Annotated in this window: 46 protein-coding genes and 2 tRNA genes; 31 read left to right on the forward strand and 17 right to left on the reverse strand. The window is 62.9% G+C overall.

Annotation, left to right across the window (positions count from 1 at the left end):
- The first annotated feature begins 312 nt into the window (after positions 1 to 312).
- The 8 genes from NKH19_RS26760 (at position 313) to NKH19_RS26795 (ending at position 9,368) form a co-directional block, all read left to right on the forward strand.
- The gene (locus tag NKH19_RS26760) at positions 313 to 2,421 is read left to right on the forward strand and encodes a molybdopterin-containing oxidoreductase family protein (protein ID WP_352983106.1); all 2,109 of its coding nucleotides are present in this window, start codon (positions 313 to 315) and stop codon (positions 2,419 to 2,421) included.
- 72 nt (positions 2,422 to 2,493) lie between these two features.
- Positions 2,494 to 2,643 carry an arginase family protein gene (locus NKH19_RS26765; protein WP_352868054.1) on the forward strand — a complete coding sequence of 50 codons (150 nt, stop codon included), beginning with the start codon at positions 2,494 to 2,496 and terminating at the stop codon, positions 2,641 to 2,643.
- 395 nt (positions 2,644 to 3,038) lie between these two features.
- Positions 3,039 to 3,212, forward strand: a complete 174-nt coding sequence (locus NKH19_RS26770; protein WP_352868052.1) for a hypothetical protein — start codon at positions 3,039 to 3,041, stop codon at positions 3,210 to 3,212.
- Positions 3,213 to 3,296: 84 nt separating this feature from the next.
- Positions 3,297 to 5,390 carry an ATP-dependent helicase gene (locus tag NKH19_RS26775; RefSeq protein WP_352868050.1) on the forward strand — a complete coding sequence of 698 codons (2,094 nt, stop codon included), beginning with the start codon at positions 3,297 to 3,299 and terminating at the stop codon, positions 5,388 to 5,390.
- A 16-nt stretch (positions 5,391 to 5,406) separates the two neighbouring features.
- Complete coding sequence (dapB, locus tag NKH19_RS26780; RefSeq protein ID WP_352868048.1) at positions 5,407 to 6,186, forward strand: 4-hydroxy-tetrahydrodipicolinate reductase; 780 nt, start codon at positions 5,407 to 5,409, stop codon at positions 6,184 to 6,186.
- A 175-nt stretch (positions 6,187 to 6,361) separates the two neighbouring features.
- Positions 6,362 to 7,375, forward strand: a complete 1,014-nt coding sequence (locus NKH19_RS26785) for an ABC transporter substrate-binding protein (RefSeq protein ID WP_352868047.1) — start codon at positions 6,362 to 6,364, stop codon at positions 7,373 to 7,375.
- A gap of 160 nt (positions 7,376 to 7,535) precedes the next feature.
- Complete coding sequence (locus tag NKH19_RS26790) at positions 7,536 to 8,390, forward strand: ABC transporter ATP-binding protein (RefSeq protein ID WP_352868044.1); 855 nt, start codon at positions 7,536 to 7,538, stop codon at positions 8,388 to 8,390.
- 99 nt (positions 8,391 to 8,489) lie between these two features.
- Positions 8,490 to 9,368, forward strand: a complete 879-nt coding sequence (locus NKH19_RS26795) for an ABC transporter permease (RefSeq protein ID WP_352868042.1) — start codon at positions 8,490 to 8,492, stop codon at positions 9,366 to 9,368.
- Positions 9,369 to 9,388: 20 nt separating this feature from the next.
- Here the strand turns inward: NKH19_RS26795 and NKH19_RS26800 are convergent, their stop codons facing one another.
- Both NKH19_RS26800 and NKH19_RS26805 read right to left on the reverse strand, forming a co-directional pair.
- Positions 9,389 to 10,741 (reverse strand): sensor histidine kinase, encoded by a 1,353-nt coding sequence (locus NKH19_RS26800; protein WP_352868041.1) that lies wholly within the window; start codon positions 10,739 to 10,741, stop codon positions 9,389 to 9,391.
- Positions 10,738 to 11,415, reverse strand: a complete 678-nt coding sequence (locus NKH19_RS26805) for a response regulator (protein ID WP_352868038.1) — start codon at positions 11,413 to 11,415, stop codon at positions 10,738 to 10,740. Before NKH19_RS26805 ends, NKH19_RS26800 begins: the two co-directional genes overlap by 4 nt.
- Before the next feature lie 469 nt (positions 11,416 to 11,884).
- On the opposite strand from NKH19_RS26805, the gene NKH19_RS26810 reads away from it, so the two are divergent.
- Positions 11,885 to 12,127, forward strand: a complete 243-nt coding sequence (locus NKH19_RS26810) for a DUF680 domain-containing protein (protein ID WP_352868036.1) — start codon at positions 11,885 to 11,887, stop codon at positions 12,125 to 12,127.
- Positions 12,128 to 12,334: 207 nt separating this feature from the next.
- On the opposite strand, the gene NKH19_RS26815 is transcribed toward NKH19_RS26810, so the two are convergent.
- The 3 genes from NKH19_RS26815 to purM are packed head-to-tail and all read right to left on the reverse strand — an operon-like array spanning position 12,335 to position 14,679.
- Positions 12,335 to 12,844 (reverse strand): SixA phosphatase family protein, encoded by a 510-nt coding sequence (locus tag NKH19_RS26815; protein ID WP_352868035.1) that lies wholly within the window; start codon positions 12,842 to 12,844, stop codon positions 12,335 to 12,337.
- A 15-nt stretch (positions 12,845 to 12,859) separates the two neighbouring features.
- Positions 12,860 to 13,573 carry a phosphoribosylglycinamide formyltransferase gene (gene purN, locus NKH19_RS26820; protein ID WP_352868032.1) on the reverse strand — a complete coding sequence of 238 codons (714 nt, stop codon included), beginning with the start codon at positions 13,571 to 13,573 and terminating at the stop codon, positions 12,860 to 12,862.
- Positions 13,570 to 14,679, reverse strand: a complete 1,110-nt coding sequence (gene purM / locus NKH19_RS26825) for a phosphoribosylformylglycinamidine cyclo-ligase (protein WP_352868030.1) — start codon at positions 14,677 to 14,679, stop codon at positions 13,570 to 13,572. Before purM ends, purN begins: the two co-directional genes overlap by 4 nt.
- A 249-nt stretch (positions 14,680 to 14,928) precedes the next feature.
- Between purM and NKH19_RS26830 the strand changes: the two genes are divergently transcribed.
- From NKH19_RS26830 to NKH19_RS26855, 6 genes are all read left to right on the forward strand, one after another.
- The gene (locus NKH19_RS26830; protein ID WP_352868027.1) at positions 14,929 to 15,918 is read left to right on the forward strand and encodes a methyltransferase; all 990 of its coding nucleotides are present in this window, start codon (positions 14,929 to 14,931) and stop codon (positions 15,916 to 15,918) included.
- A 207-nt stretch (positions 15,919 to 16,125) separates the two neighbouring features.
- The gene (locus tag NKH19_RS26835; RefSeq protein ID WP_352868025.1) at positions 16,126 to 16,683 is read left to right on the forward strand and encodes a CDP-alcohol phosphatidyltransferase family protein; all 558 of its coding nucleotides are present in this window, start codon (positions 16,126 to 16,128) and stop codon (positions 16,681 to 16,683) included.
- Entirely contained in the window at positions 16,655 to 17,863 is a 1,209-nt protein-coding gene (locus tag NKH19_RS26840) for an AI-2E family transporter (protein ID WP_352868023.1), read from the forward strand. The genes NKH19_RS26835 and NKH19_RS26840 overlap by 29 nt, the downstream gene beginning before the upstream one ends.
- Position 17,864: 1 nt before the next feature.
- Positions 17,865 to 18,569, forward strand: a complete 705-nt coding sequence (hdaA, locus tag NKH19_RS26845; RefSeq protein WP_352868021.1) for a DnaA regulatory inactivator HdaA — start codon at positions 17,865 to 17,867, stop codon at positions 18,567 to 18,569.
- Between the two features lie 325 nt (positions 18,570 to 18,894).
- Positions 18,895 to 19,152 (forward strand): type II toxin-antitoxin system Phd/YefM family antitoxin, encoded by a 258-nt coding sequence (locus NKH19_RS26850; RefSeq protein ID WP_352868019.1) that lies wholly within the window; start codon positions 18,895 to 18,897, stop codon positions 19,150 to 19,152.
- A complete protein-coding gene (locus tag NKH19_RS26855) occupies positions 19,149 to 19,532 on the forward strand; it encodes a type II toxin-antitoxin system VapC family toxin (RefSeq protein ID WP_352868017.1) in 384 nt (127 codons plus the stop codon). The genes NKH19_RS26850 and NKH19_RS26855 overlap by 4 nt, the downstream gene beginning before the upstream one ends.
- A 54-nt stretch (positions 19,533 to 19,586) precedes the next feature.
- Here NKH19_RS26855 and NKH19_RS26860 read toward each other — a convergent pair.
- A tRNA-Pro gene (locus NKH19_RS26860) sits at positions 19,587 to 19,663 on the reverse strand.
- Positions 19,664 to 19,787: 124 nt separating this feature from the next.
- Here NKH19_RS26860 and NKH19_RS26865 point away from each other — a divergent pair.
- The 3 genes from NKH19_RS26865 (at position 19,788) to NKH19_RS26875 (ending at position 20,722) form a co-directional block, all read left to right on the forward strand.
- Entirely contained in the window at positions 19,788 to 20,093 is a 306-nt protein-coding gene (locus NKH19_RS26865; protein WP_056587179.1) for an ETC complex I subunit, read from the forward strand.
- A 46-nt stretch (positions 20,094 to 20,139) separates the two neighbouring features.
- A tRNA-Arg gene (locus tag NKH19_RS26870) sits at positions 20,140 to 20,216 on the forward strand.
- 281 nt (positions 20,217 to 20,497) lie between these two features.
- Positions 20,498 to 20,722 carry a hypothetical protein gene (locus NKH19_RS26875; RefSeq protein ID WP_352868015.1) on the forward strand — a complete coding sequence of 75 codons (225 nt, stop codon included), beginning with the start codon at positions 20,498 to 20,500 and terminating at the stop codon, positions 20,720 to 20,722.
- A 103-nt stretch (positions 20,723 to 20,825) separates the two neighbouring features.
- Here NKH19_RS26875 and NKH19_RS26880 read toward each other — a convergent pair whose 3' ends face one another.
- On the reverse strand, positions 20,826 to 20,984 hold the full coding sequence (locus NKH19_RS26880; RefSeq protein ID WP_352868013.1) for a hypothetical protein: 159 nt from the start codon (positions 20,982 to 20,984) through the stop codon (positions 20,826 to 20,828).
- Between the two features lie 40 nt (positions 20,985 to 21,024).
- Here NKH19_RS26880 and NKH19_RS26885 point away from each other — a divergent pair, with 40 nt between their 5' ends.
- On the forward strand, positions 21,025 to 21,669 hold the full coding sequence (locus NKH19_RS26885; RefSeq protein ID WP_352868011.1) for a GGDEF domain-containing protein: 645 nt from the start codon (positions 21,025 to 21,027) through the stop codon (positions 21,667 to 21,669).
- 140 nt (positions 21,670 to 21,809) lie between these two features.
- Here the strand turns inward: NKH19_RS26885 and NKH19_RS26890 are convergent, their stop codons facing one another.
- Positions 21,810 to 22,568: a glycosyltransferase family 25 protein gene (locus NKH19_RS26890; protein ID WP_352868009.1), complete on the reverse strand. Its 759-nt coding sequence runs from the start codon at positions 22,566 to 22,568 to the stop codon at positions 21,810 to 21,812.
- Between the two features lie 557 nt (positions 22,569 to 23,125).
- On the opposite strand from NKH19_RS26890, the gene NKH19_RS26895 reads away from it, so the two are divergent.
- Positions 23,126 to 24,091 (forward strand): glycosyltransferase family 4 protein, encoded by a 966-nt coding sequence (locus NKH19_RS26895; RefSeq protein WP_352868006.1) that lies wholly within the window; start codon positions 23,126 to 23,128, stop codon positions 24,089 to 24,091.
- 154 nt (positions 24,092 to 24,245) lie between these two features.
- A complete protein-coding gene (locus NKH19_RS26900) occupies positions 24,246 to 25,472 on the forward strand; it encodes an anion transporter (RefSeq protein ID WP_352868004.1) in 1,227 nt (408 codons plus the stop codon).
- Between the two features lie 2 nt (positions 25,473 to 25,474).
- On the opposite strand, the gene NKH19_RS26905 is transcribed toward NKH19_RS26900, so the two are convergent.
- Positions 25,475 to 26,056 (reverse strand): TetR/AcrR family transcriptional regulator, encoded by a 582-nt coding sequence (locus NKH19_RS26905; RefSeq protein ID WP_352868001.1) that lies wholly within the window; start codon positions 26,054 to 26,056, stop codon positions 25,475 to 25,477.
- An 88-nt stretch (positions 26,057 to 26,144) separates the two neighbouring features.
- Here NKH19_RS26905 and NKH19_RS26910 point away from each other — a divergent pair, with 88 nt between their 5' ends.
- Positions 26,145 to 27,026 carry a crotonase/enoyl-CoA hydratase family protein gene (locus NKH19_RS26910; RefSeq protein ID WP_352867998.1) on the forward strand — a complete coding sequence of 294 codons (882 nt, stop codon included), beginning with the start codon at positions 26,145 to 26,147 and terminating at the stop codon, positions 27,024 to 27,026.
- Here the strand turns inward: NKH19_RS26910 and NKH19_RS26915 are convergent.
- From NKH19_RS26915 to NKH19_RS26925, 3 genes are all read right to left on the reverse strand, one after another.
- Complete coding sequence (locus NKH19_RS26915; RefSeq protein WP_352867995.1) at positions 26,987 to 27,295, reverse strand: cupredoxin domain-containing protein; 309 nt, start codon at positions 27,293 to 27,295, stop codon at positions 26,987 to 26,989. The two genes, NKH19_RS26910 and NKH19_RS26915, sit on opposite strands and share 40 nt — an antisense overlap.
- Before the next feature lie 115 nt (positions 27,296 to 27,410).
- Positions 27,411 to 28,499, reverse strand: a complete 1,089-nt coding sequence (locus NKH19_RS26920) for an HPP family protein (RefSeq protein ID WP_352867992.1) — start codon at positions 28,497 to 28,499, stop codon at positions 27,411 to 27,413.
- 130 nt (positions 28,500 to 28,629) lie between these two features.
- On the reverse strand, positions 28,630 to 29,814 hold the full coding sequence (locus tag NKH19_RS26925) for a cystathionine beta-lyase (protein WP_352867989.1): 1,185 nt from the start codon (positions 29,812 to 29,814) through the stop codon (positions 28,630 to 28,632).
- Between the two features lie 609 nt (positions 29,815 to 30,423).
- Here NKH19_RS26925 and NKH19_RS26930 point away from each other — a divergent pair.
- The 7 genes from NKH19_RS26930 (at position 30,424) to NKH19_RS26960 (ending at position 37,394) form a co-directional block, all read left to right on the forward strand.
- Complete coding sequence (locus tag NKH19_RS26930; protein ID WP_352867986.1) at positions 30,424 to 31,059, forward strand: DUF1326 domain-containing protein; 636 nt, start codon at positions 30,424 to 30,426, stop codon at positions 31,057 to 31,059.
- A gap of 9 nt (positions 31,060 to 31,068) precedes the next feature.
- The gene (locus NKH19_RS26935) at positions 31,069 to 31,923 is read left to right on the forward strand and encodes a DUF2182 domain-containing protein (protein WP_352867983.1); all 855 of its coding nucleotides are present in this window, start codon (positions 31,069 to 31,071) and stop codon (positions 31,921 to 31,923) included.
- A gap of 407 nt (positions 31,924 to 32,330) precedes the next feature.
- The gene (locus tag NKH19_RS26940; RefSeq protein WP_352867980.1) at positions 32,331 to 33,359 is read left to right on the forward strand and encodes an amino acid ABC transporter substrate-binding protein; all 1,029 of its coding nucleotides are present in this window, start codon (positions 32,331 to 32,333) and stop codon (positions 33,357 to 33,359) included.
- Between the two features lie 63 nt (positions 33,360 to 33,422).
- Positions 33,423 to 34,610 carry an amino acid ABC transporter permease gene (locus NKH19_RS26945; protein WP_352867977.1) on the forward strand — a complete coding sequence of 396 codons (1,188 nt, stop codon included), beginning with the start codon at positions 33,423 to 33,425 and terminating at the stop codon, positions 34,608 to 34,610.
- A gap of 9 nt (positions 34,611 to 34,619) precedes the next feature.
- A complete protein-coding gene (locus NKH19_RS26950; protein WP_352867976.1) occupies positions 34,620 to 35,777 on the forward strand; it encodes an amino acid ABC transporter permease in 1,158 nt (385 codons plus the stop codon).
- 78 nt (positions 35,778 to 35,855) lie between these two features.
- A complete protein-coding gene (locus tag NKH19_RS26955) occupies positions 35,856 to 36,605 on the forward strand; it encodes an amino acid ABC transporter ATP-binding protein (protein WP_031260969.1) in 750 nt (249 codons plus the stop codon).
- Positions 36,606 to 36,722: 117 nt separating this feature from the next.
- On the forward strand, positions 36,723 to 37,394 hold the full coding sequence (locus tag NKH19_RS26960) for a TIGR02117 family protein (protein ID WP_352867973.1): 672 nt from the start codon (positions 36,723 to 36,725) through the stop codon (positions 37,392 to 37,394).
- A 96-nt stretch (positions 37,395 to 37,490) separates the two neighbouring features.
- Here NKH19_RS26960 and NKH19_RS26965 read toward each other — a convergent pair whose 3' ends face one another.
- Both NKH19_RS26965 and NKH19_RS26970 read right to left on the reverse strand, forming a co-directional pair.
- On the reverse strand, positions 37,491 to 38,732 hold the full coding sequence (locus NKH19_RS26965; RefSeq protein WP_352873930.1) for an FAD-dependent monooxygenase: 1,242 nt from the start codon (positions 38,730 to 38,732) through the stop codon (positions 37,491 to 37,493).
- Between the two features lie 19 nt (positions 38,733 to 38,751).
- Positions 38,752 to 38,997: a zinc-finger domain-containing protein gene (locus NKH19_RS26970; protein ID WP_352873928.1), complete on the reverse strand. Its 246-nt coding sequence runs from the start codon at positions 38,995 to 38,997 to the stop codon at positions 38,752 to 38,754.
- A 244-nt stretch (positions 38,998 to 39,241) separates the two neighbouring features.
- Here NKH19_RS26970 and NKH19_RS26975 point away from each other — a divergent pair, with 244 nt between their 5' ends.
- Positions 39,242 to 41,443, forward strand: a complete 2,202-nt coding sequence (locus NKH19_RS26975) for an RNA degradosome polyphosphate kinase (protein WP_352873926.1) — start codon at positions 39,242 to 39,244, stop codon at positions 41,441 to 41,443.
- Complete coding sequence (gene ppx / locus NKH19_RS26980) at positions 41,443 to 42,978, forward strand: exopolyphosphatase (protein ID WP_352873924.1); 1,536 nt, start codon at positions 41,443 to 41,445, stop codon at positions 42,976 to 42,978. Before NKH19_RS26975 ends, ppx begins: the two co-directional genes overlap by 1 nt.
- Positions 42,979 to 43,271: 293 nt before the next feature.
- Here ppx and NKH19_RS26985 read toward each other — a convergent pair whose 3' ends face one another.
- From NKH19_RS26985 to fumC, 3 genes are all read right to left on the reverse strand, one after another.
- Positions 43,272 to 43,676, reverse strand: a complete 405-nt coding sequence (locus NKH19_RS26985; RefSeq protein WP_352873922.1) for a DoxX family protein — start codon at positions 43,674 to 43,676, stop codon at positions 43,272 to 43,274.
- Between the two features lie 142 nt (positions 43,677 to 43,818).
- Positions 43,819 to 44,238: a DoxX family protein gene (locus NKH19_RS26990; RefSeq protein WP_352873920.1), complete on the reverse strand. Its 420-nt coding sequence runs from the start codon at positions 44,236 to 44,238 to the stop codon at positions 43,819 to 43,821.
- A 179-nt stretch (positions 44,239 to 44,417) separates the two neighbouring features.
- Positions 44,418 to 45,815: a class II fumarate hydratase gene (gene fumC, locus NKH19_RS26995; RefSeq protein ID WP_352873918.1), complete on the reverse strand. Its 1,398-nt coding sequence runs from the start codon at positions 45,813 to 45,815 to the stop codon at positions 44,418 to 44,420.
- Between the last annotated feature and the right edge of the window lie 207 nt (positions 45,816 to 46,022).

Raw genomic sequence — 46,022 nt, forward strand, 5'->3', positions numbered from 1 at the left:
CACGATGAACAGCCCAGCGCCATCTTGCTGCTCCTTACCCCCACGGGTTGGGGGGCCCCGCTATCCTACGATCGGCGCCAACGGCCGGGGGGCCACCGGGCGGTTGGCGTCCCTTACGAGACGACCACTTCATACAACGTCGCTTATGCAAGGTGGCCTCGCGAAGCGAGGTCGGATGAGGGGTGTTCCAGGGAACGCAAGCGTCTCACTCCGCTGGAACACCCCTCAACCGTCCCGGCGCTCCCACAGGGGGAGAAGGGAAGGCGCTATCTGGCCCTACACGCGCCGGTCACAATCAATTACTTTGCACCCATGAACCAGCACGCCAAGCTCAGAATCGGCCATTCGGCCTGTCCGCATGATTGCCCGTCGACCTGCGCGCTCGAGGTCGAACTGCTCGATGGCAACCGCATCGGTCGCGTCCATGGCGCCAAGGCCAACACGTATACCGCCGGTGTCGTCTGCGCCAAGGTCGCGCGTTATGCCGACCGCGTCCACCATCCCGACCGGCTTCTGAAGCCGCTGATCCGAGCTGGCGCCAAGGGCGACGGTGGCTGGAAGGAAGCGAGCTGGGGGGCAGCACTCGACCTCGTCGCCGAAAAGTTCATCGTGGCCGAGGAGAAATACGGTTCGGAGACGGTCTGGCCCTATTACTATGCCGGCACGATGGGGCTGGTGCAGCGCGATGGCATCGACCGGCTGCGCCATGCCAAGAAATATTCCGGCTTCTTCGGTTCGATCTGCACCAACCTGGCATGGACCGGCTGGATGATGGGGGCAGGCGCGCTGCGTGGTCCCGATCCGCGCGAGATGGCGAAATCCGATTGCGTGGTGATCTGGGGCACCAATGCGGTGGTCACGCAGGTCAACGTCATGACCCACGCCATCAAGGCGCGCAAGGAGCGTGGTGCCAAGATCGTCGTCATCGACGTCTACGAGAATGCGACGATGAAGCAGGCCGATCTCGGCCTGGTGCTGAAGCCCGGCACCGATGGCGCGCTGGCCTGCGCCGTCATGCATGTGCTGTTTCGCGACAGTCTCGCCGACCGCGCCTATCTCGAAAAGTACACCGACGACCCAAAAGGGTTGGAAGAGCATCTGAGGACGCGCACGCCGGAATGGGCGGCTGATATCACAGGCTTGACGGCCCCCGAGATCGAGGCCTTCGCCCGGCTTGTCGGCACGACCAAGAAAACCTATTTCCGGCTCGGCTATGGTTTTGCACGCCAGCGCAATGGCGCCGTCAACATGCATGCCGCGTCGTGCATCGCGGCTGTCACCGGCAGCTGGCAATATGAGGGCGGTGGCGCCTTCCACTCCAATTCCGGCATCTTCAAGCTCAACCAGGATGTGCTTGAAGGCACGAAGATGCGCGATCCCTCGATCCGTCATGTCGACCATTCACGTATCGGCCCGGTGCTGACCGGTGCCAGCGATGCGCTTTATGGCGGCCCGCCGGTAACGGCCATGCTGATCCAGAACACCAACCCGGTGAATGTCGCGCCCGAGCAGCGGCTGGTGAAGCAGGGTTTTATGCGCGACGACCTGTTCACCTGCGTGCATGAGCAGTTCATGACCGACACGGCCAAGCTCGCCGATGTCGTGCTGCCGGCGACGATGTTCCTGGAGCATGACGACGTCTACAAGGGCGGCGGCAACCAGCACATCACGCTTGGCCCCAAATTGATTGAGCCACCGGAAGGCCCGCGCACCAACCATTTCGTCATCGAGGAACTGGCTGAGCGCCTCGGGGTCGCCGACCGCCCGGGTTTTGGTCTCACCGAGCGCCAGCATATCGACATCATCCTGGGCAAGCGCGGGCTGGGCAGCTTCGACAGCTTGAAGGAGGACAAATGGGTCGACCTGCAGCCGGATTTCGAGACCGCGCATTTCATCAAGGGATTTGGCCATGCGGATGGTAAATTCCGCTTCCGCGCCGACTGGACCGGGCAGGCGGCGCCCAACAGGCCGCCGAGAAGCATGGGGCTGTTCGGGCCGGTGGAGCGGCTGCCGGAATTCCCTGATCATGTCGACCTGATCGAGGTCGCCGACGAGGCGCATCCGTTCCGGTTGGCGACGTCGCCGGCGCGCAATTTCCTCAACTCTACATTCTCGGAGACACCGGTATCGAAGGCCAGGGAAGGCCGGCCGGAGCTCTTGCTGCACCCCGACGATGCCGCGGCACATGGACTGGCCGACGGCGACCGCGTCGAGGTCGGCAATCAGCGTGGCGAGGTCGTGCTGCACGCAAAACTGTTCGACGGCATCAAGCGCGGCGTGGTCATCGCCGAAGGCATCTGGCCAAACAGCGCGCATGAGCGTGGCGAAGGCATCAACGTGCTGACCGGCGCCGATGCGCCGGCACCCTATGGCGGTGCCGCCTTCCACGACAACAAGGTCTGGCTGCGCGCGGCAGGCTAAGAACTCAGTTCCTTTCGCGCCAATCATACCGGCAGGATTTCGGCCGCCTTCCTTCGGTTTCGTCGGTAGCTGATGTCGTCGGCGATCCATTCCAACCAGCCGATCGTGGGCGCCGATATCGTTGAACTAAACCCGTCTCGCGACATCGCCAATCTGACCGCCGGCGTGGCGGCAAAACTCCTCAAGGAGATTGCCGGGATGATGGTCAAGACACATGGGTGACAGGCCCGCGAGGGTACGTTTTTAACGAAGACGATCTCCCGATGACGCCGGGGAAAGACTCAGCTACCTTCTGCTGTGCGGCGGACCTAATTATCCGCTTGGCCGGCGCTTCATTCTTCCTCCCAAGCGGCGCCGGCCTTCTTCCCCAAGAGCCTGCCGAACCGGAGCGTGAGCTGACGGCGACCTCAGCTCCGGACTCCACAGGCGGCATGAGGCAGGACACAAACTCGCAACGCCTAGTTCCGCCCGCGGCGCCTTGAGAATGCATCGGGGAAGCGCAAGCGAAGTCATCGCCGCCCTCGAACTTTGATCGCGCGCCTGGATGATCGGCAAGGGAACCAAATGCCGTTTCCTCGGTTGGTCCTGCTTCAATGCTTCAATGGAGTGTTGCAACCATGTTCCGTCTGCTTGTCGCCGGCGCTTTGGCTTATGTCGCCTATCGAATCGCCAGGAAGATGGTCGAGGACGTGCCCGATACAGTCGATCCGCTGCTTCTGCCACCGCCGCAACATGATCGCGAGGCCTTACGCCGGCAGTCAGCCGCCATGGGTGTCGATCCCGGGCGCTAGGGGCGATCCGTTTCCTCGGTCCGTGGGGCTCGGTCTGCCTCGCATTGACGTTGCGAACAAAGCAGAAACGATGCTTGATGGGCGATGAACCTCGCCGCCGCTGATTCGACCTTTCGGGAACCAACCGTCCAGCCTGCCTATCTCGCGCGGCTGAACGATGCCCAGCGCCAGGCCGTCGAGCATGGCGACGGCCAGATCGCTGGCCCGCTGCTGGTCATCGCCGGCGCTGGCTCCGGCAAGACCAACACGCTGGCTCACCGCGTCGCCCACCTGATCGTCAAGGGGGCGGACCCGCGCCGCATCCTGCTGATGACCTTTTCGCGCCGCGCCGCGTCCGAAATGGCCAGGCGTGTCGAGCGCATCGCCGGCGAAGTGCTCGGCCGCGACGCCGCGGTGATCGCCGACGCGCTGACCTGGGCCGGCACCTTTCACGGCATCGGCGCACGGCTGCTGCGCGACTATGCGCTGGAGATTGGCCTCGACCCGGCCTTCACCATCCATGACCGCGAGGATTCCGCCGACTTGATGAACCTGGTGCGGCACGAGCTCGGCTTCTCGAAAACGGAAGCGCGCTTTCCCACCAAGGGCACCTGCCTTGCCATCTATTCGCGTGCCGTCAATGCGCAGGCGCCGCTTAACGAGGTATTGGGGTCTGCCTTTCCCTGGTGCGCCGGCTGGGCCGAGCAGCTGAAACTGCTGTTCGCCGGTTATGTCGAGGCCAAGCAGTCGCAAAACGTGCTCGATTACGACGATTTGCTGCTCTACTGGGCGCAGATGACGGCCGAACCTGAAATAGCGGCCCATCTGGGCGGACGTTTCGACCATGTGCTGGTCGATGAGTATCAGGACACCAACCGCTTGCAGTCCTCGATCCTGCTGGCGCTAAAACCCGACGGCGCTGGGCTGACGGTGGTGGGCGACGATGCCCAGTCGATCTATTCGTTCCGTGCCGCCGAGGTTCGCAACATCCTCGACTTCCCAAAACAGTTCGCGCGGGCCGCCGACGTGGTGATGCTGGAGCGCAACTATCGCTCGACCGAAACCATTCTGGCCGCCGCCAATGCGGTGATCGGCGAGGCCTCGGAGCGCTTCACCAAAAACCTGTGGTCCGAGCGCAAATCGACCGACAGACCAAAACTGGTGACCGTGCGCGACGAGGTCGAGCAGGCCAATTTCGTCTGCGACACCATCCTGGCCGAGCGCGAGGCCGGCACGGCACTGAAATCCCAGGCGGTGCTGTTTCGCGCCTCGCATCACAGCGGACCGCTGGAGATCGAACTGACCCGCCGCAACATTCCTTTCGTCAAGTTCGGCGGCCTGAAGTTCCTCGATGCCGCCCATGTCAAGGATGTGCTGGCGGTGCTGCGCTTTGCCGAAAACCCGCGCGACCGCGTCGCCGGCTTCCGCGTGCTGCAACTGATGCCGGGCATCGGCCCTTCGGCCGCCGCGCAGATCGTCGAGACGATGACGACGGCGCTCGACGAAGCGATGGGCCTGGCCGGCTGGCGCCCGCCGCAACGCGCGGCCGATGACTGGCCGGGCTTCGTCTCGCTCTATTCCGGCCTGCGGGCCGGCGCCAAATGGCCTGCCGATCTCGAACAGATCAGGCTGTGGTACGAGCCGCATCTGGAACGCATCCACGAGGATGCTACAACGCGGCGTGCCGATCTGTTGCAGCTTGAGCAGATCGGGTCGGGTTACGCCTCGCGCGAACGGTTTCTCACCGAACTGACGCTCGATCCGCCGGACGCGACCAGCGACCAGGCCGGGCCGCCGCATCGCGACGAGGACTATCTGATCCTGTCGACCATCCATTCGGCCAAGGGCCAGGAATGGAAGAATGTCTTCGTGCTCAACACGGTCGACGGCTGCATTCCGGCTGATCTCGGCGTCGGCACCAAGGAAGATATCGACGAGGAGCGCCGGCTGCTCTACGTGGCGATGACGCGGGCCAAGGACAATCTCAATCTGGTCATGCCGCAACGCTTCTTTCCGCACGGCCAGGCGGCGCGCGGCGACCGCCATCTCTATGCTTCGCGCACCCGCTTCATCCCGGCTTCGATCCTTGCGGCATTCCAACAGGTATCGTGGCCGACCGCGCAAGCGGCGCAGGGCAGGGCGGCCCGGCCGGAGGTGCGCGTCGACATCGGCGCTCGCATGCGCGGCATGTGGAAATAGTCTCAAGGGTCGGCGCATGCCCCAACCACCGACCAGGATAGCCCTCGCGGGCGCGCTGGGCCGCATGGGTCGCCAGATGGCCGACGCCGTGCAGGCCGATGCGCGGCTGGCGCTAGCCTCACGTTTCCACCGGTCGGGGACTGTCGGCGAAGGTCTGGTGAGCCGCGACGAGGCGCTTGCCATGGCCGATGTCGTGATCGATTTCACCACGCCGGCTGCCTCGGCCGACCTGGCCAGGGTCTGCGCCGAGCGCGGCGGGCCGGCCCTGGTCATTGGCTCGACAGGATTCAGTGCCGCTGAGTTGGCGACCATCGCCGATGCCGCGAAAACCATCGCCATCGTGCGCTCCGGCAGCTTTTCGCTTGGGCTCAACATGCTGGTCGGGCTGGTCGAGCGGGCGGCGAAAGCGCTCGAGCCCGACGACTGGGATGTCGAGATTGTCGAGGCGCATCATCGCCACAAGATCGATGCGCCGTCGGGGACGTCGCTGATGCTCGGGCAAGCCGCCGCCGGCGGGCGCGGCATCGACCTGGGGACGGTCGCAAGGCGGGTCCGCGACGGCGTTACCGGCCCGCGTCCAGCCGGCGAGATCGGCTTCGCGGTGATGCGCGGCGGCAGCATCATTGGCGAACACAGCGTCGGCTTCTGCGCCGAGGGCGAGACCGTGACCCTGTCGCATTCGGCGCAGGACCGTGTCATGTTCGCGCGCGGCGCCATCGCCGCCGCACTCTGGGTGAGGGGCCGACCGCCCGGCGAATATGACATGCGCGACGTGCTTGGGTTCAACGCCTCGTGATGAGCAATCCCGCCCGATTTCATCTATTCCGCTCATCGAACGGCTGAAAGCCAGCTGAAAGCTTGGGCATGCCATGACGGGGCCGCGGTGTTCACCGCGTGACCGGCCCTTGGTGGCCGGTGAGGAGGAAATGCGGCGCAGCCTGTCGGCGCGCCGCCCAGGTGGAGGAAGTTTCGTGACAGGTATCATCTCGAAGTGCGCCTTGCGTTCAGCGACGCTGGCGTTGGCCATCGCCGCAACGAGTGCCACGGCGGCATCGGCGGCCGACAAGATCACCATCATCGTCGGCGGCATGGAGAAGCAAATCTATCTGCCGGCCGTGCTCACCCAGCAGCTCGGCTACTTCAAGGACCAGGGGCTCGATGTCGAACTGGTCAACTCGCGCGCCGGCGTCGAGGCCGAGAATGAACTGCTGGCCGGCGCCGTGCAGGGCGTCGTTGGTTTTTACGACCACACCGTCGACCTGCAGTCGAAGGGCAAATACATCCAGTCGATCGTCCAGTTCAGCCAAGCGCCGGGCGAGGTCGAGCTGGTCTCCGCCAAGCATCCCGAAATCAAATCGCCGGCCGACTTCAAGGGCGCCACGCTCGGCGTCACCGGCCTCGGCTCGTCGACCGATTTCCTCAGTCAGTATCTGGCCGTGCGCAACGGCCTGAAGCCTGGCGACTATACGCTGCTGCCGGTCGGCGCCGGCAACACCTTCATTGCCGCCGTCAAGCAGGATCAGATCCAGGCCGGCATGACCACCGAGCCGACGATTTCCCAATTGCTGAAGACCGGTGAGGCCAGTGTCCTGGTCGACATGCGCACGCCTGAAAAGACCAAGGAAGCGCTGGGCGGCCCCTATCCGGCGGCGTCCTTCTACGTCCAGTCCGCCTGGCTCGAAGACCACAAGGATGAGGCACAGAAGCTCGCCAATGCCTTCGTCATGACGATGAAGTTCATCGCCACGCATTCGGCCGGGGAGATCGCCGACAAGATGCCGAAGGACTACTACGCCGGCAACAGGGATCTCTACGTGCAGGGGCTGGCCGGCGGCAAGGCGATGTTCACGCCGGACGGCCGCATGCCGGCCGACGGCCCGCCAACCGTGCTCAAGGTCCTCTCGACATTCTCCAAGAGCCTGCAAGGCAAGCAGATCGACCTGTCGAAGACCTACACGACGGCGTTCGTCGACGCCGCCAAGTAGCGTCGCCCGACGGGCAGGGGCTTCCATCTCTGCTCGTTGAAGAACAACGGCTTGCGCCGCTTGCTTGAATGTAACCGCAGCGGCACGGCCCTTGCCGGACCACCAGGAGACCCGCGGCCGCGCCGTGGGCTCCCTTGCCCCATTGCGACAGGAGTGTGCCATGCAACTGCAACCCATGGCGGCCAAGAGGCTGTCTCAGGCCGCGCCGCCAGCTGACGCCGCGATCGCCATCGACGACGTGACATTGCGCTTCGTCACGCCGGACGGCCATATGATGACGGCGATCCGCGATTTCACCATGACAGTGGCGCGCGGCGAATTCGCTTGCGTCGTCGGGCCGACCGGCTGTGGCAAGTCGACGACGCTCAATCTCGTCACCGGGCTGCTGCGCCCGACGACCGGCAATGTCCGTGTCATGGGCAGCCCCGTCACCGATATCAGCCGCGACATTGGCTTCGTCTTCCAGGCTGACGCGCTGTTTCCCTGGCGCAGCGTCATCGACAATGTCGCCGCCGGCCCGCTCTATCGCGGCATGCCAAAGGCGCAGGCCTATGAGCGGGCGCGTGACTGGATCGCCCGTGTCGGCCTCGGCCGCTTCGAAAAGCACTATCCGCACCAGCTGTCCGGCGGCATGCGCAAGCGCGTCGCGCTCGCCCAGACCTTCATCAACCAGCCCAAGATCCTGCTGATGGACGAGCCGTTCAGCGCGCTCGACATGCAGACGCGCACCGCCATGCAGGACGAGCTGCTGGGTCTGTGGTCGCAGCAGAAGTCTTCCGTCGTGTTCGTCACTCACGACCTGGAGGAGGCAGTGGCACTGGCCGACAAGGTCTATGTTCTGACGGCCGGGCCGGGCACGGTCAAGAGCGTCTACCACATCGACCTGCCGCGTCCGCGCGTCATGGCCGACATTCGCTACGACCCGAAATTCGTCGAGATCGCCAAGGTGATCTGGAACGACCTGCGCGAGGAAGTGCAGCTCGGCCAGAGCCGCACCTTGCAAACCGGCCATTGAAGCGGGTCGCCGACCCGCTCCAATGGTTTTGTTTTCGCAATTCCGGACGGAAAACCGCTTGGCACTTTTCCTGGAATTGCTCTGAGAGGAGACGCTGCCATGACCGCCATATCTCCCACCACTTCCCAGGCCGCCGTCCGCGATGCCTCCATCGCCGTTGCCGAAGGCCGGGCGAAGGCACGGGTGCGCCGCCGGCATGCGCTGGTCATCGGCCTGCGCCTGGCTATCCTGGTCGTCTTCCTCGGCCTATGGGAACTCGGTGCCGACCACGACATCATCGATCCGTTCTTCTTCGCCAGCCCGTCCGGTATCTGGGACCAGATCTGGGTGTGGGTCACCGAGGGCACGTCGCAAGGGCCGCTCTGGGTGCAGATCTATGTGACACTCGAGGAAACCTTCCTCGGCTTCGTCATCGGCGCCGTCGGAGGCATCGCCGCGGGCATCATCCTCGGCCGCAACCGACTGCTGGCGGACGTCTTTTCGATCTACATCAAGATCGCCAACTCGGTGCCGCGCGTCGTGCTGGGCTCGGTGTTCATCATCGCGCTCGGCCTCGGCATGGCCTCCAAGGTGGCGCTCGCCGTGGTAATGGTGTTCTTCGTCGTTTTCGCCAACGCCTTCCAGGGCGTGCGCGAAGCCGACCGGGCGATGATCGCCAACGCCCAGATCCTCGGCGCTTCGCCATTCCAGATCACCCGCACCGTCATCATCCCGTCGGCGATGAGCTGGATCCTGGCCAGCCTGCATGTCAGCTTCGGCTTTGCCCTGGTCGGCGCGGTGGTCGGCGAATTCCTCGGCGCCAAGCAAGGCATGGGCCTGCTGATCTCGACGGCGCAGGGCGCCTTCAACGCCAATGGTGTCTTTGCCGCCATGATCATCCTGGCGGTGATGGCGCTGGTGGTGGAGTTCATCATCACCCGCTTCGAGAACTATGTCGTCAAATGGCGGCCGGCGCCGTTCAACGAGCAGGGGACCTGATCCACTTCGGCATGCCGCGATCAGGCCAAAGGCAACCTTACCTCAACCACCAGGCCACCGGTCGCGCCATCTCCAAGGGTGACGCGTCCGCCGGCATTTTCGACGACCTCGCGTACGATGGCGAGGCCAAGCCCGCTGCCTTCCTCGGTCGAACCGGCAATGCGGTAGAAGCGTTCGAACACATGATCTCGCTCGTCCGCCGGAATGCCGGGCCCATCATCGGCGACCGTCAGCACGGCTTTGCCGTCGATGACCGCCAGCTTCACCGTGACGCTGCCGCCGGCTGCCGAGTAGCGAAGCGCATTGTCGACAAGATTGACGATCATCTCGCGCAGCATGGTGCCGTCGCCGATGACCGGCACGGGGCCAGCCTCCTCGAGGCCGAGATCGATCCTGCGAGCGATCGCCGCCGGCGCCTGGGTTTCCAGCACGTGCCGGGCGGCGTCGGTCAGGTCGATGCGGTCGGCGCGCGGCCGCCGGCTACCGGGTTCGGCTCGCGATAGCGTCAGCAACTGTTCGGCCAGCCGCGCCAGCTTGCCGGAGCTTGCCTGCAGCGCCACCAGGGCTTCCTGTCGCGCCTCCGCAGCACTTTCGCGAAGCGCGTAGCTCGCCTGTGTCGACAGCAGCGCCAGCGGTGTGCGCAACTGGTGCGCCGCGTTCGCGATGAAGCGGCGTTGCGCCGCCATCTGCGCGCGCACCCGCTCCATGTAGGCGTTCAACGCATCGATCAGCGGCTGAATCTCGCTTTGCGCCCCCGGCACTTCGACCGGATCGAGATCGCTGCGGCCTGGAGAGCGCACCGCGTCGCGCAGCCGGATCAGCGGTGCCAGGCCGCGACGCAGGCCAAGCAGCACGAAGATGCCGGCAATGGCCACCAGCGCCAGTTGCTGGGCAAAGGCGCTGAGCCACAGCCGTTTCACCATGGCATCATGCCCGGCCAGCGTGACACCAACGGTGACGGATATTGGCGAGTCAGCGCCGGCGCCGACCACCGCATGACTGAATGTCAGCAGCCGCAGCGCGTGGTCGCGATAGACCGCTTCCGTGCTGGGCTGCCTCGGACCCTCGGGCAGGTCGGGGTAGCCGGTCAGCAAACGCCCGCCAGCCGTCTCGACACGATAATAGACGCTGTCGCGATCGCCGGTGTCGAACATCTCGATCGCCGCCGGCGGCACCGTGGCGTCGAGCACGCCGTCGACAATGGCAACCTGCTCGGCGATGGCGCGCGCCGAACCCAACAGCATCCGGTCCGTGACCAGATCGGCGGTCGCCTGCGCGCTGCGGTGGCTGGTCCACAGGTTGATGGTGGCGAGCCCGGCGAGCGGCAGCACTACCCAGGCCAGCAACTGCAAACGGAGGCTGCTGGTCCTCATGGCGCCAAATCGTCATGACGCAAGAGATAGCCGAGGCCACGCAAGGTGGCGATCTGGACACGAGATCCTTCGAGCTTCTTGCGTACACGGTGCACATAGATCTCGATGGCGCTAGGGTCGGCGTCGGTCTCGAAATCATAGATCGCGGCCGACAACGCCGCCTTGCTCACCGTGCGCCCGGCCTTGACCATCAATTGCTCCAGCACTGCGTGTTCGCGCGGCGTCAGCGCCAACGTCTCGCCAGCGAGCGAAAACAGCCGGGTATTGGTGTCGAAGACGAGATCGCCGCAGGCGACGACGGGCGCGGTGCGGTCATTGGCGCGGCGCAGCTGCACGCGGATGCGAGCCTCCAGCTCCTCGATCTGGAACGGCTTTGCCAGATAATCGTCGGCGCCTTCATTGAGGCCCTTGACGCGGCCGTCGAGGCTGGCATTGGCGGTCAGCACGATCACCGGCACACGGTTGCCGCGCGCCCGCAACATGCGCAGCACCTCTAGCCCGCCCATGCGCGGCAATGCCAGGTCGAGGATGACAAGCGCGTGGTCGCCGGCGGCCAGGGCATGCTCGACATCCTCGCCATCATGGACGACGTCCACCACATAGTTCGCCTGACGCAGGGTCTTGCCCAGCCAGTCGGCCAGGTCGCGATTGTCTTCGACGAGCAGCAGCCGCATCTCTATCGCTGTCCTGGGGTGCGGTTCACCCGGATTTCCATCTGTTTCTTCGACTGGCACAGCCAGGTCGCGCCCGATTGATGATCGTGCACCAGCGATAATATCGATCCATCCGCAAGGCAAATGCTGGAGATCCCGAGGTTCAGGCGGCGGCGCCTTCGCACAAATCGAACCGATCGGTTCGTCTTCTGTTGACGGACCGTGCAGCATGTGGTGAACGCCGGCTCGGTGAACGGTCGCGCCCGGCGGTGGGGGTTTCTGCCAACAATCTGATTTTGATGAATAAAATAATGACCGCGGAGGCTGTTTGTCGAATTTCAAGGGCCGAAATCGCACGATCCGTGGAACATCTTCGTGATTGGAATCCGTGGCGGGGCAAACCCATCTCGGGGTGGTCCGAGCGACGCGAAATTCCTCCCAAGGGCACGCCACCAGACGGACAGAACAAAGAAATACTGGAGTAAACAAAATGACCAAGATCGCTCTTACCGCCGCCGCCATCCTCGTCGCCTCGGGCACTGCTTTTGCCGGCAGCGACAATTACGGCTCTTACAATGCCAACCAGCCGGTTCCCAACCAGTCGCCTTCGAGCCAGTCGACTTTCAACATCGACACCTCGCACACCGGCTCGATCCTGAAGCCCTCGAAGGCACAGGGCGACGCCAACGCCAAGGTGCCGGCTGAGTCTGGCCAGGGCATCTGGGGCCGCTAATCTAGGCTAGTCTCGACTACCAAGTCTGACTACAAAGAGCGGTGGGCTTGGCCCGCCGCTCTTGTTTTTTGCGCGGAGTAGCGCCGCCGGGGGCGCCGGCTCAAGCAGCCAATCCTCGCCGTCGGCAACAAACAGTTCTCGCCCAAAAATAAAGTTGGATTGGCCGGGGTCCGCTGCATGGCAGGCTTGGCCTGCCGCGCCTGGATCCTAGCCCAGATCCTTCGGCCGCAGACAATGTGTCAGCCGGGCGCAGGACAGGCCCGACCAGTCGCCCTCGAAGACGAAGCGCGCGAGGGCTGCCGTCGGGAATCTTTCCTCGAGCTTCTTGCGCGCCTTGGCCTCCGACCCTGGCCCGGCAAGCTGTCTGGCCAGGTCTTCCAGGCCCGGATTGTGGCCGATCACGAGCAAGCTGCCACCCGACGGGTCGACCTGATGAATCTGGCTTAGAATATCCGCCGCTGAAGCGTCGTACAGCGCCTTGGCGAATACGACCTTGGGATGCGCGGGCAGTTCCGCCGCCACCAGCCGCCAGGTGTCGCGGGCGCGCAGTGCCGGCGACACCAGCGCCAGGTCCGGCAGCCAGTCGCGCGCCGCAAGCTCGCGCCCCATCAAGTGTGCCGCCTTCAATCCGCGGTCGGTGAGTGGACGGTCGAAATCATCGAGTGCCGGATCGTCCCAACTCGATTTGGCGTGGCGAAGCAGGAGAAGCTGTTTCATCGCCACGCTCTCGGCTCACGGCGTGATGCGCGCCAGGTGCTCGAGGTCGGCTTCCTCGCGCAGCGGGTCAGGGGCCATCACCACCGAGGTGCTGTTGTCGGCATCGTCGGCAAAGTGCGCAAGCACGGTGCGGCCGGCCTCCATGCGCGCCTTGCCTTCGGCGACCAGCCCCAGCGCCAGCGGATAGAGCCGGTGCTCGGTCTTCAGCACGCGGGCAGCCAGTGTATCCGCATTGTCGCCAACCATCACCGGCACGGCCGCCTGGGCGATGATCGGGCCGTCATCCATCTCGGAGGTGACGAAATGCACGGTGCAGCCATGGATGCGCATGCCGGCGGCGAGTGCGCGCGCATGAGTATCGAGCCCCTTGAAAGCCGGCAGCAGGGCAGGGTGGATGTTGATCATGCGGCCCTGCCATTTCTGGACGAAGCCGGGGGTGAGGATGCGCATGTAGCCGGCCAGCGCCACGATCTCGGCATTGAATGCCACGAGCGCCGCGTCGATGGCGGCATCATGCGCCTGCTTGCTGCCATGGTCGGCGCGCGAGATGACCTGCGTGGCGATGCCGCGCGCCCTGGCGATGCCGAGGCCGGCGGCGTCGGCCTTGTCGGAAATGACGCCGACGATCTCGGCCGGGAAGGCCGGGTCGCTGGCCGCCGCGATCAGCGCGGTCATGTTGGAGCCGCGCCCCGAGATCAGGACAACGGTGCGTTTCCTCTGTACGCTCATAGGCCGATCGAGCCCCGATAGATGACGCCGGCATCTCGGCGCGGCACGATGCGGCCGATCGGCGTCACCGTCTCGCCGGCCTCCTGCAGCACGGCGGCGACCTGCGCCGCCTGGCCGGACGCGACCGCCAAAATCATGCCGATGCCGCAATTGAAGGTGCGCATCATCTCTTCCGGCTCGACGCCACCGGTCTTGGCCAGCCACGAGAACACTGGAGGGACGTCGATCACCTCGAGGTCGAGCTCGGCCGAAAAATCCTTGGGCAGCACGCGCGGAATGTTTTCCGGGAAGCCGCCGCCGGTGATGTGGGCGAGCGCCTTGATGCCATGCGTGTTGCGGATGGCCTTGAGGATCGACTTGACGTAGATGCGGGTCGGCTCGAGCAGCGCCTCTGCCAGGGTGGCCTCGTCGTTGAACGGCGCCGGATCGCCCCACGCCAGGCCGCTGACGGCGACGATGCGGCGCACCAGCGAATATCCGTTCGAATGCAGGCCCGAGGAAGCGAGGCCCAGCAGAACGTCGCCTTCGACGATGTCGTCGGTGGGCAAGAGCTGGCCGCGTTCCGCCGCGCCCACCGCAAAGCCGGCAAGGTCGTAGTCGTTGCCATGATACATGCCGGGCATCTCGGCCGTCTCGCCGCCGATCAGCGCGCAGCCGGCCTGGCGGCAGCCCTCGGCGATGCCGCCGACGATCGCGGCACCCTGGTCGGGATCGAGCTTGCCGGTGGCGAAATAGTCGAGGAAGAACAGCGGTTCGGCTCCCTGCACGACGATGTCGTTGACGCACATGGCGACGAGATCGATGCCGATCGTGTCGTGCTTGCCGGCATCGATGGCGATCTTGAGCTTGGTGCCGACGCCGTCATTGGCCGCCACCAGCACCGGATCCGTGAAGCCGGCGGCCTTGAGGTCGAACAGGCCGCCGAAGCCGCCGATCTCGCCGTCGGCGCCCGGCCGGCGCGTCGCGCGCACCAGCGGCTTGATCTTCTCGACCATGAGATTGCCCGCGTCGATATCGACGCCGGCCTCGGCATAGGTGAGCCCGTTCCTGCGCTTGCTCGTTTTGGGCTGGCCCGTTTTGGGCTGGCTTGTGTCGCGCTTGCTCATCGCAATTTTCCTGCTCGTTTGCGGGCTCTTCGCATGAACGGCTGCGCCTCGCAAGGATGACGACAGAATGGTTGGCTTTTACCCCGATAAAAACGAGGCGATGGCGCCCCTTGTGCAAAATCTCCTCGGCCCTCGTTTCTCATCGGAGGCAAAACCTCGCGTCTCCATTTTCGCCTCACCCCTTTGCATCCTTGTATGTAGTTGTTGTTGGTGCTCTGTTGCCATGCATCAGGCATTGGGGGACAAGGCATGCTCAATCCTTCGCAACAGATCATGAGACTAGGCTTCGGATTCGCCGTGTCACAGGCGCTGCGCGTCATTATCGAACTCGGCATCCCCGATCTCCTGGCTGCCAGCGAGCGGTCGGTAGATGAACTGGCGGCTGCCACTCAATCGGATGCTGACTCGCTTTATCGTGTAATGCGACTTCTCGCGCCTGAAGGGGTGTTTAGGGAAGTGCTGCCCCGTCATTTCGAGTTGACGGAGGTTGGTGCGGTGCTGCGCTCCGATCGGCCGGGTCCCCGTGACTTCATCCGTATGATCAACAGCGAGGCCTATCTTGCCTTCGAGCAGCTGCTGCATTCTGTCCGCACCGGAAAGCCGGCCTTCGACAAGGTGTTCGGGAGCCCAAGGTTTGACTGGCTGTCGGAACATCCGGAACAGGCTGCCTTGTTTCAGCGTGCCATGGTCGCCCTGAGCCAAGGCAGTAACGAGGCCGTTGCCGAAGCCTATGATTTCAAGCCGTTCACGCGGATCGTCGACGTTGGCGGCGGACATGGCCAGCTTCTCTCGGCGATCCTGGCTCGCAACCCTCATCTGGACGGCGTGCTTTTCGATCTGCCGTCGGGCGTCGCGGCAGCACGCCAGGGTGCCGGAGGCGACCTGCCGCGTACCGAATTTGTCGCCGGTAATTTCTTTGAAAGTGTTCCCACCGGGGACGTCTACGTCATCAAGAAGGTCGTTCACGATTGGGATGATGGGCGTGCCGTGGAGATCCTGCGAAATTGCCGCAAGGCAATGCTGCCGAACGGGAAGGTGCTTGTGGCCGAGACGCTCGTGCCGCCAGGTGACGAACCGAACCAGATCAAGGGTATCGACGTGGTCATGCTCGCCGTCACTGGCGGCCTAGAAAGAACGCGGGTCCAATATGCAAGCTTGTTCGACGTCGCTGGGCTACGCCTTGAACGAGTGATTCAGACCCAAGGACCCATTTCCATCCTTGAGGCATCGGCGGTCTGACCAAAGAAGTTGTCGCCGCGAGCCCAGGTCGCGGTACTTCGCTGTCCAGCGACCGCACCTTTTCCGTGAAGGTTAGGGATATCGCATGTCGAGATGGCCGGCAGGGCATAGGGGTTCAAACAGACCTTTGCCATGTCTGGCGCTTCTCCCTTGCGATCCTCCTTCGTCTCCATCATTTATCGGCAAGCAAACCCAACAGGCACGCATTTGACCGTCCCCAATCTGATCACCATCCTGCGCTTTGTTCTGGTGCCGGCGGTGGTGCTGGCAATGCTGCAGGCGCGCTGGGACTGGGCCTTTGCCGGGTTCCTCGTTGCCGGCATTTCCGACGGCGTCGACGGTTTTATCGCCCGCCGGTTCAACCAGCAGTCAACGCTCGGCGCCTATCTCGACCCGATGGCCGACAAGCTGCTGCTGGTTTCGGTCTTCGTCGTCATGGGCTTCATCGGGCAATTGCCGCTCTGGCTCGTCGTGACCATGGTGTCGCGCGACGCGTTGATCGTCTGCGCCGTTGTGTTGTCCACCGTCATGGCCCATCCGGTCGAGATGAAGCCGCTTTTCGTGTCGAAGGCCAACACCGCCATCCAGATCGTGCTGGCCTCGGTGGTGCTCGGCGAACTTGCCCTGTCGGTTCACCTCGACCCGCTAAGGCCAGGCCTCATATTGCTGTCCGGGGTCTTGACCGTGGCTTCGGCCGCGGCCTATCTCGTGGCTTGGCTGAGGCATATGAGCGGCTATGGCGAAGGCTCCAAACCGGGCACCTGATCAAGAATCCATCGAAGCGGCCGCCGAGGCCGCGGCGGCAGGCGAAACTGCGTCTCTGGCGTTTCGCCGCCAGATCCGCTTCTGGCTGATCAGCGCCGTCCTGCTGGCGCTGTTCCTCTACGTCTTTTCAGGCATCCTTTTGCCGTTCGTCGCCGGCATGGTGCTGGCCTATTTCCTCGATCCGGTCGCCGACCGGCTGCAGCGGCTCGGCCTGTCGCGCTTCATGGCGACGGTGGTCATCCTCATCACCTTCCTTATCGTGCTGGTGCTGGCCTTCGTCATCCTCATTCCGGTGCTGGCGACGCAGATGGCCGATTTCGCCGGCAAATTGCCGGAATACCTGACCCGGCTGCAGAGCCTGATCACTTCTTTCGATCCGAAATGGCTGGAACAGAAGTTCGGTGTCAACGCCAATGGCTTGCGCGACGGACTGAATTCGCTGCTGACCTCCGGCTTCGGCCTGCTCACCACGGTCTTCACCTCGATCTGGAGTTCCGGCGTGGCGCTGGTCTCGGTGGTCAGCCTGTTCGTGGTGACGCCGGTGGTCGCCTTCTACATGCTGCTCGACTGGGACCGCATGGTGGCGGTCATCGACAGCTGGGTGCCGCGCGACAATGTCGCGACGGTGCGCGCCATCGCCAAGGACATCAACACCGCCACCGCCGGCTTCGTGCGCGGCCAGGGTACGCTGTGCCTGGTGCTGGGCGCCATGTACGCCACCGGGCTGACGCTGACCGGGCTGAATTTCGCCATCCTCATCGGCCTGTTCGCCGGGCTGATCTCCTTCATTCCCTATGTCGGCTCGCTGACCGGGCTGGTGCTGGCCGTCGGCGTCGCCTTCGTTCAGTTCTGGCCGGACTGGACGATGATCGTCGCCGTCGCGGTGGTGTTCTTCATCGGCCAGTTCATCGAGGGCAACATCCTGCAGCCGCGGCTGGTCGGCAAAAGCGTCGGCCTGCATCCGGTGTGGCTGATGTTTTCGCTGTTTGCCTTCGGCGCGCTGTTCGGCTTCGTCGGCTTGTTGATCGCGGTGCCGGCTTCCGCTGCCGTTGCCGTGCTGGTGCGGTTTGCCATAGCCCGCTATCTCGAATCGCCGCTTTACAAAGGTCACGGCGCGGGGCCTGTGCCACAGCTTCCGGCCGATCGCGGCGGCGGCCACCGCACGCAACCGCGTCGCTGACGTGACTGCCCAGCCAACCGATCCGCCGCGCCAGTTGCCGCTCGATCTCGGCCATGGCACCGGCTATTCGCGCGACGAGCTCGTCGTCTCCGGCACCAACAACCAGGCTGTAGCCTTGGTCGATCGCTGGCCGGACTGGCCTTCGCAGGTGGTGGTGCTGGCCGGTCCCGCAGGCTCGGGCAAGACACATCTGGCCTCCATATGGCGCAAACGCGCCAACGCGGTTGCGATCGACGCCAAGCGTATCGGTGACAGCATCGCCAATCTCGGCGCCCGCCCGGCACTGATCGACGATGTCGATACCGGAGCGGTTGATGAACATGGCCTGTTCCATCTGATCAATGCGGTGCGTGGTGCCGGGTCCACGCTGCTCCTGACGGCGCGACGCTTTCCCTCGGCCTGGGGTGTCAGGCTGCCTGACCTTTCCTCACGGTTGAAGGCGGCGGCGACGGTCGAGATCCATGAGCCCGACGATCTCTTGCTTGCCGGCGTCATCACCAAGCTGTTCGCCGACCGCCAGGTCGAGGTCGAGCCGCATGTCGTGCAATACCTGGTGCGCCGTATCGAGCGCTCGCTGGCGACAGCGATGCGCGTGGTGGAAAGGCTGGATCGCACCGCGCTCGAGCGCAAGACGCCGATCACGCGCACGCTCGCCGCGGAAACCGTCAGCGCCATGGATGAAGGGCAAGGCGAGTTCGAGATTTGAGGGCGCCGCCGGGTCAGCGAGAGACGAAACCCTGCTCGGCCATGCAACCGCGAAACACTTCGTGCGACGTAATTGCATGAGTTTGCCGGCTGGCCCCGGTCCTGCCTGCGCTCCAAATCAGGTTGTAGGCCCTGGGAGTGAGGCGCTTGGGTTCTCGCCCGGCGAGCTTGCCTTCAAATGCATCGAGCGATCGCCGGTGCCGCGGCGGTGGACATTCCCAACGGCAATCATCAGCCTCCATTGCTTCGGTTGTTGAAGCGGACCATTCGATGGTCTGTCTCTCTGCTGAGTTATGGACCATCGAATGGTCCATAAGGAGCGACCAATGCAAGTATCTGTCACCGATGCCAAGGGGCAGTTGACCGAGTTGGTGCGCCGTGCGGAGGCGGGCGACGAGGTCATTCTGACCCGTCACGGCCATGCCGCGGTGCGGCTGGTCCCCATCAAGGCAATGCCCGACAGGGTGGGCCGCCGCGCGCTCCTGGAAGCCGCGCGTGCGGCAGGGGCTGCCAAGGCGAAGGCCGGACCGTCCGCTGCCCGTAGCCAGGATTTCCTCTATGGTGATGATGGCCTGCCCGAATGATCGCGGTCGACACCTCGGCTCTCATGGCGATTGTTCTTGATGAGCCCGATGCGAACCTGTGTATCGCCGCCCTCGAAGCCGGGGATGACGTTCTGATCTCCGCCGGCACCGTGGCCGAAGCCTTGATCGTCGCGGCACGACGCAATGTCGGTGAAGAGTTGTCCGGCCTGATCGACGGACTTGGTTTCGAGATAGTGGCGGTGACGCCGGCCTCGGCGCGCCGCATCGCCGAGGCTTATGCTCGATGGGGCGAGGGCAACCACCCGGCTGGACTCAATTTCGGCGACTGCTTCGCCTACGAAGTGGCGAAGGAGCATGCCTGCCGCCTGCTTTATGTCGGCGGCGATTTTTCTAAGACCGACATAGAGAGTGTGCTCTAGGAACCATAGCAGGGTGACCATCGCCGGGGCATTTGCATTGCCAGGGATGGTGGATGGTCGGAGTGGAGAGATTCGAACTCCCGACCCTCTGGTCCCAAACCAGATGCGCTACCAGGCTGCGCTACACTCCGAACGGTCTGTTGCCTATTCATTTCAGTGGAGCATGGCAAGTGCAAAAACCTTGCCGCCATGCGCATTGCGCAGTAATGACGGTCGAAGGGTGGCGATGCTGCCTTGCACAATAACGAGGTGGCCATGTCCGCGCGCATTTTCAGCCCTGCCAAAACCGCGATGCAGTCCGGCAAGGCCAAGACCGGCTACTGGGTGCTGGAATTCGACCCCGAGATGCGCAAGAAGATCGACCCGCTGATGGGCTATACGACGTCGGGAGACATGAGAAGCCAGATCAGGCTCACCTTCGATACGCGCGAAGAGGCGGTGGCCTATGCCGAAAAGGAAGCACTCGCCTACCGCGTCGAGGAGCCGAAAGAGACCAAGCGCCGCCAGATTTCCTATGCGGAGAATTTCCGCTATGACCGCAGGACGCCCTGGACGCATTGAACGGCGGCCAGCGTCAAGTATCCAGCCGGCCCAAAGGCCGGCCAGCGGTCCCGTAGCTCAGCTGGATAGAGCACCGGCCTTCTAAGCCGATGGTCACAGGTTCGAATCCTGTCGGGATCGCCAGTAATTTCAAAGACTTGTGCCGGTGGTCTGATCAATGCCGCAAGCCCTGGCATCCAGCGACTGTCAGCGCCGCAACTCTATGCAGCAGGGAATCCAGTCTGGACTTGCAGCCCATTCGGCGCGGCGCTCCGGAATTATTTCGTGATCTGGCAGGGTTGGAACCTTAGCTCTCATAACGCGTTCGGGGCCTTGTATTCGCGGTGCCTATTAAAAAGGCAATGTGCGGGCCGGCGAATGGGTGGGGCAAAACAAGCGCGGGTTGGGGGAGGAGAAGCCAGGCTATGTCGAAACGTGAAATTGGAACGTCCCCTTCGTTGGGGCGGCGTATCGCTGAACTCAGGGCGAGAATGCAGGATGCGGAAATTTCCGACCATGAGATGAAAACGTTTCACAAGGTCGCCGCCATCATGGGGCCGGGCGACGGCTCCCTACGGCTGGATGCCGACGATCTAATCGCGGCATCCTTCGTTGTCGAGACGCTGGGCGAACAGGCGTCCAACCGCTGACATTTCCCTCCATCAGCCCGAAGTTCTGATCGCGAGAGCCAGCGCGGCCGCCGTCGGCGGCCGTTGCCATGCCGCCCGATATTCAATTGGAGGGAAAGTCTTATCAATTTGTTTGCGTTGGTCCGTCATGGTAGCGGCGACTAACGGAGTTGAACGCGATGAGGATCGATCTGTCGCCGACGAGTTGGGGCAGGGTGATCGCTGTGACCATCGCCGGTACGGCATTCTTCATTGCCGTGGCGTTCTTCGTCGATTCTTTCAATTTCCCCTATCTGTCGCGCGAGGCCGTGTGGCGGGCGCAGATGACCGACCTGATGCTGCCTTTGGTGCTGGGCGGCTCGTTTTTGTTTTTCCTCATGTGGAAGATTCGCCAGTTGGCCATCGCGCAGCGCGACCTCAGCGTCATTGCCGCGACCGACAGCCTGACGGCGGTGCTGAACCGTGGTGCCTTCTCGATGCTGGTCGAGGCCTATCTCGAGCAGACCCGCAAGCAGGAGCAGACCCGTTCGGGGGCGCTGCTGATCATCGACGCCGACCACTTCAAGTTGATCAATGACCGCCTGGGCCATGACTGCGGCGACCAGGCGCTCAAGCTGATAGCGCAGGCGATCAAAGGGCAACTGCGTGGCGGCGATATTGTCGGCCGCATCGGCGGCGAAGAATTCGGCGTGTTTCTTCCCGGCGTGGATCCTTCGCAATCCTGGGTGGTTGCCGAAAGCATCCGCCGGCGTATCAGGGAGATGGACTTTTCGCCCGGTGGCAGACCTTGCCCGCTTTCCGTCAGCATCGGCGGCACGAGTTTTACCGGCCCGATCACCTATCAGGAAATCTTCTCCGCTGCAGACAGGAGGCTTTACACGGCCAAGTCGAACGGGCGCGATCAGGTCAGCTTCGATCCGGCGGCGGCCGCCCCGGTGCCTAAACCCAGCGTCACCACGGTGCATTGAGAGTAGCCTGATCATGGGTGGCCATCGCACCCTTGAAACCGTCGCGTCCTTTTACAATTGCGGACAAGAACCTTGGGCACTCGGACAGCCCACTGATTTGTGAAGGCTTTGAAGTAGACGGCGCTTTCGCTTTGCCGACATCACGCTAAAGGGATGGCTTTCTCACGCCTGAGACGGCAGACATCGAAAATCTGTCGACCTATGCGCCTCGTTTCGACCAGGAGCTTTTCGGTCGGGCTCCTCTTTGGAGCGGAATTTGTTCGAGCTCTCGTGAGCCGCTCCTCGCTAAGGAGGCTGGTCAATCCGAAGATCCTCTCGCGCACAAGATCATGTTGCACACATAGCGCGGGCAAGAGTTGATATATGGTTTTGCTCGACGATGTTGGAAGTGACGGATCGAAGACAACGTGATCGACGGGCGCATCGAGACTTCCACTGATGAGATCGTGCGCTGCTTGCTTCGAAAGAATGTAGCCGGCCGATCCGATGTGGAAGCCATATAGTCTAGCCACCGAAAACGCACGGCCGACGGAAGCACGCTTCATCGCGATAACTGTCTTCCTTAGGTATGTTTCCAGCTTGACGATATCGGCGTCGGCCGGAATCCATCCGTCATCGGAAAGCATCGGGCCAGCTGCTTCGGACAAAATGATGTCATCTTCGAAGATCACACCAAAAGCATCATCGCCATCCGCGATGACTTTCCAGCAAATCTTGTGGCTCATAAGGCAGGCGATTTCCGTGGGGGTCAAATTTGGTGAAGTCTCGCAAAATTCCGGTCGACGCAACGCGTCTACGGCAGGAACCCGGTCGAACGAGACACCAATCTTCGCGAATTCAGCCGTGACATGGGCAAGTCGATCGGGAGAACGATCGAGGTTGATGACCATACATTTCATTGATGCTTCCCAAGGGCTATGCCCGACTATAATTACTGCTTTGAACCTTGACCTCGGAATCCATCCCTCCATGCCCGGAATGACGGGCTTAAACGAATAGTTCCGCCGCAACGCTCCCAGTCTGCCAATCACCTTTCGCTCTCTAGTGGATGACCCGCTTCTGTCGAGATACCTGTCTGGATGGACAAAGTCGAGATAGTCGGGGGTTGCTGGATTGAGACGTAGCTTTTCGCCAGTCTCGTCGTTCGACATCAGGAACGGATGGCTGGGGTGCTTTGACAAAGCCTTCTCACAGCTTTAAGAGGCGCCGCTTCGGATATGTGTTCCAGTTGACGAAAATTGCGCAATAGACGATAAATATTTTGAGACCTAATTTTTTTTGAAGGCGTCTATGTTCAAAAATATTTTTTTCTCAGCAGCGTTAGGTCTGCTTGGCATAAAGTAATGTCTTCAATCGTTCGGCGTCAAGCAACGCCATCGATCGCCCGAGCGGGCAGTACGACAACGGTCAGGTTTTCACTAAAACAACTGGCCAGCCAGGGCAAAGCGCGGCAACAATGCTCCATCTATTCAATGGCTTTCAGAGCCCCTTTGGCGGCAGTGACCTCGAGACGCTGGAACTCTATCGGCTGTTGAGCGCGGACGCGGAGGTGCGTCTGTGGGCAACCTCCTCCAGGGTGTCCGGCGAGTTGATGCGACACTCACCAATCCGCCGCATCTCGCCGCTAACGCGGAACATGCCGGATGGCGGCACCTATGTCTTTCTCGGAGCGCATTGGCGCAACAAAATATGGCCTTACCTGATCCCGCGGCCGCGCCGGGTGATCTACGTCTTCAACACCTTTCACCCGAAAGTCATCGCGCTGACGGCGCGCATGCCCCGCATGCTGAACTGGCCCGAAGCCGAACTGGTGCTGATTTCCGATTTTCAAAAAAGCGTGCTTCAAATCGACGGTGTCGTGCATCCGTCGCCGATCGAGATCGGACGTTTTTCACCAAGGCTGGTCCGACCGGATGGTCCGTTCGCGGTGGGGCGGCTGAGCCGCGATGCGCCGGACAAGCACCACGCCGACGATGCGCCGCTTTACGAGGCATTGCTGGCGGATGGCGCTGCGGTGCGGATTCAGGGCGGGATGCCGCTGAAGGAGCGGCTCGCGCTCCATCCGCGATTGGAACTCCTGCCGCAGGGCCAATTTGCCGCCGAACAGTTCCTGTTGAAGCTGGACGCATTCTACTATCGCACCGGCTCGCATGTGGTGGAGACGTTCGGTCGCGTGGTGTTGGAGGCGATGGCCTGTGGTTTGCCCGTGGTCTGTCATTCGCATGGCGGCTACGCCGACCACATCAGGCATGGCGAAAACGGCTTCCTGTTCGAGACGACGCAACAGGCGGCGCGGATCCTGGCCGATCTCAAAGCCGATCCGAAACTGCGGGCGACAGTGGGTCGCGAGGCGCGGCAGACGGTCGAGCAGTTGTTTTCGCCGCAGGCACTGCGACGGCGGCTGGATTTCTATCTGCGTTAGCGGCACATCATCCGTCGGGCTTCGCGGACACCCTCGGCGCAACACGTGTCCGTGTGTTGTCAACGATCTCGACATCGCGTTAAAGCCGGCATGCAGGCGGACCATCGGGGCGGACAGCCAGCGCGCACCACAGGCTGAGCAGGACTTCTTACCGATGACATTGATGAGCGCGGCGGCTCTGCTGATCCTTGTCCTGACTTACGCCGGTGTCGCCATTGGCCGCATCCCCGGCCTGCGCCTCGACCGGGCGGGGATCGCGTTGCTCGGCGGGGCCGCGATGATCGCCATCGGCGCGCTCAGCATGGAGGACGCCTACCGGGCGATCAATTTCGACACCATCACGCTTCTGCTCGGCATGATGATCGTGGTGGCGCATCTGAAAGTGTCGGGCGCCTTTCGCGGCCTTGGCGCCATGGCCATCGAGCACGCGCATGCGCCCTTCATGCTTTTGGTGATGGTGACGCTGCTGACCGGCGTGCTGTCGGCCTTCCTGGTTAACGACGCCATCTGCCTTGTCATGGCGCCGATCGTCGTCCACGTCACCCGCGTCATCAAGCGCAACCCGATCCCCTATCTGATCGCCACCGCCACCGCGTCGAATTGCGGCAGCGTCGCCACCATCACCGGCAATCCGCAAAACATGGTCATCGGCGCGCTGTCGGGCATTTCCTATCCGGCCTTTTCGGCGGCACTCGCTCCGGTCGCTCTGTTCGGCCTCGTCGCGGTCGTTGTCATCATCCGCATCGTCTACCGGGCCGAATTCGCTCGTAAGGTCCCATTGACGCCCGAGGTCTCGCGTGGCCGCATGCACAAGCGGCAGGTGCTGAAGGCGGTAGTGGTGTGCATCGGACTGGCAATTGCCTTCTTCGCTGGTGTGCCCGTCGCCAAGGCGGCACTCATCGGCGGCGCGATCCTCTTGCTCACCCGCGCCATCAAGCCGGAACGCATCTACCGCGAGATCGACGGTCCGCTGCTGTTCATGTTCGCCGGCCTGTTCATTGTGGTCGCCGGCGCCGAAAAGACGCTTCTTACATCAGAGATGATCGCCTCGGCAAAGAACCTCGGTCTGGACGATGTCTGGCGCCTGTCGGGCTTCACCGCGGTGCTCTCCAACATCATGAGCAACGTCCCGGCCGTGCTGGCGCTGCGGCCTTTCATTCCCGGCCTTGAAAACCCCGAGCGTGCCTGGCTGGTCGTCGCCATGAGCTCGACGCTGGCCGGCAATTTCACGCTGCTTGGTTCGGTCGCCAACCTGATCGTCGCCGAACAGGCACGGGCCGCCGGCACGCAGCTGTCATTCGGCGCCTTCTTCAGGGTCGGCTTGCCGTTGACGCTGATCACGCTTGGCGTGGGCACTGCATGGCTGGCGTTTGGGTTCTAGATCTAGTCGCTTGAAGTCCGCGCCCGCACAAGCGTCGCCGCGGCGCGGCCGGCCGCCTCGATATAATCGGGGTTGTGGTGGATCAGCATGATCGAAAACGAGCCGTCGATCAGGAGTACGATCTCGCGCGCCAAGGCTTGCGGCGCCGCGACGCCGTGGTCCGACAATGCGCCAGCCAGCCATGTTTCGAAATTCGACTTGTGCCGCGACCCGACCTTGATCGCCGGATGTCCGGGCATCGAGGCGAGTTCCGCGGCCGTGCGCAGGAAGCCGCATCCTTTCCATTTCGGATGGCGGGCGGCCCGTGCCAGATTGGTAAAGATCGCCTCAACCTTGCGATCCGCGCCGCCTTCGGCAGCATCGAACCAGCCGGCCATCCGCTTCAGATTGGGTTGGTCGCGGCCATCGAGATATGCGGCGATGAGGTTGTCCTTGCTCTTGAAATGGTAGTAGAGCGTCCGCTTGGTGAGACCCGCCGCCTCGGCGACGGCATCGACGCTGACGCGACCGATTCCTTCGGCGTAGAAGAGCCTGGTCGCGGCATCGACAATGCGTTTGCGGGTGGGGCTTTGTGCGTCAGGCATGAGCCTAGGTATACCGACTAGTGAATATACACAAGCGCCAAAGGGCATAGTCTTCCGGCTCATCAGCATGATGGAGAAGGAAGAGCCAATGACCGATCTTGTCCTCAATGATACCAAGGATGGGATTGCCATCCTCACCCTTAACCGGCCGGAGAAACTCAACGCGCTGAACTATGCCCTGATCGATCGCCTGCTTGCGATCCTCGACGACATCGAAATCGACGACGGCGTCCGGGCGGTCATTCTTACCGGAGCAGGGGAGCGGGCATTTTCGGCGGGTGGCGACATCGCCGAGTTCTCGGCCAGCGTGGCGCTTGGCGTCGATGTCGCGATGCGGGACTTCGTCATGCGCGGGCAGCGGCTGACGGCAAGGCTGGAAGCCTTCCGCAAACCCGTCATCGCCGCCGTCAACGGCATTGCCTTTGGTGGCGGCTGCGAAATCACCGAAGCGGTGCCGCTGGCCATTGCCAGCGACCGGGCTTTGTTCGCCAAGCCGGAAATCAACCTTGCGATGCCGCCGACTTTTGGTGGAACGCAGCGCTTGCCCAGGCTCGCAGGGCGCAAGCGGGCGCTGGAACTGCTTTTGACCGGCGATTGGTTCCCGCCGCGGCGCGCTCTCGAACTTGGCCTCGTCAACGAGGTGGTGCCGCATGGCGATTTGATGCCGGCCGCAATCGGCCTGGCCAGGCGTATCCTGCGGCACTCCGATCTGGCGATCGCCAGCATCCTCGCGGCGGTGGCGCAGGGCCTCAACCGGAGCATCGCCGACGGCCTGCTGGTCGAGGCCGAGCAGTTCGCCCGCATGGCCTCGACCGCCGATTTGCGCGAAGGGCTCGATGCCTGGATCGAGCGGCGCGAGCCGCGCAATGACGGCACATGGACGCATATCGCGCGGCCTGACGAGCCCAGGCGAGCCTCGCTGGCGTCGGATCAGGGCGCCACCACCAGCCGGCCTTTCATATTGGGGTGAAAGCGGCAGAAATAGTCGACCGATCCCGCGGCTTTCAATGTCAGGCTCGCGGATTTCTTCGGCGGGATCATCACCTCCCAGCCACCTTTCAAAGTGGCCGTGTGGGCGAACGCGTCCTTGTTCACCCACTCGATCGTATCGCCGACCTTCGCCTCGACGGCGGCCGGCGAGAACACCAGTTTGTCGATGGTGACCCGGATGGTTTCAGCTTGCGCCGGGACGATACCGCCGGCCAGCATCAACGCAATCCACAGATGGCGTTTCGGCATGCTCCCGGTCCTTACTTCAGCATGCCGGCGACGTGTTCGGCATTCTGAGATTGAGAGATTGGACGCTGTTGCCGGCAAAAGGTTCCCGAAGATCTTTCTCCGGGTCCGGCGGCCGCTAAACTACCGCATCCAATGAGGGCTTGTCAGCAGCCTGCAGGCGCGCCGTGGCCGCCAGGAGATCGGTCTGGGTGATCAGCCCGAGAATCCGCTCGTCGTCGTCGACGATGATCACCGCATGGCTGCGGCCATCGGTGAGCACGGGCAGCAGACCCATGGCGGCGAAATCGGCGGCGGCGGTCGCGGCGGGCGATATCACGGACCCAACCGAACCGCAGGCCTGGGTCAATTCCCGCAGTCCCACGGTGCCCGCCAGCCTTGCCTCCGCGTTGACGACCGGCAAGGTGCGGATGTTGTGGTCGAGCAGCAATTGGCGCGCCGACTCGGCTGAGGTGTGTGCGTCGACCGAGATTACATCGCGCGACATGATGTCCTCGCACAGAAGGGTCTTGTGCGCGCGCACCATCGCCTGCAATTCGACTTGCCGCAGCAGCCGGTCGAGATCGCTGCGATCGATATCGAATGTCTCGTCGAGTGCGCCAAGCGCGGCATCGATGTCTTCGGACCGGAAGCCGACGCGCGACTGTGCAGGCGGATCGCTGGTGCCGTGGCTATTCGCCGGTGCTGCAACCGGCACATGCGGATAATTGCGCCGGGCCAGTCTGTGGAAGCCGTAGCCGAGCGCCACCAGCAGGATCGAGTTCAGCGCCACCGGCACGAATGGGAACAGGAAGCCGGCGCTGATGACGGCGGGCCCTCCCAGCACCGCGGTCAGGGCGGCGGCTCCGCCCGGCGGATGCAGGCAGCGCGTGAACGACATGGCGGCGATGGCCAGTGCCACCGCGACGCCCGTGGCAAGCGCGGTTTCATGGATGAAATGCGCCACGATCACGCCGACCAATGCCGATATCGTGTTGCCTCCGATGATCGACCATGGCTGCGCCAGCGGGCTGGCGGGGACGGCGAACAGCAGCACCGCCGACGCCCCCATCGGCGCCACCAGCAGCGGCACATGCGGACCGTTGCCGAGCACAAGGCTGGCGATGACGCCGGTGAGTGCAATGCCGATCGTCGCGCCGATGCAGGCGACAAGGCGCTCGCGCAGCGTCGCGCCGGCAAGAATGGGAACAAAGAGGCGGAAGGCCATGACGTCGAAAAACTCTGCCGTATTCCAGGGGAAGTCGAAAGTGTACTGTTCGCACCGCAATGACGCGGCAACATTGGATTTGAAAGCCAAACTGATCCGGGAAACAGCAGTTTGAGGGAATAGAATTCCGCTACGCAGCCGCCGCGGCGGTCAGGCCGCGCGAAATGTCGGCCTTCAGGTCGTCGACATCCTCGAGGCCGATCTGCAGGCGGATCAACGGACCCTCATAGGGCGCTTTCGCGACAACGCGGTCGCCGAGCCAGACCGGCACGGCAAGGCTCTCATAGCCGCCCCAGGAATAGCCGAGGCCGAAGATCCGCAGTGCGTCGAGGAAGGCGTGCTGCTGCTTCTGGCCGCCGCCGGCAAGCACGATGGAAAAGATGCCGCTCGAACCGGAGAAGTCGCGCTTCCACAAATCGTGGTCCGGGTGGCTGGGTAGGGCAGGGTGGAGCACGCGCGCCACGCCTTTCTGGCCTTCGAGCCAGGAGGCGATGGCGAGCGTGCTGCGCTGATGATGCTCCAGGCGCACGCCCATGGTGCGCAGGCCGCGCAGCACCTGGTAGACGTCGTCGGGTCCGGCACAGCAGCCAAGCGTGCAGAAGCTTTCATAGAGATGCTTCCAGCAGCTCTCATTGGCCGACACCGTGCCCAGCAGCACGTCGGAATGGCCGGCCGGGTACTTCGTCGCCGCATGGATCGAGATGTCGACGCCGTGGTCCAGTGGACGAAAATACAGCGGCGTCGCCCAGGTGTTGTCCATCATGACGATGGCGCCGGCGGCGTGCGCCGCCTTGACGATGGCCGGGATGTCCTGCACCTCGAACGTGTTGGACGCCGGCGATTCCGTGAACACCACCTTGGTGTTGGGCTTGATCAACGCCGCGATGCCGGCGCCGACCTCGGGAGCGTAGTATTCGACCTCGATGCCCAGCCGCTTCAGCATCGTGTCGGCGAAGTTGCGGGTCGGGTGATAGACGGTATCGACGATCAGCAGATGGTCGCCCGCCGACACGAAGGCGAGCAGCGGCACGGTCACCGCCGCCAGGCCCGATGGCACCACGATCGTGCCGGCCGAGCCTTCCAGCGCGTCTATGGCGTGGGCAAGGGCATCGGTCGTCGGCGTGCCGCGCGTGCCGTAGGTGTATTTCTGGCTGCGTGCCGCCATCGAAGCCGCGTCACGAAAAAGCACGGTCGAGGCATGCACCACCGGCGGATTGACGAAGCCGAAATAGTCATGCGGATTGTTGCCTGAATGGGCAAGCCGCGTGTTGATGCCCATCCCGCCGCTAAAGTGTTCGCTGCCGTCTTTCGCCATTCCGCGTCGCCTTGTTGACAAGCCGCTAGCCATAGTGCGGCGTCATGGACCGTGCAACAGCCACCGGCCGCCAGGGGATGGACTTCGAATATGCCAATTCGTCGCGGCAGACGGTGGCGATGCGGGGAGTGACGCGACCCCGGCGGTGCGTTGTAGGCAACAGCGCCAGTCTCCGCCGACAGGGCAACGAACTCGGGCTAACGGGTTCCCTCGCAGCCTTCGCCGGCGCGTTGGCTGACGGAGCGTCAAATGAAAAACCCGCCTGTGCGGCGGGTCACTGGCGCAAATCAGCACCATGGACGAACATGTACCATAGCTGAGGTCACGGAATCAAGAAAAAATTCCTATCGTGAAAAGCTGCCGGCACAAAAACTGCCAACACCGCCGAACTGGCTGTCGTCAGGTCTTTTGTTAACCTGAGTTCGGAGCCCTATCTCCGCCGATCGGCCTATTGTGGACGATTGCGAAAGATATATAATCGTCTGCTAATATTAATCGCCGGATTGCTTCGATCAGATGCTGCCGGATGGTTGTTGCCGGTTGTCCTTCTGGTCCTCCACGATCCGGATCGCGTTCACGAAGCGTGCGCGCGGCAAGGGGAGGAATGCCATGCCCGACGTCAAATGGACAATGAAGGCGCGCGAATTCACCAACTGCAACTGCGCCTATGGCTGCCCGTGCCAGTTCAACGCCATGCCGACATACGGTTTCTGTGAAGCGGTTGCTGGCATGGAAATCGAGAGTGGCCATCACGGCGACACCAAGCTCGACGGATTGCGGTTCGTCGGGATTTTCCGCTGGCCCGGCGCCATACACGAGGGCAGGGGCGAAGCCGCTGTGGTTATCGACGAGAGGGCGACCGAGGCCCAGCGTGGTGCGCTGCTTCGCATATTGGGCGGTCTGGATACCGAACCAGGTGCGACGATATTCCAGGTCTTTTCGACCACGCTGGAGAAATTCCACGATCCGATCTTTGCCCCGATCGAATTCAAGGTCGATGTCGGCGCGCGAACCGCGCGGCTGCACGTCAACGGCGTAACCGACGGCCATGGCGAGCCGATCAAGAATCCGGTAACCGGCGCGGAACACCGGGCGCGCATCGACCTGCCGCACGGCTTCGAATACGCGATCGCCGAAGTCGGGCGTGGCTGGACCAAGACGACGAGCCCAATCAAATTCGAACTAGCCGATTCGCACAGCCATTTCGCCAATCTGCATCTCACGCAGAGCGGCATCGTGCATTGACCTGATCCAATGACCGACACGGCCCTCGAGGCGGTGCTGCGGCGCGACCGCGCGGTCGTAACGGCCGCGCTCGTCGTGATTGCCGTGCTCGCCTGGGCCTACGTGCTGTGGCTCGCCGCCCACATGGTCATGCCCGGCTCCCCCTTGCCGGACAGCGCAGGCAGTGACATGGCGGGAGTGGACATGTCGAACATGGGCGGCATGGATATGGGCGCCACGGTGGCGCCCGGTTTTCGGGCATGGGCATCGGCCGATTTCGCTTTCATCTTCACGATGTGGGCGGTGATGATGGTCGGCATGATGACGCCTTCGGTCGCGCCGATGCTGCTGCTCTATGCCGGCGTCGCTCGCAAGGCGCGAGCGGATGGCCGGCCTATCGCTTCGACGGGATGGTTTTTTGCCGGCTATCTCGCCGTCTGGGTCGTGTTCAGCATCGTGGCGACCGGTGCGCAATGGCTGCTCGCCCGTCTTGCCCTGCTCGATCCCTCGATGGCGACCGACAGCGCGATCCTCGGTGGGCTCGTCCTGATCGCCGCTGGTCTCTATCAATGGACGCCGATGAAGGGCGTCTGCCTGCGCCAATGTCAGGCGCCGATCGCGTTCCTGGCCAGCCATGGCGGGTTCCGCTCAACTCCGCTCGGCGCACTTCGGCTCGGCGTCGATCATGGCGCCTATTGTCTCGGTTGCTGCTGGGCGCTGATGGCTCTGCTGTTCGTCGGCGGCGTCATGAACGTGCTCTGGATCGCCGGCATCGCCATCCTTGTCTTGCTGGAGAAAACGGTCCCGACCGGGCAGTTGATCCCGCGCGTTTCCGGCGCGTTGATGGCTGCTATCGGAACCTGGCTCGTCTTTCGGGCGCTTTGAAAACGATCCTTGTCTCAAGGCGATATTGGCTCGCAACCGCCCAATATGCGTTGGATACCATTGCGCCGGGTCAGTAACGCCGAGGTATTGCCTGGGATGAATCTCGCCTGCCGCGGCCTGCATTTGCGTTGTATGAGCTTTGCCGTCTTTATTTGCGCTGCTGACTAATTCGCGGGCGCGTTTGTCTGCAATTCAGGCATTTGCGGCAATCGGTTTTCAAACTCCTTCGGTTTCGGTCATTTCCCTTGACCTCACAGGAATTATCGCCTTCGATGACATTCGTGAATGGGAGGCTGCGCGTCGGTTACCGATGCGGGGTTCCGGGAATGGGCCGGAACGGGAACTGCATTCACACGGGAAAAAGGTCAGGGTTTGCCCTGAAAAACAGAGAAAAGGGTCTGTGGGTCATGAAACATATTGCTATCGGCATTCTTGGCGCCGCCACGCTTGGGTTGATGGCGTCGGCCGCGTCGGCGGCCACGCTCGATACCGTCAAGGCGAAGGGTTTCATCCAGTGCGGCGTCTCGACAGGCCTGGCCGGCTTCTCGGCGCCGGACGACAAGGGTGACTGGCAAGGCATCGATGCGGATTTCTGCCGCGCTGTCGCGGCCGCCGTCTTTGGTGACGGCACCAAGGTCAAGTTCACGCCGCTCAGCGCCAAGGAGCGGTTCACCGCGCTGCAGTCCGGCGAGATCGACATCCTGTCGCGCAACACCACCTGGACCATCAACCGCGACACGGCGCTTGGCTTGAATTTCATCGGCGTCACCTACTATGACGGCCAGGGTTTCATGATCAATGCCAAGAAGCTGCCGGGCGTCAATTCGGCGTTGCAGCTTTCCGGCGCCGCCGTCTGCGTGCAGAGCGGCACCACCACCGAGCTCAATCTGGCCGACTATTTCAAGGCCAACAAGATGGAGTACAATCCGGTCGTCTTCGAAAAGCTGGAAGAGGTCAACGCCGCCTATGACGCCGGCCGTTGCGACGTCTACACCACCGACCAGTCGGGCCTCTACGGCATCCGCCTGACGCTGGGCTCGCCGGCCGACCACGTCGTGCTGCCAGAGATCATCTCCAAGGAGCCGCTCGGACCGGCCGTGCGCCAGGGCGACGACCAGTGGTACCACATCGTCAAGTGGACCTATTTCGCACTGTTGCAGGCGGAAGAGCTTGGCATCACCAAGGCCAATGTCGACGAAATGAAGAACTCGCCCAGCCCGGAGATCAAGCGCGTGCTTGGCCAGGAAGCCGATACCAAGATCGGTACCGATCTCGGCGTCTCCAACGACTGGGTCGTCAACATCGTCAAGGCCGTGGGTAATTATGGCGAAATGTTCGAACGCAATGTCGGTTCGGGCAGCCCGCTGAAGATCGCGCGCGGCATCAACGCGCTGTGGACCAAGGGTGGCCTGCAGTACGCTCCGCCGATCCGCTGATCGAAATGTGATCCGGGAGGCGGGTCGTCTGCTTCCCGGTTTCTCTTTCCAGGGGACGGTCGAATGGCATCGCAGGAAGTTCTTCGCGAGGAGCCCAGCCGCGGTTCCTTCATCAACGATCCGAGGGTCCGGGGCGTATTCTTCCAGGCGGTGGTCGTCGTCGTGCTGGTGGCTGGCGTCTGGTGGATTGCCCACAACGTCATCGACAATCTGACCCGGCTGCACATCGCGTCCGGCTTCGGCTTCCTCAAGGGCCGCGCCGGCTTCGACATAAGCGAAAGCGCCATCGCTTATTCATCGGATTCGACCTATGGCCGTGCCATCCTGGTTGGTTTCCTCAACACCGTGATCGTCGCCGTCGTCGGCATCATCACCGCGACAATCATCGGCTTCATTGTCGGCATCGGCCGGCTTTCGCAAAACTGGCTGATCAGGAAGATCTGCACGGTCTATGTCGAGGTGTTCCGCAACATCCCGCCGCTGCTGGTCATCTTCTTCTGGTATTCCGGCGTGCTTGCCGTGTTGCCGCCGCCGCGCGAGAGCATCAATTTGCCGTTCGGCTCCTTCCTCAACCAGCGCGGCTTCTATTTTCCACGCGCCGTCTGGGGCGACGGCTCGTGGCTGATCTTCGTCGCTCTGCTTGTCGGCATCGCCATGGCGTGGTTCGTCGCGCGCAAGGCGCGGCAGCGGCAGATGGCGACCGGCCAGCAATTTCCGGTGTTTTGGACGTCCGCTGCGGTGATCGTCGGGCTGCCGCTGCTCGCCTATGCGCTGAGCGGCTTCCCCTTGAGTTTCGATTACCCCAAGCAATCGACATTCAACCTGACCGGCGGCTTCCAGGTCAGGCCCGAGTTCCTGTCGCTGTATCTGGCGCTGTCCTGCTATACCGCCGCCTTCATTGCCGAGATCGTACGCGCCGGCATCAGGGGTGTCAGCACGGGCCAGACGGAAGCTGCCGGTGCGTTGGGGCTGCGGCCCGGATCGATCCTGCGGCTGGTCGTCGTGCCGCAGGCCATGCGCATCGTCATTCCGCCGCTGACCAGCCAGTATCTCAACCTGACCAAGAACTCGTCGCTCGCCATCGCCATCGGCTACCCGGACCTGACGGCGACCGCCGGCACGGTGCTGAACCAGACCGGCCAGGCGGTCGAGGGCGTGGTGATCATGATGGTGATCTATCTGGCCATCAGCCTTCTGACCTCGGTTGTGATGAACTGGTTCAACGCCAAGATGGCGCTGGTGGAGAGGTGAGGTAAGGACATGCAAGAACATGATATGTCCTGGGTGCGCAGCGAAATGGCGCTGGCGCAGCCAGCGCCTGCCGGCGTCACGGGTTTCGGCGCGTGGGTGCGCAAGAACCTGATCGCTTCCACCGGCGACACCATTATGACCATCGTCGGCATCGCCCTGGTGGCGATGATCCTGCCGCAAATCATCAACTGGGCGTTCATCAACGCTGTGTGGACCGGGCCGGACCGGACCGTATGCGCCACCGTGACGCAAGGCGGCGTCCAGCCGGAGGGCTGGACCGGCGCCTGCTGGGCTTTTGTCAATGCCAAATTCGGCCAGTTCATGCTCGGGCGTTATCCGATCGAGGAGCGCTGGCGTCCGATCCTGGTCGCCATCCTGTTCGTGGCTCTGCTGGTGCCGATGCTTATCCCGAAGGTGCCGCGCAAGGGCCTGAATGCCATTCTGCTGTTCTTTGCACTGCCGATCGTCGCCTTCATCCTGCTGGTCGGCGGCATGTTCGGCCTGCCGCATGTCGAAACCTCGCTGTGGGGCGGGCTGCTGGTGACGCTCAGCCTGTCCTTCGTCGGCATTGCCGTGTCGCTGCCGCTGGGCATCGTGCTGGCGCTCGGCCGCCGTTCCAAGATGCCGATCATCAAGACGCTGTGCGTCGTTTTCATCGAGACGGTTCGCGGCATCCCGCTGATCACCGTGCTGTTCTTCGCCAGTGTCATGCTGCCGCTGTTCCTGCCGGCCGGCGTCTCGTTCGACAAGTTCCTGCGCGCTTTGATCGGCGTGTCGCTGTTTGCCGCCGCCTATATGGCCGAAGTGGTGCGCGGCGGACTGCAGGCGATCCCCAAGGGACAGTATGAAGGTGCGGATTCGCTCGGCCTCGGCTATTGGCAGAAGATGTATTTCATCATCATGCCGCAGGCACTGAAATTGGTGATCCCCGGCATCGTCAACACCTTTATCGGCATGTTCAAGGACACCAGCCTGGTCATCATCATCTCGATGTTCGACCTTCTCGGCATTGTGAAGCAGAACTTCTCCGACCCAAACTGGGCAACGGCGCAGACGGCCAGGTCTGGCCTGATCTTCGCGGCCTTCGTCTTCTGGCTGTTCTGCTTCGGCATGTCGCGCTATTCAATGTTCACCGAACGTCGGCTCGACACCGGCCACAAACGCTAAACAAAAGAACAAGGGGACCCTGTCATGGCCACCGAAAATGCCGTTAGCGCGGAAGAGATCAAGGTCAACGCCGCCAAGATGCAGATTTCCACCACCGATGTCGCCATCGACATCATCGCCATGCACAAATGGTATGGCGAATTCCATGTGCTGAAGGACATCAATCTGAAAGTGATGCGCGGCGAGCGTATCGTCATCTGCGGCCCTTCGGGCTCCGGCAAATCGACGATGATCCGCTGCATCAACCGTCTGGAAGAGCACCAGAAGGGCAAGATCATCGTCGACGGCAAGGAACTGACCAACGATCTCAAGAAGATCGACGAGGTCCGCCGCGAGGTGGGCATGGTGTTCCAGCACTTCAACCTGTTCCCGCATCTGACCATCCTCGAGAACTGCACGCTGGCGCCGATCTGGGTGCGCAAGACGCCGAAGAAGCAGGCCGAGGAAATCGCCATGCATTTCCTCAAGCGCGTCAAGATCCCGGAACAGGCCCACAAATATCCCGGCCAGCTGTCGGGCGGCCAGCAGCAGCGCGTGGCGATCGCCCGCTCGCTGTGCATGAACCCGCGCATCATGCTGTTCGATGAGCCGACTTCGGCGCTCGACCCGGAAATGATCAAGGAGGTGCTGGAGACCATGGTTGGCCTTGCCGAAGAAGGCATGACCATGCTGTGCGTCACCCACGAGATGGGCTTTGCCCGCAAGGTCGCCAACCGCGTTATCTTCATGGATCAGGGCCAGATCGTCGAGCAGAACACGCCGGCCGAGTTCTTCGACCACCCGCGCCACGAGCGCACGAAGCTGTTCCTGTCGCAGATCCTGCACTGATTGTTTTTCCACAGACGGAAGAAGCCCGGCCGAAACCTTGGCCGGGCTTTTTTCGTATGGACCGCCAGGAGGTGGGCAGATGTGTTGCGCCGGACGCGTTTGCAGGGGCCGCCATTCATGAAAAGGCTGGGACGTTTTCTAGGTCTTCTGTTGATCGTCATTGCGCTCGCTGTGACGATGGGCGCTCTCGTGCCGCGCCCGCTGTGGCGGCCGGCCGTCGCGGCAGCACCCGCCAACACGCACCGCATCCTGGTGCTGAAGAACCCGATCCACACGGACATTGCCATTCCGGTCAACGATGCCGTGCGCCAGCGTTTCCATTTCCTGGCCGACGCCGGCATACCGGCGGATGCCCCTGAGGTCCGCTACATCGTCTTCGGCTGGGGCGGCCGCGCCTTCTATCTGGAGACGCCGACATGGTCTGAGTTGAAGGCAGTGCCGGTGATGAAGGCACTGACCCTCGATGCGTCGGTCATGCATGTCGATGTCTCCGGCGACATCGACGAAGGTCATCCCGGCATTGCCGGCTTCGATATCGGCGAGGATCGGTTCGCGTCGCTGCTCGATTTCATCGGTGCGAGTTTCCAGCGGGGGCCGAAGGGTCCGATCCTTGTTTCGGACGCGGCCTATTCCAGGTTCGACGGCTTTTACGAAGCCAACGGCCATTTCAATGCACTGGTCGGCTGCAACACCTGGACGGCGGCCGCCTTGCGCACCGCCGGCCTGCGCACCGGCTGGTGGAATCCGCTGCCTGTATCGCTTGGCCTGTCGATGCGGCTGTATAATTAGCGGGGGCATTCCGCGAATTGGCAAGCGTCGCGTTCCTTCACACCCCCCTCTGTCCTGCCAACCGATTGGTGCTTTTAGCTAGCGGTCCCGGCACGTTCAGCGTCGAATGATCTTCTGCGACTGCCAGCCATAGAGCCAGTCCAAATCCGCCGCGAGCTTTTCCGGCGAGCGCATTTTCAGGAACAGATTTCGCGCGACAGCCACTGGACCCACGGCATGCCAGGCAAGGCGGTTGATAGCGCCGCGGCGAGCGACCCTGGCGACACGCGGCCGCCGCAGGTTCTCCCAGATTTGCAGGCTTCGTGCCGGATGGGCAGGGGAGTCGGCAATGATAGCGGCAAGTGTCGCCGCATCCTCGATCGCCATGGCCGCGCCTTGCGCCGCGAACGGCGTCATCGCATGTGCGGCGTCGCCGATCAGCGCGATGCCGTCCGGAGTTGTCCAGGGTCGCTTCTGGTCGACCGTATGGAGCGGCCAGGTCAGCCACGGGCCGGCCACTTCCACCAGTCTTGCAAGGCCAGGCGCGGCGCCGCGCACCGCGCCTGCGAGGATGCCGGGATCGGCATGGCCGGACCAGCCTTCGGCAATGCGCTCGCCCTTGGTGAAGGCGACGAGATTGAATGCGTCACCCTTGCTGACGGGATAGGCGACCATATGGAAGCCCGGGTGCAGGAAGGTGGTGACGCAGTCCGGAGCGCCGATCGCCGCGAAAGCCTGCCCTGCGGCACTCTGCGCGGCAATGGTCGTGCGCCAGGCCAGTTCGCCGGAAAAGCGGCTTCTTGGCGAGGCCGACCCCTTGGCCGAATCGACAAGCCCGCGAACCGATGACCAGACGCCATCGGCGCCGACCAGCAGGAACCCCTCGGCCGTGATGGTCTTGCCGTCGATCTCGGCCGTCGCGGTGATGCCATGGGTGCCGGTGGCAACGCTGTCGATGCGGGCGCCAGTGACGATCTCGATCTCGGCGATCTCGTTGGCACGCGCCATCAGTGCACTCTGCAGATCGGCCCTGTGGGCGACGAGATAGGGTGCTTGCCAGCGGGCCTCGGCGGCTTGTCCGAGCGGCACGCGTGCCAGTTCACGGAGGGTCGCGGCGTCCTTCAGCACTACGGCCTCGGGCCGCACTGCTGCCGGCAGCAGACGGTCGAGCACGCCAAGCTGGCGAAGGATGCGCGTCGCGTTGGGAGAAAGCTGGAGGCCCGCGCCGACCGCTTCCAGGCGCTGCGCCTGTTCGAACACCTGCACGGAATAGCCGCGTTTGGCGAAAGCAAGCGCTGCGGTCAACCCGGCGACACCCGCCCCGGCGATGAGGACCTGCCGGGAACGTATGTCGTTCATCGAGCTTGTCGCGAAAAAATCAGGCAGCCTGGTCGATAAAGATGCAGCCGGCCGGCAGCGTTTCCGTCGCCTTCAGCTTGGGCGAATAGCGGTAGAGCGTCGAGCAATAGGGGCAAACTTTTTCATTGTCGTCGCCCATATCGAGAAACACGTGCGGGTGATCGAATGGCGGGTTGGCGCCCGTGCACATGAATTCCTTGACGCCGATGTCGATAGCCGGGTAGCCCGCATCGTTCTGGAAATGGGGAATGGAACCGCCTGCCATCGTCGTCTCCTTAACGCAGTCTCTTCTGCATCTGGATCATAACAGGCCTCTTGGCAAGTTCGATGAAATGAAACTGTCGCAAAAGCCTGTCAGAGGATAAGTTAAGCCGGTTAACGCATGGCCCGGAAAACCGACTTCGGTTTTCGGAACGGATCATGCGTGGCCTTGGAGTGGCAGAGCGTCCTTTGCGCGTCCTGAACGACGCGCGGCACTCTGGCGGCAGACGGTGTGGAAGAGCGGGAATATGAACGAACTGAAGCCGGTGCAGAGCGAATTCACCAACGTCGAGGCGGCAAGTCCGGAAGGCGGCAATCCCGATCGTTTCGTCAATCGCGAGTTTTCCTGGCTGCAGTTCAACCGGCGCGTTCTCGAGGAATCGCTGAACCTCAATCATCCGCTGCTGGAGCGTGTCCGCTTCCTGTCGATCTCGGCAGCGAACCTCGACGAGTTCTTCATGGTGCGCGTCGCCGGCCTCGCCGGCCAGGTGCGCGAAGGCATCGTGCTGAAAAGCCCTGACGGGCGCACTCCCGAACAGCAGCTGGAACAGCTGCTGCGTGAGGTCGAGCGGCTGCAGGAAGACCAGCAGAAGAGCCTGTCAGCGCTCACCGTGCTGCTCAACAAGGAGGGCATCGAGACCATCACCCGCGACGCGCTCACCAAGGACGAGAAAATCTGGCTGGAAGACCATTTCCAGGAGCAGGTGTTTCCGGTGCTGACCCCGCTGTCGATCGACCCGGCGCACCCGTTCCCGTTCATCCCCAATCTCGGCTTCTCGATGGCGCTGCAATTGCGTCATCGCAAGAATGGGGAAGAGATGAGCGCGCTGCTGCGCCTGCCGGTGGCGCTCAAGCGCTTCATCCGTCTGCCGGACCGCAAACGCCATGTCCGCTTCATCCCGCTGGAAGAGGCGGTCGGCCTGTACATCGGCAAGCTCTTCCCTGGCTATGAGGTCAAGGGCTCAGGCACGTTCCGCATCATCCGCGACAGCGATATCGAGGTCGAGGAGGAGTCGGAAGATCTCGTGCGCCTGTTCGAGACGGCGCTGAAGCGGCGCCGCCGCGGCTCGGTCATCCGCATCGAATTCGACAGGCTGATGCCTGGCGAACTGCGCGATTTCGTCGCCGGCGAGCTTGGTGTCTCGTCGAGCCGCATCAGCGTGCTCACCGGTCCACTGGCGCTCAGCCAGATCTCCGAAATCGTCGCCGTTCCCCGCGACGATCTCAAATTCACGCCCTACAATCCGCGCTTTCCCGAACGCATTCGCGAGCATGGCGGCGACTGTTTCGCCGCCATCCGCGAGAAGGACATCGTGGTCCATCATCCCTATGAATCCTTCGATGTGGTGGTGCAGTTCCTGCGCCAGGCGATGGCCGACCCGGAAGTGGTGGCGATCAAGCAGACGCTTTACCGCACCTCCAATGACAGCCCGATCGTGCGCGCGCTGGTCGATGCGGCCGAGGCCGGCAAATCGGTCACGGCGCTGGTCGAGCTCAAGGCGCGCTTCGACGAGGAAGCCAACATCCGCTGGGCGCGCGACCTGGAGCGTGCCGGCGTGCAGGTCGTGTTCGGGTTTCTCGAACTGAAGACGCATGCGAAGATGTCGCTGGTGGTGCGGCGCGAGGACGGCAAATTGCGCAACTACGTGCACCTCGGCACCGGCAACTACCATCCGGTCACCGCGCGCATCTACACCGACCTGTCCTTCTTCACCACCGATCCGACGATTGCACGCGACGTCGCCCAGCTCTTCAATTTCATCACCGGCTATGCTGAGCCGACGGATGAAATGCGTCTGGCGATCTCGCCGTTCACACTGAGGAGCCGCATCCTGAAGCACATTGCCGATGAGATTGCCTATGCCGTGGACGGCAAGCCTGCGCGCATCTGGATGAAGATGAACGCGCTCGTCGACCCGATCGTCATCGACTCACTCTATGATGCCAGCCGCGCCGGCGTCGAGATCGACCTTGTCGTGCGCGGCATCTGCTGCCTGCGGCCCCAGGTTCCGGGCCTTTCGGAAAACATTCGTGTAAAATCGATCGTCGGGCGGTTTCTCGAGCACAGCCGCATCTATTGCTTCGGCAACGGTCACGGCCTGCCATCGGACGGGGCGATCATCTACATCTCCTCGGCGGACCTCATGCCGCGCAATCTCGACCGCCGTGTCGAGACCATGGTGCCGATCACCAATCCAACTGTGCATGAACAGATCCTCGGCCAGATCATGCTTGGCAACATCATGGACAATCAGCAAAGTTTCGACGTATTGGCTGATGGAACCTCCCGGCGCGTGGTGCTGGAGGAGGGCGAGGAACCGTTCAACGCGCAGGAATATTTCATGACCAATCCGAGCCTGTCGGGACGGGGTGACGCGCTGAAGTCGCACGCGCCCAAGCGCATCGCGCAGTTCAAGCGACGCAAGAAGAACGCCGCAGCGTCCGGCTGATGCTGTCTAATTCCCAAGGCCGGTTGCAGGACCGTCGACCGCTGTCCATCATCGACATCGGATCGAATTCGATCCGTCTGGTCGTTTATGAGGGGCTGTCGCGCTCGCCGACCATGCTGTTCAACGAAAAGATGCTGGCCGGTCTCGGTCGAGGCATCGTTTCGACCGGCAAGCTCGACCCCGAGGCGGTGACGCGTTCGATGGAAGAGTTCCGCCGCTTTCGCGCGCTCTCCAACCAGGCCGGCGCCGAACAGATGTATGTGCTGGCCACCGCCGCCGCCCGCGAGGCTATCAACGGTCCCGATTTCATCCACCGCGCCGAAGATGTCCTCAAGACCGAGATCCGTGTGATCAGCGGCCGTCAGGAAGCCTATTATTCGGCGCTTGGCGTTATTTCCGGCTTCCATCCAGCCAATGGCATCGCCGGCGATCTGGGCGGCGGCAGCCTCGAACTGGTCGATGTCAACGGCGAAGCAATCGGTGACGGCATAACGCTGCCGCTGGGCGGCCTGCGCCTGCAGGACATGGCGAAGAACTCGCTGACCCAGGCGGCGAAGATCGCGCGTGACGAACTCGCGAAGGCTAAGCTCTTGAAAGGCGGGCAGGGCAGGCCCTTCTACGCCGTCGGCGGCACCTGGCGAAATCTCGCCCGCCTGCACATGGAAATGACCAATTATCCGCTTGGCGTCATGCACCACTACGAGATATCGGCCGAAAGCGCGGCGAATTTCCTCAAGCAGGTGGCCAAGGCCGAGATCGAGAAGGTCAAGGGGATCGAGGGCGTTTCCAAGAACCGCCGTTCGCTGCTGCCCTACGGCGCCATCGTGCTGCAGGAGATCATGGCGGCGATGCAGCCGTCGAAGATCATCGTCTCGGCGCTCGGCGTGCGCGAAGGCTTTCTCTATTCGCTGCTCGACGAGGCCGAACAGAAGGCGGATCCATTGATTTCGGCCTCGGAGGAACTCGCCCGGCTGCGCTCCCGCTCCGTCACCCATGCGCATGAACTTGTCGACTGGACCGCCAGGACCTTTGCCGCCTTCGGCATCGACGAGACCGAGGACGAGGCGCGCTACCGCCACGCGGCCGCATTGCTTGCCGACATCGGCTGGCGCGCGCATCCAGAATATCGCGGCAAGCAATCGCTCAACATTATTGCCCACGCGTCCTTCTTCGGCGTCGACCATCCCGGTCGCGCCTTCCTGGCAATGGCCAACGCCTACCGTCACGACGGCATCTTCAACGAAGCCATCGCACCCGAAATCAAGGCGCTGGCTCCGCCGCGTTATCTGGAGCGCGCCCGCGTGCTCGCGGCGATGATGCGCGTCGTCTACCTGCTGACGGCGGCGATGCCGGGCATCATGCCCAGGCTGAAATGGGAACAGCGCGGCAACGGCGTGCTGGCGCTTGTCTTGCCGGCATCGCTGGCCGATCTCTATGGCGAGCGGCCGGCCGGGCGCCTGGCGCAATTGGCAAGGATCACCAACCGCCGGCTGGTGCTGGCCGTCGAGGGCGGCCCCAGCGTGTCGGTGAAATAGGCGCTGCCTGATAGCAGACCGTGTCTCATCTGACTCAAGCGGGTATTAGACCTGCCCGGACGTGCTCACTCGTCGGCGGCCTAGCGTTTGTGGACCGGCTTCCCCCAATCCGTCGCTGCTTCGCAGAGCCACCTTTCCCCCCTTCGGAGGGAAAGGAAGGGAGCTTCCTTGGAACAGCGTTTGGCGGCAAAAGGCTCGCGCCCTTCCTCTACCCGTCGATCGGGGGAGAGATGGCTCGGCGAAGCCGAGACGGAGTGGGGGTCGACCAGCTCGGGCGTGTCTAAGCAAAGATATCAAATCGCGCCAGGCCCGTCGACAGACCAAGCGCCGGCGCCGGCCATGGCAAGTGCCAGGAAGCCGCCCGATGTGGCGATGTCCTTTATCAGCATCTGCTGGTGCAGGAAGGCGAGCATCGCGTCGCCGCCACCCTGGCCGTAATGGCCGATGAAACCGGCGACAATGCAGAAGGCTGCCAGCAGCAGCGCCGCAATCCGGGTCTGGAAGCCGACCAGGATGAGCAATCCGGCGACGAGTTCGAACAGTCCCGTGCCCCAGGCGGCCAGCGTCGGCAGCGGCAGGCCGAGGCCCGCGAAATAGCCCGTCGTGCCGGCAATGTCGCTCAACGCGTGAAAACCGGAAGGCACGAACAGGGCGGCGAGCAGCAGCCGGGATAGCAGAAGCAGCGCGTTGCGGGGCATGTTCACCTCCGTTGTCGGTCGAGCCGGGCGATTACAGCCAAGCCGCGATCGTAGCAGGAAACAAACCGGCTGAGACGTCTGCACCGACAACGAAAAAGCGGCGCGGAAAATTCCGCGCCGCTTTCATTTCGAGGCTTGAGATTCAGCCGCGCTTGGCGTCGATGGAGTAGGCACCGGCGCCCGATGAAGCCAGCAGCAGGAAGCCGCCAGTGATGGCGAGGTTCTTGAGGAACTGGATCATCTGCATCTGGTCGGCCCAACCGGTGTGGGCGACTAGGCCGGTAGCGACCGTGAAAACCGCGAGCACCCAGGCCGCGGCCCGGGTCTGGAAGCCGACGAGGATGGCGAGACCACCGAGAAGCTCGATCAAGCCGACGATGATAGCCGTTACGGTCGGCAAGGGCAGGCCGAGGCTGCCGAAATAGCCGGCCGTGCCGGCGATGGCGGTGAGCTTGCCGAAACCTGAAAGCAGGAAGATGGCCGCAAGCAGGACGCGGCCGAGGAGGATGGTGGTTGAGGCATTGGAAGCGCCGGAACCGGCGGCTGAAGTGTTGATGGACATGGTGGCTCTCTCCGGAAAAGGGTTGATACCGGTGAGATAGAGCACGCGGACTGTTCACCAAAGCCGTCAGATTGGTGACACATTGTTCACAGCGCTTACATTTTCGTGATCGGACGACCTGCGCAAAATTCGCCTCGGTCAGGGTGCGACGGGAGGAAATTCTCCCCTCGCGAACTGTCCTACCCCGGATGCGTCATGTCCTCCGGCCGCACAAGCCGGTCATAGTCGGCTTCGCTGACAAGCCCGGTCGCGAGCGCTTCCTCGCGCAGCGTGGTGCCCTTCTTGTGCGCGGTCTTGGCGATCTTTGCCGCATTGTCGTAGCCGATGGTCGGCGCCAGCGCCGTCACCAGCATCAGCGAGCGGTCGAGTGCCGCCTTGATGTTGTCTTCCCGCGCCTCGATGCCGACGACGCAATTGTCGGTGAAGGAAACCGAAGCGTCGGCGAGCAGCTGCACCGACTGCAGGAAATTGTAGGCCATCAGCGGGTTATAGACATTGAGCTCGAAATGGCCCTGGCTGCCGGCGAAGGTGAGCGCTGCATTGTTTCCGAACACCTGAACGCAGACCTGCGTCATCGCCTCGCACTGGGTCGGATTGACCTTGCCCGGCATGATCGACGAGCCCGGTTCGTTTTCCGGCAGCGACAGTTCGCCGAGGCCCGAACGCGGGCCGGAACCGAGGAAGCGGATGTCGTTGGCGATCTTGAACAGCGCGGCCGCCGCCGCGTTGATGGCGCCATGCGAGAACACCATGGAATCATGGGCCGCCAGCGCCTCGAACTTGTTCGGCGCGGTGACGAAGGCGATGCCGGTGATTGCGGCGATGCGATCCGCCACCCTTTCGGCGAAGCCGACCGGCGCGTTGAGGCCAGTGCCGACGGCGGTGCCGCCCTGCGCCAGTTCCTGCAGGCCGGGCAGCGTCAGCTCGATGCGCTTGATCGACGAGGCGACCTGCGCCGCGTAGCCCGAAAATTCCTGGCCAAGCGTGAGAGGTGTGGCATCCTGCGTGTGCGTGCGGCCGATCTTGATGATGTGGGCGAAGGCCTCGGTCTTGGCTTCAAGTGCCTTGTGCAGATGTTTCAGGGCCGGCAGCAAATCGTGCACGATGCGCTCGGCGCAGGCGATGTGCATCGCCGTCGGATAGGTGTCGTTCGACGACTGGCTCATATTGACGTGGTCGTTGGGATGCACCGGCTTCTTCGAGCCCATGACGCCGCCCAGCATCTCGATCGCCCGGTTGGAGATCACCTCGTTGGCGTTCATGTTGGACTGCGTGCCAGAGCCGGTCTGCCAGACCACCAGCGGGAAATGGTCGTTGAGCTTGCCGTCGATGACCTCTTGCGCTGCCTCGACAATCGTCTTGCCGATCGAAGGATCAAGCCGCTTCAGCTCCATGTTGGCCTCGGCCGCCGCCCGCTTGACGATACCCAGCGCGCGCACGACCGACGCCGGCTGCTTTTCCCAGCCTATCTTGAAGTTGCCAAGGGAACGCTGCGCCTGCGCGCCCCAATAACGGTCGGCGGCGACTTCGATCGGGCCGAACGTATCGGTTTCGGTTCTGGTCTTTGCAGCGGTCACGGGTCTCTCCTTGTCGAAGTCGGCAACGGCGTATCGCGTTGCACAAACGGCTTCAAGCGGAGATTGCGGACGGCAAGGATGCAAATCGGTTGAAGGACGGGCGCCTTTCCTTCTCCCCTTGTGGGCTAGCGTGCGCACACATTTGCTTCGTGCTGTGGTCAAGCGTGAAGAAGCGAGGCCGGAAAATGGCTTGATGCGGTTGAATCG

Origin of the sequence: Mesorhizobium sp. M1338, from assembly GCF_040318045.1 — a bacterium.
Classification (GTDB): domain Bacteria; phylum Pseudomonadota; class Alphaproteobacteria; order Rhizobiales; family Rhizobiaceae; genus Mesorhizobium.

Coding starts and splice junctions, on each gene's coding strand:
- NKH19_RS26840 (WP_352868023.1), top strand. CDS start 16,655: ATGGCGAAGGCTCCAAACCGGGCACCTGATCAAGAATCCATCGAAGCG.
- NKH19_RS26875 (WP_352868015.1), top strand. CDS start 20,498: ATGTCGAAACGTGAAATTGGAACGTCCCCTTCGTTGGGGCGGCGTATC.
- NKH19_RS26760 (WP_352983106.1), top strand. CDS start 313: ATGAACCAGCACGCCAAGCTCAGAATCGGCCATTCGGCCTGTCCGCAT.
- dapB (WP_352868048.1), top strand. CDS start 5,407: ATGCCCCAACCACCGACCAGGATAGCCCTCGCGGGCGCGCTGGGCCGC.
- NKH19_RS26955 (WP_031260969.1), top strand. CDS start 35,856: ATGCAGATTTCCACCACCGATGTCGCCATCGACATCATCGCCATGCAC.
- NKH19_RS26950 (WP_352867976.1), top strand. CDS start 34,620: ATGCAAGAACATGATATGTCCTGGGTGCGCAGCGAAATGGCGCTGGCG.
- NKH19_RS26935 (WP_352867983.1), top strand. CDS start 31,069: ATGACCGACACGGCCCTCGAGGCGGTGCTGCGGCGCGACCGCGCGGTC.
- NKH19_RS26775 (WP_352868050.1), top strand. CDS start 3,297: ATGAACCTCGCCGCCGCTGATTCGACCTTTCGGGAACCAACCGTCCAG.
- NKH19_RS26920 (WP_352867992.1), bottom strand. CDS start 28,499: ATGGCCTTCCGCCTCTTTGTTCCCATTCTTGCCGGCGCGACGCTGCGC.
- NKH19_RS26895 (WP_352868006.1), top strand. CDS start 23,126: ATGCTCCATCTATTCAATGGCTTTCAGAGCCCCTTTGGCGGCAGTGAC.
- NKH19_RS26890 (WP_352868009.1), bottom strand. CDS start 22,568: ATGAAATGTATGGTCATCAACCTCGATCGTTCTCCCGATCGACTTGCC.
- NKH19_RS26915 (WP_352867995.1), bottom strand. CDS start 27,295: ATGCCGAAACGCCATCTGTGGATTGCGTTGATGCTGGCCGGCGGTATC.
- NKH19_RS26900 (WP_352868004.1), top strand. CDS start 24,246: ATGACATTGATGAGCGCGGCGGCTCTGCTGATCCTTGTCCTGACTTAC.
- NKH19_RS26830 (WP_352868027.1), top strand. CDS start 14,929: ATGCTCAATCCTTCGCAACAGATCATGAGACTAGGCTTCGGATTCGCC.
- NKH19_RS26865 (WP_056587179.1), top strand. CDS start 19,788: ATGTCCGCGCGCATTTTCAGCCCTGCCAAAACCGCGATGCAGTCCGGC.
- NKH19_RS26850 (WP_352868019.1), top strand. CDS start 18,895: ATGCAAGTATCTGTCACCGATGCCAAGGGGCAGTTGACCGAGTTGGTG.
- NKH19_RS26965 (WP_352873930.1), bottom strand. CDS start 38,732: ATGAACGACATACGTTCCCGGCAGGTCCTCATCGCCGGGGCGGGTGTC.
- NKH19_RS26985 (WP_352873922.1), bottom strand. CDS start 43,676: ATGCCCCGCAACGCGCTGCTTCTGCTATCCCGGCTGCTGCTCGCCGCC.
- NKH19_RS26905 (WP_352868001.1), bottom strand. CDS start 26,056: ATGCCTGACGCACAAAGCCCCACCCGCAAACGCATTGTCGATGCCGCG.
- NKH19_RS26790 (WP_352868044.1), top strand. CDS start 7,536: ATGCAACTGCAACCCATGGCGGCCAAGAGGCTGTCTCAGGCCGCGCCG.
- NKH19_RS26795 (WP_352868042.1), top strand. CDS start 8,490: ATGACCGCCATATCTCCCACCACTTCCCAGGCCGCCGTCCGCGATGCC.
- NKH19_RS26765 (WP_352868054.1), top strand. CDS start 2,494: ATGTCGTCGGCGATCCATTCCAACCAGCCGATCGTGGGCGCCGATATC.
- ppx (WP_352873924.1), top strand. CDS start 41,443: ATGCTGTCTAATTCCCAAGGCCGGTTGCAGGACCGTCGACCGCTGTCC.
- purN (WP_352868032.1), bottom strand. CDS start 13,573: ATGAGCGTACAGAGGAAACGCACCGTTGTCCTGATCTCGGGGCGCGGC.
- NKH19_RS26990 (WP_352873920.1), bottom strand. CDS start 44,238: ATGTCCATCAACACTTCAGCCGCCGGTTCCGGCGCTTCCAATGCCTCA.
- NKH19_RS26885 (WP_352868011.1), top strand. CDS start 21,025: ATGACCGACCTGATGCTGCCTTTGGTGCTGGGCGGCTCGTTTTTGTTT.
- NKH19_RS26940 (WP_352867980.1), top strand. CDS start 32,331: ATGAAACATATTGCTATCGGCATTCTTGGCGCCGCCACGCTTGGGTTG.
- NKH19_RS26930 (WP_352867986.1), top strand. CDS start 30,424: ATGCCCGACGTCAAATGGACAATGAAGGCGCGCGAATTCACCAACTGC.
- NKH19_RS26960 (WP_352867973.1), top strand. CDS start 36,723: ATGAAAAGGCTGGGACGTTTTCTAGGTCTTCTGTTGATCGTCATTGCG.
- NKH19_RS26855 (WP_352868017.1), top strand. CDS start 19,149: ATGATCGCGGTCGACACCTCGGCTCTCATGGCGATTGTTCTTGATGAG.
- NKH19_RS26815 (WP_352868035.1), bottom strand. CDS start 12,844: ATGAAACAGCTTCTCCTGCTTCGCCACGCCAAATCGAGTTGGGACGAT.
- purM (WP_352868030.1), bottom strand. CDS start 14,679: ATGAGCAAGCGCGACACAAGCCAGCCCAAAACGGGCCAGCCCAAAACG.
- NKH19_RS26925 (WP_352867989.1), bottom strand. CDS start 29,814: ATGGCGAAAGACGGCAGCGAACACTTTAGCGGCGGGATGGGCATCAAC.
- NKH19_RS26975 (WP_352873926.1), top strand. CDS start 39,242: ATGAACGAACTGAAGCCGGTGCAGAGCGAATTCACCAACGTCGAGGCG.
- NKH19_RS26800 (WP_352868041.1), bottom strand. CDS start 10,741: ATGAGGACCAGCAGCCTCCGTTTGCAGTTGCTGGCCTGGGTAGTGCTG.
- NKH19_RS26945 (WP_352867977.1), top strand. CDS start 33,423: ATGGCATCGCAGGAAGTTCTTCGCGAGGAGCCCAGCCGCGGTTCCTTC.
- NKH19_RS26770 (WP_352868052.1), top strand. CDS start 3,039: ATGTTCCGTCTGCTTGTCGCCGGCGCTTTGGCTTATGTCGCCTATCGA.
- NKH19_RS26810 (WP_352868036.1), top strand. CDS start 11,885: ATGACCAAGATCGCTCTTACCGCCGCCGCCATCCTCGTCGCCTCGGGC.
- NKH19_RS26910 (WP_352867998.1), top strand. CDS start 26,145: ATGACCGATCTTGTCCTCAATGATACCAAGGATGGGATTGCCATCCTC.
- NKH19_RS26805 (WP_352868038.1), bottom strand. CDS start 11,415: ATGCGGCTGCTGCTCGTCGAAGACAATCGCGACCTGGCCGACTGGCTG.
- NKH19_RS26970 (WP_352873928.1), bottom strand. CDS start 38,997: ATGGCAGGCGGTTCCATTCCCCATTTCCAGAACGATGCGGGCTACCCG.